The 57,671-nt window shown below is 41.6% G+C and carries 57 protein-coding genes (2 of these 57 running past the window's edge); 32 read left to right on the top strand and 25 right to left on the bottom strand.

What is annotated here, in order from left to right; all coding sequences use genetic code 11:
* Both CDG60_RS12150 and CDG60_RS12145 read left to right on the top strand, forming a co-directional pair.
* Positions 1-633 (top strand): IS3-like element ISAba14 family transposase gene (locus CDG60_RS12150; RefSeq protein ID WP_223155595.1); it begins 500 nt to the left of the window's first position. Within the gene, positions 1-633 belong to an annotated coding region that runs on past the window's edge; the region does not span the whole gene.
* A 317-nt stretch (positions 634-950) separates the two neighbouring features.
* Complete coding sequence (locus CDG60_RS12145) at positions 951-1,169, top strand: hypothetical protein (protein ID WP_087512419.1); 219 nt, start codon at positions 951-953, stop codon at positions 1,167-1,169.
* Between the two features lie 111 nt (positions 1,170-1,280).
* Here the strand turns inward: CDG60_RS12145 and CDG60_RS12140 are convergent, their stop codons facing one another.
* The 3 genes from CDG60_RS12140 to CDG60_RS12130 all read right to left on the bottom strand — a co-directional run bounded on the left by CDG60_RS12140 (position 1,281) and on the right by CDG60_RS12130 (position 3,223).
* Positions 1,281-1,631, bottom strand: coding sequence for a hypothetical protein (locus tag CDG60_RS12140; RefSeq protein WP_087512420.1), 351 nt, complete (start codon positions 1,629-1,631; stop codon positions 1,281-1,283).
* A 209-nt stretch (positions 1,632-1,840) separates the two neighbouring features.
* Positions 1,841-2,434 carry a hypothetical protein gene (locus CDG60_RS12135; RefSeq protein ID WP_087512421.1) on the bottom strand — a complete coding sequence of 198 codons (594 nt, stop codon included), beginning with the start codon at positions 2,432-2,434 and terminating at the stop codon, positions 1,841-1,843.
* A gap of 90 nt (positions 2,435-2,524) precedes the next feature.
* Positions 2,525-3,223 carry a putative quorum-sensing-regulated virulence factor gene (locus CDG60_RS12130; protein ID WP_087512422.1) on the bottom strand — a complete coding sequence of 233 codons (699 nt, stop codon included), beginning with the start codon at positions 3,221-3,223 and terminating at the stop codon, positions 2,525-2,527.
* 260 nt (positions 3,224-3,483) lie between these two features.
* On the opposite strand from CDG60_RS12130, the gene CDG60_RS12125 reads away from it, so the two are divergent.
* On the top strand, positions 3,484-4,716 hold the full coding sequence (locus CDG60_RS12125; RefSeq protein WP_087512423.1) for an alpha/beta hydrolase family protein: 1,233 nt from the start codon (positions 3,484-3,486) through the stop codon (positions 4,714-4,716).
* Between the two features lie 242 nt (positions 4,717-4,958).
* On the top strand, positions 4,959-6,212 hold the full coding sequence (gene glyA, locus CDG60_RS12120; protein ID WP_087512424.1) for a serine hydroxymethyltransferase: 1,254 nt from the start codon (positions 4,959-4,961) through the stop codon (positions 6,210-6,212).
* 48 nt (positions 6,213-6,260) lie between these two features.
* On the opposite strand, the gene CDG60_RS12115 is transcribed toward glyA, so the two are convergent.
* Positions 6,261-7,823 (bottom strand): hypothetical protein, encoded by a 1,563-nt coding sequence (locus CDG60_RS12115; protein ID WP_160117039.1) that lies wholly within the window; start codon positions 7,821-7,823, stop codon positions 6,261-6,263.
* 228 nt (positions 7,824-8,051) lie between these two features.
* Here CDG60_RS12115 and rnk point away from each other — a divergent pair, with 228 nt between their 5' ends.
* Positions 8,052-8,456 carry a nucleoside diphosphate kinase regulator gene (gene rnk / locus CDG60_RS12110; RefSeq protein WP_087512426.1) on the top strand — a complete coding sequence of 135 codons (405 nt, stop codon included), beginning with the start codon at positions 8,052-8,054 and terminating at the stop codon, positions 8,454-8,456.
* 89 nt (positions 8,457-8,545) lie between these two features.
* Here rnk and CDG60_RS12105 read toward each other — a convergent pair whose 3' ends face one another.
* Positions 8,546-10,090: a DUF4139 domain-containing protein gene (locus CDG60_RS12105; protein ID WP_087512427.1), complete on the bottom strand. Its 1,545-nt coding sequence runs from the start codon at positions 10,088-10,090 to the stop codon at positions 8,546-8,548.
* A 191-nt stretch (positions 10,091-10,281) separates the two neighbouring features.
* On the opposite strand from CDG60_RS12105, the gene CDG60_RS12100 reads away from it, so the two are divergent.
* From CDG60_RS12100 to CDG60_RS12090, 3 genes are all read left to right on the top strand, one after another.
* Entirely contained in the window at positions 10,282-11,061 is a 780-nt protein-coding gene (locus CDG60_RS12100; protein WP_087512428.1) for a tellurium resistance protein, read from the top strand.
* A 33-nt stretch (positions 11,062-11,094) separates the two neighbouring features.
* A complete protein-coding gene (locus CDG60_RS12095; RefSeq protein WP_087512429.1) occupies positions 11,095-12,216 on the top strand; it encodes a toxic anion resistance protein in 1,122 nt (373 codons plus the stop codon).
* Positions 12,217-12,345: 129 nt separating this feature from the next.
* Positions 12,346-13,182: a hypothetical protein gene (locus tag CDG60_RS12090; RefSeq protein ID WP_227542963.1), complete on the top strand. Its 837-nt coding sequence runs from the start codon at positions 12,346-12,348 to the stop codon at positions 13,180-13,182.
* A 73-nt stretch (positions 13,183-13,255) separates the two neighbouring features.
* Here CDG60_RS12090 and CDG60_RS12085 read toward each other — a convergent pair whose 3' ends face one another.
* Positions 13,256-13,864 (bottom strand): DsbA family protein, encoded by a 609-nt coding sequence (locus tag CDG60_RS12085; protein ID WP_087512431.1) that lies wholly within the window; start codon positions 13,862-13,864, stop codon positions 13,256-13,258.
* A gap of 575 nt (positions 13,865-14,439) precedes the next feature.
* Here CDG60_RS12085 and ahpF point away from each other — a divergent pair.
* Positions 14,440-16,005: an alkyl hydroperoxide reductase subunit F gene (gene ahpF / locus CDG60_RS12080; protein WP_087512432.1), complete on the top strand. Its 1,566-nt coding sequence runs from the start codon at positions 14,440-14,442 to the stop codon at positions 16,003-16,005.
* Positions 16,006-16,114: 109 nt separating this feature from the next.
* Here the strand turns inward: ahpF and CDG60_RS12075 are convergent, their stop codons facing one another.
* On the bottom strand, positions 16,115-16,783 hold the full coding sequence (locus CDG60_RS12075) for an FMN-dependent NADH-azoreductase (protein ID WP_087512433.1): 669 nt from the start codon (positions 16,781-16,783) through the stop codon (positions 16,115-16,117).
* Positions 16,784-16,897: 114 nt separating this feature from the next.
* Here CDG60_RS12075 and CDG60_RS12070 point away from each other — a divergent pair, with 114 nt between their 5' ends.
* Together CDG60_RS12070 and CDG60_RS12065 are read left to right on the top strand one after the other, a co-directional pair.
* Positions 16,898-17,788, top strand: coding sequence for a LysR substrate-binding domain-containing protein (locus CDG60_RS12070; RefSeq protein ID WP_087512434.1), 891 nt, complete (start codon positions 16,898-16,900; stop codon positions 17,786-17,788).
* 164 nt (positions 17,789-17,952) lie between these two features.
* Entirely contained in the window at positions 17,953-18,846 is an 894-nt protein-coding gene (locus tag CDG60_RS12065) for a metal-dependent hydrolase (RefSeq protein WP_087512435.1), read from the top strand.
* 183 nt (positions 18,847-19,029) lie between these two features.
* On the opposite strand, the gene CDG60_RS12060 is transcribed toward CDG60_RS12065, so the two are convergent.
* Together CDG60_RS12060 and trhP are read right to left on the bottom strand one after the other, a co-directional pair.
* Positions 19,030-19,281 (bottom strand): YfhL family 4Fe-4S dicluster ferredoxin, encoded by a 252-nt coding sequence (locus CDG60_RS12060; RefSeq protein ID WP_087512436.1) that lies wholly within the window; start codon positions 19,279-19,281, stop codon positions 19,030-19,032.
* A gap of 15 nt (positions 19,282-19,296) precedes the next feature.
* On the bottom strand, positions 19,297-20,697 hold the full coding sequence (gene trhP / locus CDG60_RS12055; protein WP_087512437.1) for a prephenate-dependent tRNA uridine(34) hydroxylase TrhP: 1,401 nt from the start codon (positions 20,695-20,697) through the stop codon (positions 19,297-19,299).
* 163 nt (positions 20,698-20,860) lie between these two features.
* On the opposite strand from trhP, the gene CDG60_RS12050 reads away from it, so the two are divergent.
* From CDG60_RS12050 to arsB, 3 genes are read left to right on the top strand one after another with little or no spacing between them, the layout of a single operon-like run.
* The gene (locus CDG60_RS12050) at positions 20,861-21,184 is read left to right on the top strand and encodes an ArsR/SmtB family transcription factor (protein WP_087512438.1); all 324 of its coding nucleotides are present in this window, start codon (positions 20,861-20,863) and stop codon (positions 21,182-21,184) included.
* A 14-nt stretch (positions 21,185-21,198) separates the two neighbouring features.
* Positions 21,199-21,672 (top strand): arsenate reductase ArsC, encoded by a 474-nt coding sequence (locus tag CDG60_RS12045; protein ID WP_087512439.1) that lies wholly within the window; start codon positions 21,199-21,201, stop codon positions 21,670-21,672.
* A gap of 10 nt (positions 21,673-21,682) precedes the next feature.
* The gene (gene arsB / locus CDG60_RS12040) at positions 21,683-22,732 is read left to right on the top strand and encodes an ACR3 family arsenite efflux transporter (protein ID WP_087512562.1); all 1,050 of its coding nucleotides are present in this window, start codon (positions 21,683-21,685) and stop codon (positions 22,730-22,732) included.
* 358 nt (positions 22,733-23,090) lie between these two features.
* Here the strand turns inward: arsB and CDG60_RS12035 are convergent, their stop codons facing one another.
* Positions 23,091-23,498, bottom strand: a complete 408-nt coding sequence (locus CDG60_RS12035; protein WP_087512440.1) for a Cd(II)/Pb(II)-responsive transcriptional regulator — start codon at positions 23,496-23,498, stop codon at positions 23,091-23,093.
* Between the two features lie 102 nt (positions 23,499-23,600).
* Here CDG60_RS12035 and CDG60_RS12030 point away from each other — a divergent pair, with 102 nt between their 5' ends.
* From CDG60_RS12030 to CDG60_RS12020, 3 genes are all read left to right on the top strand, one after another.
* Positions 23,601-24,233: a cation efflux transmembrane domain-containing protein gene (locus CDG60_RS12030; protein ID WP_087512441.1), complete on the top strand. Its 633-nt coding sequence runs from the start codon at positions 23,601-23,603 to the stop codon at positions 24,231-24,233.
* A gap of 158 nt (positions 24,234-24,391) precedes the next feature.
* On the top strand, positions 24,392-24,643 hold the full coding sequence (locus tag CDG60_RS12025; protein WP_087512442.1) for a hypothetical protein: 252 nt from the start codon (positions 24,392-24,394) through the stop codon (positions 24,641-24,643).
* A gap of 36 nt (positions 24,644-24,679) precedes the next feature.
* Positions 24,680-24,862 (top strand): hypothetical protein, encoded by a 183-nt coding sequence (locus CDG60_RS12020; protein WP_087512443.1) that lies wholly within the window; start codon positions 24,680-24,682, stop codon positions 24,860-24,862.
* Positions 24,863-25,115: 253 nt separating this feature from the next.
* Here the strand turns inward: CDG60_RS12020 and CDG60_RS12015 are convergent, their stop codons facing one another.
* Entirely contained in the window at positions 25,116-27,533 is a 2,418-nt protein-coding gene (locus tag CDG60_RS12015) for a membrane-bound PQQ-dependent dehydrogenase, glucose/quinate/shikimate family (RefSeq protein ID WP_087512444.1), read from the bottom strand.
* 773 nt (positions 27,534-28,306) lie between these two features.
* Here CDG60_RS12015 and CDG60_RS12010 point away from each other — a divergent pair.
* Positions 28,307-28,876: a TetR/AcrR family transcriptional regulator gene (locus CDG60_RS12010; protein ID WP_087512445.1), complete on the top strand. Its 570-nt coding sequence runs from the start codon at positions 28,307-28,309 to the stop codon at positions 28,874-28,876.
* Between the two features lie 341 nt (positions 28,877-29,217).
* On the opposite strand, the gene CDG60_RS12005 is transcribed toward CDG60_RS12010, so the two are convergent.
* Entirely contained in the window at positions 29,218-29,997 is a 780-nt protein-coding gene (locus CDG60_RS12005; RefSeq protein ID WP_087512446.1) for a ferredoxin--NADP reductase, read from the bottom strand.
* Positions 29,998-30,117: 120 nt separating this feature from the next.
* On the opposite strand from CDG60_RS12005, the gene tsaA reads away from it, so the two are divergent.
* Positions 30,118-30,819 carry a tRNA (N6-threonylcarbamoyladenosine(37)-N6)-methyltransferase TrmO gene (tsaA, locus tag CDG60_RS12000; protein WP_087512563.1) on the top strand — a complete coding sequence of 234 codons (702 nt, stop codon included), beginning with the start codon at positions 30,118-30,120 and terminating at the stop codon, positions 30,817-30,819.
* A gap of 22 nt (positions 30,820-30,841) precedes the next feature.
* Here tsaA and CDG60_RS11995 read toward each other — a convergent pair whose 3' ends face one another.
* The 3 genes from CDG60_RS11995 to CDG60_RS11985 form a co-directional block, all read right to left on the bottom strand.
* Entirely contained in the window at positions 30,842-31,060 is a 219-nt protein-coding gene (locus CDG60_RS11995; RefSeq protein WP_087512447.1) for a hypothetical protein, read from the bottom strand.
* Positions 31,061-31,275: 215 nt separating this feature from the next.
* The gene (locus tag CDG60_RS11990) at positions 31,276-31,830 is read right to left on the bottom strand and encodes a hypothetical protein (protein WP_087512448.1); all 555 of its coding nucleotides are present in this window, start codon (positions 31,828-31,830) and stop codon (positions 31,276-31,278) included.
* Positions 31,831-32,108: 278 nt separating this feature from the next.
* Positions 32,109-33,167 carry a hypothetical protein gene (locus CDG60_RS11985; RefSeq protein WP_087512449.1) on the bottom strand — a complete coding sequence of 353 codons (1,059 nt, stop codon included), beginning with the start codon at positions 33,165-33,167 and terminating at the stop codon, positions 32,109-32,111.
* Positions 33,168-33,339: 172 nt separating this feature from the next.
* Here CDG60_RS11985 and tfpB point away from each other — a divergent pair, with 172 nt between their 5' ends.
* From tfpB to CDG60_RS11965, 4 genes are all read left to right on the top strand, one after another.
* Complete coding sequence (gene tfpB, locus CDG60_RS11980; protein ID WP_087512450.1) at positions 33,340-35,097, top strand: type IV pilus assembly ATPase TfpB; 1,758 nt, start codon at positions 33,340-33,342, stop codon at positions 35,095-35,097.
* Positions 35,098-35,181: 84 nt separating this feature from the next.
* The gene (locus tag CDG60_RS11975; RefSeq protein WP_087512451.1) at positions 35,182-35,547 is read left to right on the top strand and encodes a NirD/YgiW/YdeI family stress tolerance protein; all 366 of its coding nucleotides are present in this window, start codon (positions 35,182-35,184) and stop codon (positions 35,545-35,547) included.
* A 134-nt stretch (positions 35,548-35,681) separates the two neighbouring features.
* Entirely contained in the window at positions 35,682-36,347 is a 666-nt protein-coding gene (locus CDG60_RS11970) for a response regulator transcription factor (RefSeq protein WP_087512452.1), read from the top strand.
* Positions 36,348-36,359: 12 nt separating this feature from the next.
* Entirely contained in the window at positions 36,360-37,682 is a 1,323-nt protein-coding gene (locus CDG60_RS11965; protein WP_087512564.1) for a sensor histidine kinase, read from the top strand.
* 139 nt (positions 37,683-37,821) lie between these two features.
* Here the strand turns inward: CDG60_RS11965 and hemP are convergent, their stop codons facing one another.
* Entirely contained in the window at positions 37,822-37,992 is a 171-nt protein-coding gene (gene hemP, locus CDG60_RS11960) for a hemin uptake protein HemP (RefSeq protein ID WP_087512453.1), read from the bottom strand.
* Between the two features lie 135 nt (positions 37,993-38,127).
* Here hemP and CDG60_RS11955 point away from each other — a divergent pair, with 135 nt between their 5' ends.
* The gene (locus tag CDG60_RS11955) at positions 38,128-39,030 is read left to right on the top strand and encodes an NUDIX domain-containing protein (protein ID WP_087512565.1); all 903 of its coding nucleotides are present in this window, start codon (positions 38,128-38,130) and stop codon (positions 39,028-39,030) included.
* Positions 39,031-39,054: 24 nt separating this feature from the next.
* Here the strand turns inward: CDG60_RS11955 and CDG60_RS11950 are convergent, their stop codons facing one another.
* On the bottom strand, positions 39,055-39,621 hold the full coding sequence (locus CDG60_RS11950) for a tetratricopeptide repeat protein (protein ID WP_171405507.1): 567 nt from the start codon (positions 39,619-39,621) through the stop codon (positions 39,055-39,057).
* Between the two features lie 17 nt (positions 39,622-39,638).
* Positions 39,639-42,038, bottom strand: coding sequence for a penicillin-binding protein 1B (gene mrcB / locus CDG60_RS11945; protein ID WP_087512455.1), 2,400 nt, complete (start codon positions 42,036-42,038; stop codon positions 39,639-39,641).
* A gap of 189 nt (positions 42,039-42,227) precedes the next feature.
* On the opposite strand from mrcB, the gene CDG60_RS11940 reads away from it, so the two are divergent.
* The gene (locus CDG60_RS11940) at positions 42,228-43,130 is read left to right on the top strand and encodes an NAD(+) kinase (RefSeq protein WP_524535728.1); all 903 of its coding nucleotides are present in this window, start codon (positions 42,228-42,230) and stop codon (positions 43,128-43,130) included.
* A 2-nt stretch (positions 43,131-43,132) separates the two neighbouring features.
* Positions 43,133-43,399, top strand: a complete 267-nt coding sequence (locus tag CDG60_RS11935; protein ID WP_087512457.1) for a YeaC family protein — start codon at positions 43,133-43,135, stop codon at positions 43,397-43,399.
* A 91-nt stretch (positions 43,400-43,490) separates the two neighbouring features.
* Here the strand turns inward: CDG60_RS11935 and CDG60_RS11930 are convergent, their stop codons facing one another.
* Entirely contained in the window at positions 43,491-44,486 is a 996-nt protein-coding gene (locus CDG60_RS11930) for a glycosyl transferase family protein (RefSeq protein WP_087512566.1), read from the bottom strand.
* A gap of 436 nt (positions 44,487-44,922) precedes the next feature.
* On the opposite strand from CDG60_RS11930, the gene CDG60_RS11925 reads away from it, so the two are divergent.
* Positions 44,923-46,269 carry a dicarboxylate/amino acid:cation symporter gene (locus CDG60_RS11925; protein ID WP_087512458.1) on the top strand — a complete coding sequence of 449 codons (1,347 nt, stop codon included), beginning with the start codon at positions 44,923-44,925 and terminating at the stop codon, positions 46,267-46,269.
* A 395-nt stretch (positions 46,270-46,664) separates the two neighbouring features.
* Entirely contained in the window at positions 46,665-47,807 is a 1,143-nt protein-coding gene (locus CDG60_RS11920; protein WP_087512459.1) for an acyl-CoA dehydrogenase family protein, read from the top strand.
* Positions 47,808-47,896: 89 nt separating this feature from the next.
* Here the strand turns inward: CDG60_RS11920 and CDG60_RS11915 are convergent, their stop codons facing one another.
* On the bottom strand, positions 47,897-48,418 hold the full coding sequence (locus CDG60_RS11915) for a DJ-1/PfpI family protein (RefSeq protein ID WP_087512567.1): 522 nt from the start codon (positions 48,416-48,418) through the stop codon (positions 47,897-47,899).
* A gap of 286 nt (positions 48,419-48,704) precedes the next feature.
* Between CDG60_RS11915 and pheA the strand changes: the two genes are divergently transcribed.
* From pheA to CDG60_RS11900, 3 genes are all read left to right on the top strand, one after another.
* Positions 48,705-49,814: a prephenate dehydratase gene (pheA, locus tag CDG60_RS11910; RefSeq protein WP_087512460.1), complete on the top strand. Its 1,110-nt coding sequence runs from the start codon at positions 48,705-48,707 to the stop codon at positions 49,812-49,814.
* Between the two features lie 33 nt (positions 49,815-49,847).
* The gene (locus CDG60_RS11905) at positions 49,848-52,112 is read left to right on the top strand and encodes a bifunctional prephenate dehydrogenase/3-phosphoshikimate 1-carboxyvinyltransferase (protein WP_087512461.1); all 2,265 of its coding nucleotides are present in this window, start codon (positions 49,848-49,850) and stop codon (positions 52,110-52,112) included.
* Positions 52,113-52,223: 111 nt separating this feature from the next.
* Entirely contained in the window at positions 52,224-52,604 is a 381-nt protein-coding gene (locus CDG60_RS11900) for a hypothetical protein (RefSeq protein WP_087512568.1), read from the top strand.
* Between the two features lie 61 nt (positions 52,605-52,665).
* Here CDG60_RS11900 and CDG60_RS11895 read toward each other — a convergent pair whose 3' ends face one another.
* From CDG60_RS11895 to CDG60_RS11875, 5 genes are all read right to left on the bottom strand, one after another.
* Positions 52,666-53,106 (bottom strand): DUF2147 domain-containing protein, encoded by a 441-nt coding sequence (locus CDG60_RS11895; RefSeq protein ID WP_087512462.1) that lies wholly within the window; start codon positions 53,104-53,106, stop codon positions 52,666-52,668.
* Positions 53,107-53,320: 214 nt separating this feature from the next.
* On the bottom strand, positions 53,321-54,352 hold the full coding sequence (rtcA, locus tag CDG60_RS11890) for an RNA 3'-terminal phosphate cyclase (RefSeq protein WP_087512463.1): 1,032 nt from the start codon (positions 54,350-54,352) through the stop codon (positions 53,321-53,323).
* A gap of 490 nt (positions 54,353-54,842) precedes the next feature.
* Complete coding sequence (locus CDG60_RS11885; protein ID WP_087512464.1) at positions 54,843-55,304, bottom strand: DIP1984 family protein; 462 nt, start codon at positions 55,302-55,304, stop codon at positions 54,843-54,845.
* Between the two features lie 25 nt (positions 55,305-55,329).
* Positions 55,330-55,806: a hypothetical protein gene (locus CDG60_RS11880; protein ID WP_087512465.1), complete on the bottom strand. Its 477-nt coding sequence runs from the start codon at positions 55,804-55,806 to the stop codon at positions 55,330-55,332.
* A 2-nt stretch (positions 55,807-55,808) separates the two neighbouring features.
* Positions 55,809-57,068: an RtcB family protein gene (locus tag CDG60_RS11875; protein WP_087512569.1), complete on the bottom strand. Its 1,260-nt coding sequence runs from the start codon at positions 57,066-57,068 to the stop codon at positions 55,809-55,811.
* Positions 57,069-57,333: 265 nt separating this feature from the next.
* Between CDG60_RS11875 and rtcR the strand changes: the two genes are divergently transcribed.
* On the top strand, positions 57,334-57,671 hold the 5' portion of the coding sequence (gene rtcR, locus CDG60_RS11870; RefSeq protein WP_087512466.1) for an RNA repair transcriptional activator RtcR. It continues 1,261 nt past the right edge of the window; the window shows 338 of its 1,599 coding nt (coding positions 1-338); it begins with the start codon at positions 57,334-57,336; the stop codon falls past the right edge of the window.

Here is a 57,671-nt window from a genome sequence, read left to right as displayed (position 1 = left end):
CATATAGGACGACGTCATACACGTACTTTAATGAAGAAAATGGGTATTCAGGCGTTATATTGCAAACCAAATTTAAGCCAGGCTAATCAAGCTCACCGTAAATATCCATATCTGCTCAAAGGGTTGGCTATTCAGCGCAGTAATCAAGTGTGGTCTACGGATATAACGTATATCCCTATGGCAAAAGGCTTTGTTTATTTATGTGCTGTGATTGATTGGCATAGCCGCAAGGTACTTGCGCATAGGGTATCGATTAGTATGGAGGTGGATTTTTGTATTTCGGCTTTAAATGAAGCGATTGAAAAATATGGTCGACCTGAAATATTTAATACAGACCAAGGCAGCCAGTTTACCAGTGATGCATTTATTGATGTATTGAAATCAAATGGCATTCAAATCAGTATGGATGGTAAAGGTCGATGGGTAGATAATGTGATGGTTGAACGATTATGGCGGAGCGTTAAATATGAAGAGGTGTATCTCAAAGCTTATAGCAGTGTCACAGATGCGAAAAAGCAATTAAGTGCATATTTTGAGTTTTATAATTTGAAACGACCTCATTCGAGTCTAGACAAAATGACACCAAATGAGTTTTACTATGATCAGCTACCCCAACAAAACAAGGTGGCTTAACTAGAGCGGAATATCACTTATAAATACGCTTTTAGTTGTTCAAACAAGTGGGACCACCTCTGTTTGAGTTTAAAGCCTCCAGGTTTAACAATAGAATCAGCACTAGCCATCCAACATAAAAGCCCGCAGAAATGTGGGCTTTTTTTGTTTGATTTTAAAGCTTAAATAAAAAATATCTGTCGATTCACACAGAATAATGCGGTTAGGAACCATGTAAACAGAACAATTACATTGCCAAGAAATCTAACATTTCAGTTGTGATCAGTGCGCTGTAAGCATGCTATAACAAAGATCCACTTTTAGCTCTGGAAAGAAAAATGTCTAAATTAATACAGGTTAAGATCAGTGATCAATATAATAATATTCAGGATGTTCAGGCGTTGTTAAGAAAAATTCCTGAAAATTCAAATGCTGAGGAATGGTCACTTTTTCAAAAAATTGAACATATTATTGTGGATGGAGAAATTATTTTACCCAGTATTGAGCTTCTGTTTGAAAGCACTAAAACAGACAGTATTTATAAAGTTGTTGAGTAATTATTTTTATCTGATTCTATATATTAAGGAGGGGAATGCCTGAAAGTATTTTCAATACAGGGTTAAACCCTGATCTAAAAAAGCCCACCGAAGTGAGCAGGGGCTGAACTGTTAAATTAACTGTACATTAACATCATACTTTTTTAATTCATGGATTAAAGCCACCAGTATGTCCTGTCCGGTCTGATCTTCTGCCGTAAAAAAGCATTCTTTTCCATTATGACCTTCATAGCATTCGATCAGCTGAATCAGCCATTGGTTATCATCACTTGTGCTTTGTATTGTGATCCTGCTCGGCTGTATGGAGTCACTGATCTGACGTGGCAGTACACTGGTGATACCGAGCTGTACAGGGGCAACTGAATCTGAAGGGCTTAAAAATGTAATCACCCAGTTGCCAATTTTATTTAACTGGGTTGGATTGTCAAAACTGTCAAATTCCAGAAAATGTGATACAGACATCCGTATCTCTCCCCATAAAAAGGGAAGTATAGAAATTTTTTGATTTACTGTTGTTTAGACCAAAGAGGTGTAAATACTGACAGTGTTGAGTATTTTAGCTGCAACTGTATTTATATTAATAAATTTCAATGAACTGTTATGTTTTATTGCGCGCCTTTTAGACTTTAAATCAATGTGTGTGTATAAAAAATGTATTAATCAGGCTGTGATCAATGGATTGCTTCTTTGTTCAATGAGGAGTTGATCTGCTGATAAATCTGGTTCAGTTCAGTTGAGCTGATTCTGCTTTCCTGGAGAGAAGTGATCCATTGCATCTGACACAGTTTCAGACCACGGCGGTCTGATGTCGCCTGAATCCGTAAAATCAGCTGTTGAGCCATTAACCCACAATAAGACCGTAGCGAGTCTGTCATCAGAAGTTTGATTTCTTCAAAACTGAGTGGTTCTGGATGAATCTGTAATGCAGGGGAGTGTTCTGCATTAAGGGTACTGTTGGGTGCAGGAATATGAGGTGTTTCAGGGGGTTCGACCAGGGGCTGTATAGCGGTAGGAATCTCATTACTGTCCTGAACAGCAGGATCAGGAGAAAGCGGAATATTCTGTTTGAAATGTTCAATCAGCCCCATGTCTTTCAGTTGGTGAATCAGTTCTGGAGGTGCCAGGCGTTGTTTAAGATTGTCATTTAACAGTTTAAAGTCTTCAGTTCCAATTAACAGAAGTAATCTACGCTGACGGGCGTTCAGTTCAATATTACGGTTTTTGACAGCCGTCTGACCCAGTTCAGTTTTATGAAAATTAAACATGCCCTAATTTACTCCCCAGAATTGTAAATTAAGGCACACTATAAAGTGAGAAGATTACATGATTGTTAAAATATTAAATAAATCATGAATTTAAACTGTGATTAAGTTTGCATTTTCCAGTGCTTTGCGCAGATATGGATCAAGATCACCCTGCTTCATCAGCCACTGTACATAATCCTGAGGCAAATCCTGTACAGGAGTACCACGGTGTTTACCAAAATTGATCACACGCGGAATACGTGCATCTTCCGATGCAGCAAATAATTCTTCGATACTGTTTATTTTTAACTGGTGAACAACATGCATCAGAATATTGGCAGTCAGAATAATATCCATATCTGCCCGATGTGCTTTTTTAATCATGTCCCGCGCTTTTGCACTGCCTTTACTGATCATATAGATCAGTGCGGAAATGTTATGTGCTTCAGCATCAGGCCAGACCAGGCGTGCCAGCGCCAGTGTACAGATGGCTTTGATGGATGAGGTATCTACACCACATTTCTGAATGGCCAGAATGTCATAATCAATATTATGACCAATAATATAGGTCGTTTCTTCAGGCAGGCTGAAACTGGTGAAATGAGGCTGATCGGCTATATCAGATTCAAGGATATGGTGAACTGCCATTGCCGCGTATGAAATCGGCTCGTCCACACTGTACAGCTGGTCAAAAATCCTGCTTTTATCCAGGCTCAGTTTTCCATCTGCAATCTGAACAGGGGCATACGCAACTTCTATCGGCTGCCCGTTTAAAGTGTGGGTTTCAGTATCCAGGATAATTGCCTGCATGTTCCAACCTTGATCTCATTAAAACTGTATCCAGTTTATCATTTTAGGCAATGCTGAAACAGCTGTTTTATTATATTTCAATATACTGATGATGCTGTTTTCTGAATTTATAAAAGAAATGAAATAAAGAGCGGACTGATATTTATTTTTATGACTGGATTTTCCCGATGAATAAGATGAATTACGTGTTGTCCTTCTGTTGAAAATGGCGTAAATATTTAAGTTATGGATTTTTGAATAATAAATAAGGAAATGACATCATGAAAAAAAGTCTGTTGACGGTTTTACTGAGCAGCTCAGTACTGTTGCTGAGTGCATGTGGTGGTGGCGATGGAGATACAAGCTACGTCATTTCAAAACCAGGGGATGATATTCCGCTGAATAATATTGCAAATCCTGTGGTCACAGTTGAAGACTATACAAAAGACAGCATGACCGATGCAGCTGCGATCAGCAAGTTAATGACCTACAAAATGCTGGGTGTGGACGGTAAGGAAGTGAATGCAACAGCCCTTGTTTTTACGCCAAAAATTGCTGCTCCTGTGGGAGGATGGCCGATTGTGGTCTGGGCGCACGGTACAACGGGTGTTGCAGATAAGTGTGCTCCAAGTGCACAGGGGTTGCAGGGAACGGAAGCATTATTGAAATTACTGCTGGCACAGGGCTATGTGGTGGTAGCACCGGATTATGAAGGTCTGGGTTCTGCTGGAAATCACCCGTTCCTGAATCTGAAAAGTGAAGCATTTTCAATTACAGATGCTGTAGTTGCAACCCGAAATTACCTGAAAGCTCAGAATCTGGCGGCCAGTGATAAATGGGTCAGTATTGGACACTCACAGGGTGGACATGCTGTTCTGGGAGCTGCACAGTACGCTGCCCGAGCTCAGCTGGATTATAAAGGGACGGTTGCAATTGCACCTGCATCAAATCTGGCTTTGATATTATCCGTTGGTGAAACTCAGGCAGCACAGAAACCGCTTCCTGAACAGATTGGGATGCTGGCTCAGCTGGATACTTATACTTCTTTGATTGTTGCAGGTATGCAGGGGTATAAAACGACTGTCAGTTATTCTCAGGTTTTTCAGCCCGATACTGCAGAAATTGCTCCTGTAGCAGAAACAGAATGTGGTGGTACAGTAGGACAGGCACTGGGTAACGGGATGCTGGATTATGCGCAGGGTTCTATAGGTATGGGATCTTTAAAGGGGTACGGAAGAACTCAGAGTAAGTTTATGGAAATACCTGTGATACAGGAGTTTCTTGAAAAGGGATCACAGCCGGGTCTTGTAAAACTGAATCAGAAGGTGATTATTTATCAGGGTGAGGCAGATACAACAGTGCCATCAGCAGCTACAGATATATTGAACGGAGCAATGAAAAATAAAGGAAGTAGTGTCACCTATATTTCAAATAAAACGTGGGATCACAAGACCGTCTATACACAAAATTTCAGCAGTTTTGTTCAGGATATTGGTGGTTTATTGAATCAGTAGCAGAAACTGAATATTTGTGTTCCGATTTTTTCAGGTATGTATTCAGTGAGTTTAAAAAGATGTTTTTTTGCTGAAACTGACTGAATAAAAGAATTGTGATCAAAAAGCTCATTCTGAATCTCAGGATGAGCTTTTTTTATGTAAAACTGAGCAAAGTTCATTCCTTATTTGTATGAACTTCATGTTACAATATGCGCCAATCTTAGCACGGCTTAAAAGCCCTAATTCATAGGACCTCGCTAATGTTCGCCAATATCTCTATTTCTGAATTTGATCCAGAAATTGCTAAAGCAATTACTCAGGAAGATGCTCGTCAAGAAGCTCATATTGAGTTAATCGCATCTGAAAACTATTGCTCACCGGCAGTAATGGAAGCTCAGGGATCAAAACTCACTAACAAATATGCGGAAGGTTATCCAGGCAAACGCTATTACGGCGGTTGTGAATATGTAGACGTGATCGAGCAATTGGCGATTGACCGTGCTAAAGAATTATTCGGCGCAGATTATGCCAACGTTCAGCCACACGCTGGTTCTCAGGCAAACTCAGCAGTGTATTTAGCGCTTCTGAACCCGGGCGATACAGTACTGGGTATGAGCCTTGCTCACGGTGGTCACCTGACTCACGGTGCAAAAGTAAGCTTCTCTGGTAAAACATATAACGCAGTTCAGTACGGTTTAAACCCAGAAACTGGCGAAATTGATTACGAAGAAGTTGAGCGTTTAGCTGTAGAACACAAACCACGTATGATCGTGGCTGGTTTCTCTGCTTATAGTCAGATTGTTGACTGGCAGCGTTTCCGTGATATCGCGGACAAAGTTGGTGCATATTTATTCGTAGATATGGCGCACGTTGCAGGTCTGGTTGCTGCGGGTGTTTACCCAAGCCCAGTAAAAATTGCTGACGTAACGACAACGACGACTCATAAAACACTTCGTGGTCCACGTTCAGGTCTGATCCTGGCGAAAGCAAACGAAGAGATTGAGAAAAAACTTCAGTCTGCTGTATTCCCAGGTAACCAGGGTGGCCCATTGGTTCATGCTGTTGCCGCTAAAGCAATCTGCTTTAAAGAAGCAATGGCTCCTGAATATAAAGAATATCAGAAGCAGGTTGTTGTTAATGCTAAAGCGATGGCTGAAGTATTAATTGCACGTGGTTATGATGTTGTATCTGGCGGTACTGAAAACCACCTGTTCCTGTTGTCTTTAATCAAACAGGATGTCACTGGTAAAGAAGCTGATGCATGGTTAGGCGCTGCTCACATTACTGTGAACAAAAACTCTGTTCCTAACGACCCACGCTCTCCATTTGTGACTTCAGGTATCCGTATCGGTACACCTGCTGTGACTACACGTGGTTTCGGTGAAGCTGAAGTTCGTGACCTGGCTGGCTGGATTGCAGATATTCTGGATGCAAAAGGTGATGAAGCAGTCATCAATACTGTGAAAGCGAAAGTTGAAGCGGTATGTGCTAAATTCCCAGTTTATGCAAAATAAGACATTTTGCTGAAAACTGAAAAAGCCTCCTGATAAAGGAGGCTTTTTTTATTTTTTAAAGCTGAATTCACTGGGCTGAACGGTCGGGAAAATTCCTGGATACGGATGTTTTCCTGGGGAATAATAATTTTTCCAGATTCTCTCAGGTTCAGCGATGGACTGTTCAAAATGATGAAGTCCCTCATAAAAAGCACCCATACTGTTGTAAATCTCCTGCATATGGGTTTCTGTGCTGATGTCTGAGCTGAACATGTAGGGCTGTAAAATGCAGAACCCACGATAATCATCTGATTCAAAAAATGGAATATTCAGGCATAAGTTCATACTGCTTGTTGTAAAGTCACGAATATTCAGCGTGATTGCCTGAGTACAGAGATGTGGCAGGTAGACCTGTGTGACATAGCCTAAAGCATTGTATTCATGCTGATCTGAGTTGCTGTGCAGTTGTTTGAGTGCATGATCCACGCTATCAGGATGACTGATAAATGTATTTCCCTGTGGGAAACTGGTCGGTGTCACGGCGGTACTGCGCTGTTCAGCTGTATTGAACAGTTGCTGAAACAGATAACCTGCGAGCCTGCCTGCCTGAAAGAGTACATTGTAAAATGGACTGGCAGTTGTGGGAGAAAGATGCGGTACCAGGTAAATGGGCGTACTTTCTGAACGGATTTTATCAACCATATTGGCTGTATAAATTTTACTGCTGGTCTGAACCAAAGGACTGAACAGGAAATCGCAGACATGCTGGGCAACAAAAACCAGATGTTGATTGATCTGAGCAACCCGTAAATGACCAATATAATCCCGTGCTGTTTTATCAATAATATTATTTTTTTGCTCAGGTGGAAGCCAGCGTAAAGTTGCAGCAGACTGTTGTGCAATAATGCGCCCTAAATAGCCACTGACAAATAAAATGAAATTATGGTTTTCAGGTTTCTTTAAGAAGGCTTCAGGCATCAGTCTGTATTGCTGCCGGATTTCTCTGAGCAGTTCATCCAGACGATCCAGGCTGTCTGTTGAATAATCAAGATTGCATAGGTTGATCAGAGGCTGAAAAGTATTTTCCTTGTCCAGAGGATAGTTTTTTAAATACATTTTCTGTAAAAAATGCATTTCTTTATTATAGGCTTCAGTTTCTGCAACATGTCTGAGTAGATGACTCAAAATACGTGCTTCAATTTTCTGGCTGACTGAGGGTGTCAGCTCTTCACTGACTGAAAGATGCTGGTACAGTAACTGCAGAGGAAAGAAAGCCTGCTGATCGTCCATGACAGCATAACTGTGCAGCAGATTGTCCAGAGGAGTGGAGCATACCTGGTCAGAATTGCTGAAAATTTCAGCCTGACTGAACCAGATTTCAGGTTTTCCTGTTTTCTGACAGAAAAAAGCACCAATATAGCTTGCAATTAAAATTAAAGCATTTACCTTGGTCGGGTCTGAAGTAAAGTCTTCATTCAGTGGACCAACCTGCTTCCTGTAGGCGGTGATCATCTGATCCAGACGTTGCAGGCATTCAAAACTGCCGTCAAAATGGACAGTGAGCAGAGCAGAATGTATATAAAACTCCCGACTGTGATTCGGATTATGGAATTTACGACGTATATTTTGCATAAATTCTGTTGAGCTGATACCGTCTGTATTTATTAATGCCATCCCTGTCATTTTTATTCTCGAACAAATTTATGTATTTAAAACATACAATAAATAAATTTTTCTTTGAAGTGGGCGATACAGATATTTATTTGTAAATACAGGATTCTGTGTTAAGAATTTAAAGCATACCGATTTAATTTTTTGTTAGTGCCAGAAAATGGTTTTCTGGTACTCAGGAGTGATGTTATGGACAAACCAAATATTGTTATTTCAGAACAGGATCTGCATCGTTTGGAAACAATGCTGGAACATCAGTCCACACTGACTCCAACGATGCAGCATCTTGAAGATGAGCTGGCACGGGCAGAAGTGGTCAAGCCTGAAGATGTTCCTGGAAATGTGGTCAGCATGAATGCCCGTGTTCTGATTACGATTGCACCAGCTGAAGAACCCACTGAAATAGTACTGGTTTATCCACACGATTTTAAAGGTGAGAAAGGTCAGGTCAATGTGATTGCACCTGTGGGTGCTGCGATTCTGGGACTGGCTGAAGGACAGGAAATTGAATGGCCTCAGCCAGATGGACACCTGATGAAAGTCAGAATTGAAAAAGTGCTGTATCAGCCTGAACGTGAAGGGAATTATATTTAAGGCATAGCGGTCAGTGAGAAACTGGCAGAATACGCAAAAGGCTCTGATTTTATTAATCAGAGCCTTTTTAGTTTCAGCTGATGAATGGATCAGAAGCCCGAGGTAGTCCCTTTGGCAGGGAAATTAAACTCATGCTGTACATCCAGCTGAAAACTCTGAGCCGGCTGGAGTACTGTCTGCCAGCTGTTGATCCCAGGCTGACCATTCCAGCTGGTTTGTGAGGGTGGCAGACTGTAAGTGGATTGTGTATTGAGTTTTCCATTCTGACTCTGTGGGGATGATTCAAACAGCACCAGGTTTACAGGATAGCGATGCAGGTTTTTAACCGTGTACTGCTGTTTCTGAACCGTGGCGGACTGAGTTTTCCCAGCAGGGCTTTTCTTGTTGCTCAGATCCGTTACCTGAATCTGGATCTGATCATCGATGCCAAAGCTCATCTGCAGTGAACTTTCCGCATGGTTGTTCCAGTTCCGTTGCCCGATATAATCACCATCACGGTATAAACGCACCATACCTGATGGCCAGTTGTTACCCTGTGCAGGAATTTCAACATTGACTGTTGCCTGAGTACTTTGCTTTGGAATAGCCCAGACCGAGAGTTTTGCAGGATACTGTTCAGTACTCAGCGGCAGATAAATCAGCTGCGGACTGCTTGGAACAGAGGCTTTGGTTGACGATCTGAATTCTGTACTGAAATTTTGCTCACTGGCTTCAAACTGTGGGAAACCAGGTTCTGGATTGTCCCGTCCTGCAGCCTGCATTTTTGCTGATGCACGACCATAAGCCATTTCTGCCATAGCGACAGGTGCAGGCATCGGTCTGATGGGTTCAGGTTCGTAGTAATTGACCCACCACGGCGCTGGACTGATCTGTTCTACATAGTTCTGTGGGGTGGACGTGGAAAGAGTCAGTTTGATATTGTTCCAGTCTTCTCCCGTTTTCTGGGCAATCATTGCCATTCGGCTTAGTTTCAGCTGCTGTGTTTTAGAGTCCAGTTCAGCTTTATAAACAGGTTGCCAGCGTGCATAGGGAATCATATAGCTGATATGGATTTCACCGTTTTGTGGTGCATTGACATGAAATTTCAGGGTTCTCTGATTAAAACCATGATCGCCAATCGCGTTCAGATCCTGTTCAAGTTCATTCAGTCGCTGGGTCAGTTTTTCTTTTTTAATTTTAGCTTCATCTATCGCTATAAATGCCTGATATGCCTGCTTCTGCACTTTTCTGGCAGAACCTTTGGTAATGTTGGTGAGAAATTTATTCTGAAGTTCAGCGGACTGAATAATCGCATTCTGTGCTGAAATCTGATCACGAACCTGTTCAATTTCTGTCTTTAACTGGCTGGACTCATTGCCGGCAGGTTTGTCCAGTGCGCTGTCGGTATGTGAGACAGCATTTACATCTATACCTGAGGTCTGATACTGCAACTGATTGATATCAAAATTGGCTGCGAGTCCCTGCAGACTGACCAGCTGCTCACCAGATTTCACTTTAATGCTGCGTTCAATTTTTGCAGCGCCAGGATACAGTGTGACCTGCTGTATCGGAGCATCTGCTGTTGTCAGTGCAGACACCTGAAAACTTAAACTGAACAGCCCAAGCAGGGTTGGGAGAAAATAAGTGTTTTTCATTCTTATAGGTATCTTTGGAAAAAAATAATTATGTCTGAATTTGCTGAAAAATACAGTCTGTTTTGTGACTTTAAATGGTCTGGTGTTACCGGTTCAGTAACAAATCACTGAATAAAATATGCAACAGAATGCTGTAGTATGGGACATGATTTATTCAGATAACAGTTTGATTACCTGGTGTTTTAATTCCGATGACTCAGTTCTTTCAGTTACAGCCGTTGAATCAGATCAGTGTAAGCAGGGATGATACACTTTCGATCAAACGTAATGACCTGTCGCCCCTGGTCAACAATCAGCAGCAGCTGAACCGTTATGCTGACCATCTGATTCAGGCACAGTCCGTGTTGCTGAACGGTGTAGACCCTGCGCTTACCCAGCAGCTCAGTTCCACGATTGAATCATTGATCAGTGCTTTGGCTGATTCAAAAAAATATCTGAAAACCAGAAAGTTTCATGCTGTTCAGAAATGGCTGGGTATAGACCTTGAATATACTTCAGGGCAGATACAGTATTATAAAAACCTCGATGTTCTGCTGGATCGGGCAAATCATCTGAGTCAGAAACTTCAGATCGAGATTCAGAAGTCACAGTCCCGTTTGCAGCAACTGACGGGTTTAAGAGAGCAGATGGCAAAATATATTATGGCAGCTGAGGAGTTCCTTGAAGAATATCCATCATTTACAAAACAGCATCCACTGGATAATTTTTCAGAAAGACTGTCTCAGAAAATCTACAGTTTAAGAACTTTACAGGCGAACAATGATATTGCAATTGCTCAGATGCAGCTGTCTCAGCAGCTGTCCTTTAGCTTGCTTGACCGTTTTAAGGAAGCTCAGCAGGTCCTGATTCCTGCGTGGAAATATCATGTAAAGCACAATACGGCTTCCAGCTCGACAACTGATCTGGAAAAGCTTAATAATAGTCGTGAAAATTTAATTAAGACGCTTAAAAAATCATTAGAGAAATCTTAAGCCAAAAATTCAGTTATACATACAGGGTGAGCCATGACCGCTTCAGAACAACAGAATTTACCTGTGGAATTTTCCTCAGAAGTTATTGAAAAAAAGTTTCAGCAGATGAATCTGAAAGAACTGGGTCTGCAGGAGCAGGATTTTACAGAAGTACTGAATGCACGTAAGGAACTGGCTGAAATCAATCATTCTTCTGTGGCTGAGTATGGCAAAAATATTGCGACTAAAACATCGACTTATACTGATGAACTGCTTGATCTTGTAAAAAATAAAGATCTGGATGTCACTGGACAGAAGCTGAATGAAGTGGTTCAGGTGGCACAGCAGTTAAATACCAGCAATCTTTTGAACAAATCTAAAAATACAGGTTTTATTGGTGGTTTACTGAGTAAGTTTAAGGGGGCAAAGCAGAGTTTTGATCAGCATTTCAATACCACCAAAGAGCAGATTGATGCACTGGTGAAAGAAATTGAATCCTCTCAAAATGGGCTGAAAGCTCGTGTAGGCACACTCGATAAAATGTTTGCCGGTGTGCAGGATGAATACCGACAGCTGGGCATTTATGTTGCAGCTGGACGACTGAAGCAGGAAGAAATTCAGCAGGAAATTGTGACACTGACCACTCAGGAACAGGATCAGCAGACCAGTCAGAAAATCTATGATCTGAATCATCTGGCTAATAACCTGGAAAAACGGGTCAGTGATCTGCTTGTTCTGCAACAGTCAGCCATGCAGACACTACCAATGATCCGCATTATTCAGTCCAATAATTTAATGCTGGTCGACAAATTTTATGCCATTAAAAATATAACTTTGCCTGCATGGAAAAACCAGATCAGTCTGGCGATATCACTGCATGAACAGAAAAACAGTGTTCAGCTGGCAAACACTATTGATAATGCCACCAATGAACTGCTGAAGCGTAATGCCGATCTGCTGCACCAGAACTCAGTGGATACTGCCCGTGCCAATCAGCGTTCAGTGATTGATATTGAAACCCTTGAACATGTACAGAATACCCTCATACAGACTGTAAATGATGTGATTCAGATTCAGAAAGAGGGAATGCAGAAGCGTGAGGAAGCTTCCACACGAATTAAAGCACTGCAGAATAATTTACAGCAGATGGTCCTGGATACAGCGACTAAGTCCTGATTATGCAGTATCAACATTGAGGAGTGAAATTTGTCAGAACGACAGGTCAAAGGTCATGACAGTGAAGTCGATCAGTTACAGCAGATAGAAACTGGCGTTGCAGTGTTACAGCGACGTCAGAACAGGCTGATGGTGATGGCAGTTGCGACCAGTACACTCGCACTGATCAGTTTTGTCTCCATTTTTTTTCAGCAGGATATGGTGCTGGGGCTGTTTGGTGTTTCTGAGCAGGTTCGGCAGTTACATGTACCGTTCAGTGTCAATGCACAGTTTGAAGCGTTTCTGCATCAGCCCAATTATTTTCTGAACCTGCTTTCATGGTTTGGCTGGCTGATCCTGAAACTGATCGTGGCATTTACGGGTGCTTTTATCAGTGTTTCACTGTTAAAAAAAATCAGGTTTTTCAGAATACGTTTTCAGTCTTTTGTACTGAAATTTGTTGGCTGGCTGGTGGCATTCATTATTTTATGGTCAGGTCTGACTTATGTACAGTATGACCTCAAAGAAGATGAAGCATCTGAGTATCAGGCTTTGGTCAGTTATGATCAGAGTATTCAGCAAAGTCACATTTATCAGTATTTGCAGCGTACAGAAGATCCTGAACCGGTTAAAGACTATGTGCTTGCACAGACGGCCTTATTACATAAACCGCAGGACAGAGATGTGGCTGTTGCCTACACAGCAAAGCTGATTCAGGCAGAACGTAAAGATCCACATTTTCTGGAATATGGTCTGAAGCCTGAACAGTTATGGTCCATGCAGTATCAGCTTTATGGTCAGGCAGTCACTCCACTTGCTCAGTCTGTTGAACCACTGGTTGAGAAAGCATCTGGATGGTCCAGGGTTCTCAACTATGTACTTTATGCTCTGATTGCGGTTTTAGTATTGATCAGCGGTATTTTTTATTTCCTGTCGAGAGGGCTGAAAAAAAGATTAGTGCGGATCTCACAGAAACTTCAGTATTAATTGGTACTTAAAAGTGCCTTCTCCTGCACTATATGTGGCTCAGGAGAAGGCTGTTGTTGGTTTATTTAAGGTATTAACTCGCCTGTAACAGCAACCGTTTCAGTTCAAGTGTGGAAAAACTTTCATCCTGTATTTCACCATCCACAATATAATAAGGTGTTGGGTACTGCCCAAAACTTTGCACATATCGTGTAATTTCAGCCTGCTTATCTGCAATTTCTTTATGCTGAATGGAGCGCAGGACTTTGGAGCCATCCAGTCCCATGGCTTCAATAATCTCTTTGAGAACAGCTGTATCTGAAATGTCTTTACCATGTGTAAACAGGGCATGAAAGATCGCCTGAGTCAGCGCGTACTGATCAAAAACATTGTCCAGTGTTAAAATAGCCTGATGTGCCAGACGACTGTTCGGCATGCGTTTCATGTGTTCAATATCAATGGTCAGGTCTTCGCTGTAGGCAGCGAATTTAGCCATTTCAAGTTTACGGTTGGCTTCTTTTGAACCATAACGCTCAGTCAGATATTCGTAGACATTTATACCTTCCTGGGGAATTTCGGGGAGAACCTGTACAGGCAGCAGTTCAATTTTTGTGGCAGTTGCCTGATTCCAGTGCTGTTTGAGTTTTTCAAAAGCGACGTAACTCATGGGATATGCAATATCAAATACGAATTCAATTTTCATTATTGTGCCTCTGTTTTAATCATTCGTTCTGTTGTGCAGAATGAAATATGGACCTGGACAGTTATCTGTTGTTCAGATTCAGCATAAACCTGATCAGGCAGTGTGATGGGGAATTTTTGTGCAGTGCCAGTGGGGAAATTGATGAGTTATTTTACAGATAATGAAATTTTAAGATTCGAAGAGACAGCATTGTACTGTTTATAAGGGGATTTTATATTTTATAATTAAATTTCAGATACTTAATGATTTTTACATCGTGAATAACAGAGTGGAGCTGATATAACCTGTTTTTACTTTCGGTATGCGTGTTTTCAGATTCCCCCCGCTTTAAAATAATGAAGAAATACAGGAACAATCATTGATTATTTTGGAATAATCCTCATATATAGAGCAGAATGAAGAAATTAACTGATTGAAATTTATTTTAAAACAGTGTTTTGGGTCGTGGTTTTCAGCAGGGTGATGATTGAACTGAAAATCCGATTGTTTTTATGAAAACAAACTGTTTTATCTATTTTTTAAATCGACGTAATATATATTCAACGAAAGAATTTACTCCCTTGGAGACTGTTAGCATGTTAGATACAAATACTTCTGCTCAATTAAAAACATTACTTGAACGTCTTGAAAGCCCAATTGAAATTGTTGCTTCTTTAAATGGTTCTGAAAAATCAGACAAAATTAAAGAACTGGTGACTGAGGTTGCTGCACTTTCTGATCAGGTGACTGCACGTTTTGATGGTGAAAACGACCGTAAACCGAGCTTTGGTATTGCAAAAAAAGGTGAACAGCCACGTGTATTCTTTGCTGGTTTACCAATGGGACATGAGTTTACCTCACTGATTCTGGCTTTGTTACAGGTTTCTGGTTATGCACCAAAAGTTTCAGACGAAGTTCTGGCACAGATCAAAGGTCTGAACCTGACTGCAAACTTTGATGTATTTGTTTCATTAAGCTGCCATAACTGTCCAGATGTGGTTCAGGCATTGAACCTGATCGCAATCAATAACCCAGGTACGACTGCAACCATGATTGATGGTGCATTCTTCCAGGATGAAGTTGAAGAACGCAAAATCATGGCTGTGCCTATGGTGTTCCAGAACGGTGAGCATATTGGACAGGGTCGTATGACACTGGAAGAGATTGTGGCGAAACTGGATACAGGTGCAGCTGCTAAAGATGCTGAAAAACTCAATGCCAAAGAAGCATTTGATGTTTTAGTGATCGGTGGCGGACCTGCTGGTGCAACTTCTGCTGTCTATGCGGCACGTAAAGGTATCCGTACGGGGATCGTGGCTGAACGCTTCGGTGGTCAGGTTATGGATACGATGGACATTGAAAACTTTATTTCAGTGCAGAAAACTCAGGGATCAAAATTTGCTGCCGATATGGAAGCACATGTACGTGAGTACGGTGTGGACATTATGAACCTGCAACGTGTGAAAAACATTGTAGGTGCAGATCAGACAGCGAACGGTCTGGTTGAAGTTGAACTGGAAAACGGTGCAAAACTTGACTCTAAAACCATTATTCTGTCTACCGGTGCGCGCTGGAGAGAAATGAATGTTCCAGGTGAGAAAGAGTATAAAACCCGTGGTGTTGCATACTGCCCACACTGTGATGGTCCATTGTTCAAAGGCAAACGTGTAGCTGTTATTGGCGGTGGTAACTCAGGTGTTGAAGCTGCTATTGACCTGGCGGGTATTGTGGAACATGTAACACTGGTTGAGTTCGATACCAGACTGCGTGCTGACCAGGTGCTTCAGGATAAACTGAACAGCTTGCCAAATACCACAGTGATCATGAATGCACTGTCTACAGAAGTGGTTGGTGATGGTTCTCAGGTAACTGCACTGAAATATAAAGACCGTGCAACGGATACTGAACATACAGTTGAACTGGCAGGGATTTTTGTACAGATTGGTCTGTTGCCAAATACAGACTTCCTGAAAGAAACAGCTGTAGAACTGTCAAACCGTAATGAAATTGTGGTGAATGATCGTAACGAAACCAATGTGAAAGGTGTATTTGCCGCAGGTGACTGTACGACTGTTCCATACAAACAGATTATTATTGCATCAGGTGAAGGTGCGAAAGCAGCACTGTCTGCATTTGATTACATGATCCGTTCAGGTCAGTAAGATCATCTGAAACGAATGGAGTAAAGGAAAAGTCAGGGTTCATATCGTGGCTTTTCCGATACCTCCGGCAGTTAACAGGAATTGAGTTCTAACAGCTCAGTTCCTTTTTTTATGGGATGAGTTTTTGTTGTAAATCATGGATAAGCGCCGTGGTTTTCTGTTCAGCCTGTTGAATGGATTTTTCTAAAAGCTCCCCGCCATATTCCTGATATTCAATCGCAATTTCATGGAACTGTTGAATGCCGATAAAGTTAAAAGCTGTTTTGATACTCGGTTCCACATGATTCTGAAAAGGAGCATCTGGAGCATCAAAGTCATGCCCACCTCGGGCAGATAGGATCACCAGTGGTTTTTGCGCGTCTAGCAGTCCTGTATAAGGTTGCTGTTGATCTGCATCAAAAGCATAGGTTTTATCTTTTCTGACAATATTGTCAATATATGCTTTTAAATGTGCCGGTGGTCCAAAATTATACATAGGTACACCGATTACAATCAGATCCGCCCATTTTAATTCAGCAATCAGCTCATCACTCAGTTTTAAACGCTGTTGGGCTTTTTCTTCAGATTCAGCATAACCAAATTCTGAAACAATCCATTCTTCATCAATCAGAGGCGGAGGATTTTTTCCTACATCACGGTGTTTGACCTGGATGGATGAATCATTTTCAGCCCATGTATTTATAAACAGTTCAGTTAAACGTCTGCTGAGCGAGCCATGAGGGTTGGTTCCTGAAATTCCTGTTCTCACACTGGCATCAATTCTTAAAATATTGGTCATTTTGATGACTCATGCATTGAAGATAAGTCTGATTTTTAAACAACATCAACAGAACAACAAACGATAAAATTACACGCTATAACTGAATGAAATTCATTCATGAAGATGCTTCGGATGACCTTTCATTATTCGTTAGAGCAATTATTAGCTTTTCAGTATGTTGCTGAGCACCTAAGTTTTAAGAAAGCCGCAGATCAGTTATTTTTAACGCCGACTGCTTTGAGCCATCGGATAAAAAAGCTGGAGCAGCAGTTGAATCTACACCTGTTTGAGAGACGGACACGCTCAATCAGCCTGACACCTGAAGGGGAATATCTGCTTAAGCATGTACAGGCAGGTTTTGATCAGATCCATACGGCATTGATGCAGCTGGAACAGAACAGGCAGCGACTGTTTACCATTACAGCGACGCCTACATTTGCCAGTGAATGGATTATTCCGCATTTACCCGAATTGCAGCAACGGTTTCCTGACATCATGTTTCGGGTACACAGTAGCTATGATGTTGTGAATATGGCATCGGGCATGTATGACTTAGCCATCCGTTATGGTTCGGGTGATTATCAGGATGTCAGTATAGAGTTTCTGGCAGGAGATGAATATGTCGTGGTGGGCTGTCCTGAAATGGACTTGAGTGAACTGGACTGGCAGACTGTACCACTCATTCATTTTACCTGGGGAGATGAATATTGCCCAAACCGCGTGAACTGGCAAAAGTGGTTTGAAAAACAGGGGATGCATATTCAGGCAGGACAGCCACAGGTATTTTATACGCAGGAAAGTCATGCCATTCAGGCTGTACTGTCAGGGCAGGGGGTTGCTTTGTTAAGCCGTATTTCTGTGGCGCATTATTTAAAAAATCAGAAGATGAAAATAGTGTCCACGCATAGAGAACAGGCAATGAACTATTATCTGTTAACTTTGCCGGATGCTGATTTTATTGTAAATGAAGTGAAAAACTGGACCAGGACTGTATTTGAAAAATCATATGATTCAACTGTTTAAAGGTTTAAATAAGTGGGCATTACACAAAAAAAGTGAACATAAAAAGATCAGGCTTCGTCAGTCATGCCAATGTGGTGCAGAAATGATCGTTTAGAATTGCTTAAAAGAGCGATAATGGACGATGAGTCGTGGTAAAAAAGCATATAAAAATTACTCCAAGAACGATGGCTTTTGATTTTTCAGAATCAAGAATTCACTGGATTGCTGAAGATCCTTTTTCATCTCATACCTACAACGCGATCAATATCCTGCTGCCAGCCGGTGAATTCTGGTTTTGCCGTGTCTTCAATAAAGCCCTGCCTCTGATAACAGATGATCTGTTAAAAGAAGATGTAAAGGCGTTTATTAAACAGGAAGCCATGCATGCACGGGCACATATTCAAGGGCAGCATTTTATGCGGGAGCAGAATTATGATCTTGAGTCTGGTTTAAAAGTTGCCAATGCAATTTTTGGACAGTTGCTTGCAGATAAACCCTTCGGAATTCCGGTTGATCGGTCCAGATTTTTAGAAAATTACTGGTTAACCCTACGCGTTGGAATTATTGCGACTATTGAGCATTTCACAGGTGTCATCGGACAGTGGACGCTGGATAACAGCCATAACTGGGAAAAGTTTGATGCTGATACCGAAATGAGTGATTTATTCCGCTGGCATCTGGCTGAAGAAGTTGAACACCGCAATGTTGCTTTTGATCTGTTCCATCACCTGTTACAGAATAAACATGGTTTTTATCTGACCCGGCAGGCACTTATGGCAGTGATTTATCCGATTTTCATGTATCTGATGGTGGATATTGGACGTGGTTTAGCCCGACAGGACAGCCTGGAAGAGATGCAGAAACTGGCCAAAGCCAATGTATTTAAAATGTGGTGGGAACTGGAGAAAGTCGGTCGTAAAACAGGAAATCTGCCTACGTTTAGCTTTCTGACTAAGTCCGTCCTGCGTTGGGCTTCACCGAAGTTTCATCCTGATCATGAAGGAAATACAGAACAGGCACTGGCGGTTTTAAATAACCTGCCTCAGTATGTACAGGCTCCTCCTGTCAGATTCTCCTGATGCACTGAAATCATTGGAACAGAAAAAGCCAGAGTATTTTCTCCCCAGATTACACTCTGGCTTTTTCTCCCTTATTATTTTTTCCTTTTCTGGAATTAAGTCGCTGAACCTTAATTCCATTTTTATTTATTGTTATTATGCGCTGATTAACGTAAAACAGGGAAACTTATGTTTTGCGGTGGATTAACCAAATAAATTCAGATAATAAAATCTGTTCAGGAGTTCTTCCCTGGTTTCTTTATGTGCCGGATCTGGCAGAATACATTCAATCGGGCAGACATCCACACAGGTCTGTCGTTCATAAAAACCGACACATTCCGTACAGCGTTCAGCATCAATTTCATAGACTTTTTCGCCTTCAAAAATTGCCTGATTGGGGCATTCTGCAACACACATATCACAGTTAATGCATTGATCTGTTATCAGTAAAGCCATAAATACCTCGAAGTTTTAAACCGCCTGATAAGCCAGTGAAGTGGCCTGAATATCGGCAGTGGACTCTGGTAAATTACGAATGAGCAGGGCATAGACCATATCCACATCTGCAGGTGCTGGAATATCAACGATATAACCTGAACCTTTTGCATCAGTGATGGAGTGACCTTTTTTATCCAGTATTTCAGACAGAATAAATGTGATATTTCCTGAGGTTGTCATCAGTTCCAGTGAGTCACCGACAACAAAACGGTTTTTCACTTCGACTTTGATATAGTCGCCATTTCGCTCTAAAACTTCACCAACAAACTGTTGATGGTCAAAGCGTGAAGAACCTGTTTCATAATTCTGATATTCACTGTGTACGTGACGACGTAAAAAACCTTCGGTATAGCCACGGTTTGCCAGACCTTCCAGTTGCGTCATCAGTGCAGGGTCAAAACCTTTGCCTGCATGTGCATCATCGATTGCTTTACGATAAATCTGCGCAGTACGGGCACAGTAAAAATAGGACTTGGTGCGACCTTCAATTTTTAAGGAATGAACCCCCATTCGGGTTAAACGGTCTACATGCTGTACGGCACGTAAATCTTTGGAGTTCATGAAGTAAGTACCATGTTCGTCCTCTTCAGCAGTGAACATTTCTTCTTCATTGCGTTGTAATAAAACCGGTTCGCCAAATTGATGTTGATTTTGGGCGTGTTGCTCGTCGGCATCTTTATTGTTGCAGCAGCCTGATGCTGTCTCCAGCTGTCGGACTGGAATGACATCCCCAGATGCATCTTCTGCTGCTTCGTGAACTTTATAATCCCAGCGACATGCATTGGTGCATGCGCCTTGATTTGCATCACGTTTATTCATATAGCCTGAAAGTAAGCAACGACCGGAATAAGCCATGCAAAGTGCACCATGTACGAAAACTTCAATTTCCATATCAGGCACATTCTGCTTAATTTCTTCGATCTCTTCGAGGGATAATTCACGTGATAAAATCACACGCGTTAGCCCCATATTTTTCCAGAACTTGACTGTTGCCCAGTTGACTGCATTGGCTTGAACAGACAGGTGAATCGACACTTCAGGGAAGTGTTCGCGCACCATCATGATCAGACCAGGGTCAGACATAATCAAAGCATCGGGCTGCATCGCAACCACGGGTTCAAGATCACGGATAAAGTTTTTAAGTTTAGAGTTATGCGGTTGAATATTGACGACCACATAAAACTTTTTGCCGAAAGCATGTGCTTCGGCAATACCGATTTGTAAATTGTCATGATCAAATGCATTGTTACGAACCCGCAAGCTGTAACGCGGCTGACCTGCATAGACAGCGTCCGCGCCATAAGCAAATGCATAGCGCATATTCTTCAGCGAACCGGCAGGCGAGAGAAGTTCAGTAACGTGGGAAATGGTCATGTCGTAAAAGGCATAAAAACTTTATGGGTATTATTTTAGTGATAAAAAAAATAGATTCAACCTAGTAAAAAGCTCGGAATTACAAATGAATGATCATTGAATATTGCCAGTTGACTCATTTTAAGTTTAATATATATGGAAATGCATATATTCGTATATAGAGATGAATCAAGTTGATTTTTTTAAATGTCTGGCGGATCAAACCCGGCTCGATATTTTACTGATGATCGTGAAGCAGGGTGAACACTGTGTCTGTGATTTAACAGAAATTCTGGGGCTCAGTCAGCCAAAAATTTCACGTCATCTGGCACTGCTGCGCACTTCACAGATTTTGCAGGATCGCCGCCAGGGGCAATGGGTCTACTATCAGTTACATGATGATTTAGCCCCGTGGTGTAAAGAGATTTTACTCAGACTCTCAGAACAGGATCAGCGGTTTAACCTGGTTGAAAAAGCATGTTCTGAAAATTCAAACTGTTGTGAATAGGTAATTGAATTAAGATGAAAATTTTATTTTTATGTACAGGTAACAGCTGTCGCAGCATTCTGTCTGAAGCTTTGTTTAATGCACAGGCACCATCAGGTTTTCAGGCATGTAGCGCAGGCAGTCATCCCTCAGGACAGGTACATCCACTGACTTTGAAAACCCTGCAAAGTTTGAATATACCGACTGAGAGTTTATTCAGTAAAAATATGCAGGCGTGTGAAGCCTTTGCGCCTGAAATTGTGGTGACAGTGTGTAGCGAAGCGGCTAATGAATCGTGCCCACTTTATTTGGGTAATGCCTTGAAAGTACATTGGGGTTTGGATGATCCATCACATATGGATTTGCCGGAAGCAGAAAAATTACAGGCGTTTCATTTAACGGTTCAGCATATCCAACGTCGTTTTGATGCTTTTTTTGCACTGAATTTTGAACAATTGAATGCACAGGAATTAGCCAAAGCACTCGAAAATATTGCTTTGATTGCGTGAAGATTCACCTATGTCATTTCAGAAACTTTCTTTTTTAGATCGGAATCTTATGCTTTGGATCTTTATTGCGATGGCGATTGGTATTGCAATAGGTCTGTTTTTTCCTGAATCAGCAGAAACGCTGAATCAGATGAGTGTGGGTACGGTGAATTTACCGATTGCCATTGGTTTGATTTTGATGATGTATCCACCTTTAGCCAAAGTGGATTATCGAAATTTAAGCCAGGTTTTTCAGGATAAGCGAACCTTGGTTTTGTCTTTGCTACAGAACTGGTTGATTGCACCATGTCTGATGTTCGCACTCGCGATTCTGTTTTTGCAGAACTATCCTGAATATATGACAGGGCTGATTTTGATCGGCTTGGCACGTTGTATTGCAATGGTGCTGGTGTGGAATAATCTTGCCTGTGGCGATAATCAATATGTTGCAGCCTTGGTGGCATTTAACAGTATTTTCCAGATCCTGTTTTTCAGCAGTTATGCATGGCTATTTTTAACTTATTTACCGCCATTTTTTGGTGTTGAAGCGCAAGTGATCAATGTCAGTTTCTGGACAATCACCCAGGCAGTACTGATTTATCTGGGAATTCCATTCTTATTGGGCTTTTTAACCCGTTTGATTCTCGTCAAACAAAAGGGTCCGGACTGGTATCAAAACAGCTTTATTCCTAAAATCAGTCCGCTGAGTTTACTGGCATTGCTGTTTACCATTGTTGCGATGTTCAGCTTAAAAGGTGCCGATGTGGTGGCATTGCCACTCGATGTGCTGCGAATTGCCATCCCTCTGACGATTTATTTTATTGTGATGTTTTTTATCAGCTTTTTTATGAGCAAATGGATGGGCAATGACTATCCGAAAACCACTGCCATTTCATTTACTGCAGCAGGTAATAATTTTGAACTGGCACTTGCAGTAGCGATTGCAACTTTTGGTCTGGCTTCGCCTGTGGCGTTTACCACGGTGATTGGTCCTTTGGTTGAAGTGCCTGTGTTGATTGCTTTGGTGAGTGTGTCGCTTTGGTTACGTAAAAAAGTATTTAAAGAAGTGGTTAGTCAATGACATTGCCAGATATAGATTCAGTATTGTTCGAATAATGGATCGTTATTCTGAACGTCAGGAATCGACAGAGCAGTTGTCGAAGCGAGTGAATCAGAAGTCGATTTGCTGATTTACATCGAAAATCAGCACCGCTCCATATTTGTTGAAAAATTAAAAATTGATTTGTGTAGGCAGCATTTTCTTTTCGAAGATGAAAAGAAACAAAAAACTTTTGTTGGGTGAGAGGATCATCCCTTATGCCTCCATCCAAAGGCGATATCCGGGTCGCCTTGAGAGATAGAGGAGATATGCTGTAAGCGAATTTTGAATTTTTGAAAGATTAACCGATTGAATTTATGTATTGTTCAGGTTGTATGATTTATTCAATCGAAGCCTCTAACTTTTTAACAATCTGACAATGATCAATGGTGCTGTCTGAAGCGCAGGACTGGCGCAAGGCAACCAATTGCGTTTTAAAACTCTGCAATTCCAGAATCCGTGTTTCCACATGCTGAATGTGTTCTTCAATGAGTTGATCGACAATTTTACAGCCACGTTCAGGATGTTGAACCTGTTCCAGTAATGCCACAATTTCATGTAAGGTCATGTCCAAAGCACGACAGCGTTTGATGAAAATTAAACGTTTCAGGCATTCATCATCATAATATTTATAATTATTTTCAGCACGAAAGCTTGGTTGAATCAATTGTTTTTTTTCATAAAAACGAATGGTGTCGGTACTCAGTTGGGTCTTTTTTGCCAGATCGCTGATGAGATATTGTTGCATGATGAATTTCTCCAGAAATACTCAAACAAGGCTTGACCTTGGAGTTAGTCCATAGTTTTAAATAGCATAATACAGATGAATTATTAATCAAGGGGAACGCACATGGCATGTTGTGATTGCAGTCATGAACCTGCACCGAAAAAACCAAACAGTAAGTTCAGAACGGCATTGTGGATTGCATTGTTTATTAACCTTGCGATGTTCTTTGTCGAGTTGATCGGTGGTGCTTATGCACATTCATCGGCACTGTGGGCGGATTCATTAGACTTCTTTGGTGATGCTGTGAACTATGGTATTTCGCTTGCCGTACTTGGTGCGAGTTTGTACTGGCGTGCGACAGTGGCATTGCTGAAAGGCTTGACCATGGCGTTGTTTGGTTTTGTGGTCATCGGTAAATCTGCCTATGCTTATATCCAGGGAATTCCACCTGAAGCAATTACCATGGGAGCAATCGGTGTTATAGCGTTGATCGCCAATGTGGTTGCCGCAGTAGTTCTGTACGCTTTCCGCGATGGTGATTCCAACATGCAGTCTGTGTGGCTGTGCAGCCGTAATGATGCGATTGGTAATGTTGCAGTGATCCTGGCAGCGGTGGGGGTATTTGGTACAGGCAGTTTATTACCGGATATTATTGTTGCAGTGATTATGGCGACTTTAGGATTAACAGGCGGTTATCAGGTGATTAAGAAAGCTTTGCAGGAAAGAAGAGACAACCAGCCTATGTTAAATACTTAAATTTTATAAATTTAGAAAACCACCTTTACGGTGGTTTTTTTATCATCTGTTTAAAAATAAGACTTTACAGTTTAAAAATAATGGATAGAATCTGTGCCAATTAAAAATAAGTAAATAATTTTTATGAATTATTTAATTATATTGAAATAGGGGTTAAGGTGAATTTTAAAAATTATTTTATACTAGGTCTGCTGGTTTTGCTGAGTGGTTGTAGTGCCAAAGTCATTACTTACGATGTTGCAGGCAATGTCATTGGTTCATGTGAAGCGACTCAGGGTTTTATTATTGGGGCAAAAGCAGAGTGTCTTGGCCATGGAAACAGTACCGGTATTGACTATAGACAAGCGAATATTAAGACAGGTCTGCTGCCTACACCTCCAGTTCATACACAAATTCAATTAAATCAATAGGGTTATTGACACTCGTCAATATTGAAAGGAAAAATTATGAAAGTTTCAGCATTTATTGCACTGATTACAGCTGTTTTGGTGACTGGTTGTGCTTCTACAGTCACGACTTATGATTCACGTGGTCAGGTCATTGGTTCCTGCAAGGCAGAACGTGGTTTTGTGATTGGTGGCGGAGCAGGTTGTGTCGGACATGCGAATCAGGAAGGTCGTGGTAACTGAGTTTAAATTACACGATTAAGTTTAAAATAGCCGAACCGAATGTCTCGGCTATTTTTTATTGTGTTGATAGATATCTGAATATACAGCTTTGAAATTCAGTTCTCAGTCATCAATTTTCGTGTGGATTTTCAGTGAAACAGGTTCAGAATGATTTTAGAAATTTTCACCTGAAAAAACACCCGATGAGTAGCATCGGGTATTTTTCTCGGTATTTAGGTCAGTACTATTTTAATAATACATATTTAAACACTGATTATTTTTGATCAGGCAAAGCATAAGCAATAATGTAATCACCGACATCTTTAGAATGGCTTGCACCACCCGCAGAGATCACTACATATTGTTTACCAGTTTTCGGTGATTTATAAATCAACGGTGCAGCAACTGCAGCCACAGGAAGCTCAGCTTTCCAGACTTCTTTACCAGTTTTAGAGTCCAGAGCGCGTAAGTAATAATCTTGCGTACCAGCAAAGAATACTAAACCAGAAGCAGTTGACGTTGGACCACCTAAAGTTGGCATACCTAAAGGCATAGGCATGTGTGATTTAACACCTAAAGGACCAAGTTGTTCAGCTGTACCCATAGGCACTTCCCAAACCACTTTTTTAGATTTTAAATCAATCGCTGTCATCGTACCGAAAGGTGGTCGGTTACACGGGACACCCAATGCAGACTGCATGATGTCAATTTTTACACCTGCATAAGGACCTGCAAATTGTGGTCGTACAGTACCCATAAATCCAGGCACTTCATCAGTTGAAATTTTGTATTTGCCCATGTCTTCTTTACGAACTAAAGACATACGAAGTGGCATACGCATATCGTTGACGAACATTAAACCAGTCGATTCATCAATTGAAATACCACCCCAGTTCATACCACCCAATAAACTTGGCCATTCGATATAGGGTTTTTCACCTGGTGGAGTATAAAGACCTTGATAGACTGAATCTTTATAGTCAATACGGCAGTTTAACTGGTCAAATGTAGAAATCCCCCACATGTCTTTTTCACGTAAAGTGTCATTCCCAATTTGTGGCATGTCTACAGAATAAGGTTGTGTTGGAGAAAGTTTTTCACCTTCAGCTGCACCAGAAGTTGGTACTGCTTTTTCAACCACTTTAGAAACAGGATGTCCTGTACGACGGTCTAAAACAAAGATTTGTCCCATTTTTGTGGTTTGAATCAATGCTGGAACTTTTTGACCTTGTTCATTGGTCATGTCGTATAAAACGGGTTGTGAAGGTAAATCATAGTCCCAAACGTCATGATGCACGATTTGATAAGACCATACAGTTTTACCCGTAGTTGCATTGACAGCGACTACAGCTGAACCGAATTTTTCTTTCGCCCCATTTCGGTCACCGCCCCAGTAATCTGGAGGACCATTACCTGTAGGTAAATAAACCAGATTTAGATCTTTGTCATAAGTTGGAATGGTCCACATATTGGGTGTTTCAAGTGTGAAGCCTTTGCCGTTTGTAGGTTCACCTGAAAGTTCAGGATTACCAACATCCCAAGCCCAAGCCAATTTACCAGTACGCACATCATAAGCACGGACGACACCTGAAGGTTCGCCGTGAACAATATCACGTACCCAACCACCAAGAATTGCCACATGACCTGCAATTAAAGGCGTAGAAGTAGGGTGATAACGTTTACTTTGTTCAGTTGGCCCCATGTCATGTAAAACATCGACTTGACCATTGACACCAAACTCAGGACATAAAGCACCTGTTTTAGCATTTAAAGCAATTAAACGACCATCCACAGTCGAAGTTAAAATACGTTGTGGGCATGCTTTAATCCCATTCGATGCTAAATCAGCAGGAGTGAGTGAAGCATCTTTGCTTGCATCATAATAACCCACACCACGACAGGTAATATGTTCCGCTGTTTTTGCCTTAGGATCATATTTCCAGATGGCTTTACCACTATCACCATCAATTGCAGTAATGATATTGGTCGGTGTACATGAATAAAGCGTACTACCAATTTGAATTGGTGTATTTTCATCCACACCTGCTTTTAAATCACGACCTGTGTGATAAGTCCAGGCAACTTTTAAATCTTTGACATTTTCAGGGCTAATATCAGTATAAGGCGCAAAACGGGTACCATTGCCATTACGACCGAAATATTCCCAGTTATCTGAGTTTTCAGCATTTGGTTTTGCAAGGTTTGGATCTTGAACCAAATCCACTGGATTTAAAACTTTGCCATGTGGGTAAAATGCTGCAATGAGTGCAATAACACAGGCAGCGAAACCTACAAATCCAACTTGATTGGCAGCTTTCACCTTTTTACTGGTTAATGCAGGCAGACTGTGACTTGCCCATAAACTTAAAACAAATAAAACCGTTGGAATTACCAGACGTGGAATATATTGCCAGAAGTCTAGACCTTGAACTTCAGCAATCGCCCAAATCACAGTTGCAACAAATGTGATGATAGACAACCACAAACCTATGGCTTTTTTTAACGCATATAGAATCGCAATGATGATGTACGCAACACCAGCAATAACGTAATAACTTGAACCACCTAAGCTCAATAATTTTGAACCCTGGATGATGAGATATAGGGCAATGAGTGCAGTCAAGACGATAAAGAAGTATCGATAGACTTTGGACCTGGTTGCCTCTACGGGAGAGTTTTGCTCTGTGCTCATACCTTGCCTCTTGGTAAATTCGGCTTGGTTGCATAGTTCAGAAAAGAATAACGGGCATGTTATAGGGGCTGTTGAGATTTCATCAATGATTTACGTTATGTCGAGAAATGAATGAGTTCACCATTTTGAATAATGAAACTCATATTTCACGTTACGTATCATTGAAAAATACATATTGTCGCAAACATAGACGAATGCTCAACAGACTCAAATCTTATCGAATTCAATAGCTATGTAACAAAGTCATCAGGAATCAATCGCTGGGTAAGCAATTGATTCAATGAAGGGGAGAGATTTTTGTGGTTAATATTGTACCACTTTATCGCATAATGATAAAATCCATTAAAATTTAGAAAAATAGAATGACTTGTTTTTTATATTTCAATGACTTGAATGCAACAGGAGGGTTATTTAAAAAAAAGTGTGTCTAATTTTTTTATGTAATATCAAAAAAAAACTGTGTTTTAGGCTGGACTGACTGGTTTATATAAGAGAACAGGATTGATCGCACAGTTTTTATTTTTAAAAGGCAGTCTGTTATAGTTACTCGCTTTTCATCAGCTCTTTTTTAGAATGAATATGATTTGCATCGTATTTTTACTCCAAAAAATAAAAAAGATGCTGTCAGATGTGAAAAAAAATTCTAATTAAATACAGGTCTGTTTTTAGCGCAGATCAGTAAATACTTTAAACCTATAATTTTTATGTATTCAGATGTTCATGGTTTTCCAGATGAACAGGGCATCTGAAACTTGGTGTAGCAGGCAGTACTTATGTCCAAAAAGGATGAAATTATTCATACAGCATTAAAACTCTTTAATGCGTATGGATATAATGCAATTGGTGTTGATCGTATTATCAATGAGTCAGGTGTCGCGAAAATGACTTTTTATAAATACTTTTCATCCAAGGCAAAACTGATTGAAGATTGTCTGCATCAGAGAAACCTGAATCTACAGTTTGCGTTAAATGCTGCGATTGCTGAATGTGATTCCACAGATTATATCAGTCATTTACGTACAGTTTTTTACTGGTATGGTCACTGGTTTCAAATGGAAGACTTCAATGGCTGCATGTTCCAGAAGGCAATTGAAGAAGTTTCCACAATGTATCCTTCAACCCTGGAACCTGCAACGGAGTACAGGCAATGGCTGACAGCACGTATGGACAGTGCTCTGAAAGGTCTGGGTATACAGCAGTCTTTGTCACTGGCAATGGTACTGACGAGTTTACTGGATGGCATGACAATACAGGCTCAGATTAAACCAGAAACTGTGAAAATAGAGGAATACTGGGACAGGGTTTATCAGCTGATTCAGCTTGAAGCAAACGAAACAGTCTGAGTTGAATCTCAGGGCTTAAAAATAAAAAAGCGTGATTTTTAAATCACGCTTCGCTGAAAAAGTTTATTTGTTAATACAATGAACAATTCTTAAAAAGAATGTTTAAGATATTAACATGAGAAGCTTTAATCTTCTTTCTTATGGTTATTTTAATATAGACGCTACATCCTCTGAAATTTTATCCATTTTAAACAGTGATTCAGAAATAACTTCACACTGAATATTTTATTTTCTGATTATATTTAATCTTTTGAAGAAAAACAACTTTTATGAAAAAGTAAGGTCTGGTGTGTGCATCAGTTCAAATAAACCGGACTTTTGTCCGGTTTATTTGATCAGGATTACTTTTCAACAAAGGCACGTTCAATAACGTAGTCGCCAAGAACACCCATTTTAGGAGATTCTTTCAGACCATGCTGGTCAAGAAGCGCTGCAACATCATCCAGGAAAGCTGGGCTACCGCAAAGCATTGCACGGTCAGTTTCAGGGTTGAAACGTGGTAAACCAATTTTTTCAAACAGCTGACCAGATTCAATCGCAGTTGTTACACGACCTTGAGTATGGAACTCTTCACGTGTCACAGTTGGGTAATAGACTAACTTTTCTTTAGCACCAAGCTCAGAGAAAAATTCGTGATTCGGAATTTCATTTAAAATCAGATCCTGGTACGCCAGTTCTGAAATAAAGCGTGTACCATGAACCACAATAATTTTTTCAAAACGTTCATAGGTTTCTGGATCACGGATGGTAGATAAAAATGGTGCCAGACCAGTACCAGAAGACAGCAGATATAAGTTTTTACCTGGGTTAAGGTCATCCAGAACCAGTGTTCCAGTCGGTTTTTTTGAAATAAGAATATCGTCACCAACTTTAACTTTCTGTAAAATTGAAGTTAAAGGACCATCTGGAACTTTAATAGAGAAGAATTCAAGTTCTTCTTCGTAGTTTGCACTTGCAATTGAATATGCACGCATTAAAGGCTTACCGTTGACTTCCAGTCCAATCATCACAAACTGACCGTTTTTAAAACGCAGTGCAGTATCACGCGTTGTTTTAAAACTGAATAATGTGTCATTCCAGTGGTGAACGTGAGTAATCTTTTCGACGTTGAAAGCAGCCATTAAAGGTCTCAATAAATTATCAAATTAGAACAGCTTGCTATTCTAATCTAAAATCATTCTCTATAAACTGAATATATTTAATTGAGCTTATCAGAAAAAGTGATTATGTCTGAAATCAGCTTGCCAATTATTGGTTATATGAATTCTCCGTACCATGAAAAGTTTGGAATCCCGAGGCAGCCGAATCTGGTACAGGTGGAGTCCTGGATTGAAATGGTTGAGCCTTATAATGATCTGCTTGCCTTTGAAGGCATTGAGGAATTCAGTCATTTATGGCTGATCTGGCAGTTTCATGATAATAAAAATCAGCAGAGTGAGAAGTTTCGCCCGCAGGTACGTCCACCCAGACTTGGGGGGAATCAAAAAACAGGTGTATTTGCGACACGCAGTATGTACAGACCGTCACCTGTTGGGCTGTCTGTTGTTCAGTTAAAAGAAGTTAAAAAAATGGGTAAGTCTGTTCGGGTTTATGTGACAGGCAGTGATTTATTGCATGGTACGCCAGTGCTGGACATTAAACCTTATATTCAGTACTCAGATTCAATACCGCATGCAATCAGTGGTTATGCGCAGGATGAACCGGTCAGAAAGCAGGTGAGCTGGACTGAAACGGCACAGCAGCATCAACAGTATTTTCTTGAATCTCAAATGATCACCGTCCAGCTGGTCAATGAACTTGAGCAGGTGCTGGCACTGGATCCGAGACCAGCCTATCAGCAGGATTCGGAGCGTTCTTATGGACTTTGCTTTGGCGGAGTCAATGTACGTTTTACCGCAGATGATCAGTGTATTTATATAACAGCACTTGAGGAACAGCACTGAATCAGAGCCGTTCCCAATGGGCTTATTTCAGTTTCTGAGCTGAATCTATATATGTACTTGCTGTTTTGTTAAACATGGTGCATTGATTTTTAAGTTTTTCAATTTCCCATTTTATGTCTTTATCTTCAGGGTATTCCTGCAATATCTTTTGCAGCTCTGTTATTTTATCTTCAACATTATATACAGTGCCTGCGGATTCGTAGTAATCACCATAGGCATACTCTGTTCCTGTGCTGAACATAGCAGTACGGCTGTTCTGATGGGACTCATTAGACACATGAATCAGGAAGTTCGCAAGATTATTGGTTGTATACCCTTCTGGGAAATATTCATCAGGTGTATGGCTTGTCCATATTGGTAAGTAATAATTAATTTTTATAACAGGCTGATTGGTAGATACTGTTTTTTTACGCAGGCAGAATGATCCTTCAGGGAAAATAAGTCCCTGGACATTTTTTAAATGGCTGGGAGCAGGGGAGTAGCCAAGTGACTGTATATAACTTTCCCTAAGATGTAGATATGTATCAAGATAATAACTGACAGGTTTATGACATCATAGTCAGTTGTAAATTTGAGTCTTTTTAGATGCAGGTTTGAGTATGGTGTAAAAGTCCACACGGTACCATTTACTGAAATATTTAAATCTACACCGTAATGATAGCCCTGTTGTGATGCTGTTTCAGGAAGTTGATACAAACCGTCTTCTGTCAGAGCTTCTGTCTCAAAAAGCCAGGGATAATTTTCAGGTACAGTACCTACAGTTGTATATTCAAATTTACGGTATAAAGAACGACTGTTGATTGTCATCAGGCTTTTTTTAATAATATTGAGCGTAGTTGGACTTGCGTGATCAAAACTGTATTCACTCCATTCCAGGTTGGAGATGATGCTTTGCTCTGGAATTTGATCTGATCTGTTTTCAGCTGAAGCATTTTCTGATTCAGATGAGCCACCACAGGCAACAAGTATTAAAGTTGAAAAAACAGTTACCCCTAAAAATTTAATATTCATAACACCCTCAAAATTACTAATTATCGCTTGTATAAAGCAAGCGGATTTTATCTGAACTTTTTTATACGTGTAATGGTAAAAAGTTAAAAAACAATAGTTTATTTCACTTGAGAGCTTTTGAACGTGGACGCAGGGTGTGAGCTGAATATTCTTTATCTCACAGTTTATTAACTGCTGGGTTTGAGACCTGTAATGAGTGGTTGTCTCGTGATCAAATGCTATTTTTTATATTTTAAGAAATACAAGCAGTTCATAGTGGAATATGAACTGCCTGATCATCATTGAGATGGCGGGGTACCTAAGATATCGTGAATAGCTTTAGTTGCAACAGGGTTGAGGTAGTCACAGGAAGTTCCTAGTGCTTTTTCAAACTGTTCAGCGATAGCTTGCCCAGAAGAACTTTCATCTACATATTTAAATTCATCCAGGTACTTTTTATTGAGTGGGGCAGGATCAAAACGAACTCCCTTTCCTATTTTCCACACGCTGTAAAATTTATTTTCAAATTTTGCTATGCCAGGATAATAATCAACATTTCGCATTAATGGGGTAAAGTCAGTTTGATGAATATAGGGTGTATTTACCTTAATCATTTCTGGTGAAATGAAACCTTCCATTTGTCTGTGGTACTCAGGTGATGCACCTTCAGCATAATCATACCAGATATTCTGGGCAGCATTTTGATCATTATAGAGTTGAAGCTCCCATGTATCCTGATTTTGAGTAGTCTTCTGAAGCTGAAGGCAAGTCGCACCATTTGGAAATTTTTTACCTTTAAATTGTTCCAGTGTTGCAAGTACTTTGATGTTGTGATTATAAAGCTGATCAGTATTGGGGACATTTCTTTGATTTACAGCAATATAAGGTTCAATACTTTCAAGAATATCCTGATTGGAAATATTCAGCAGTTTATATTCAGATTTGATTTCCAGCTGATTGATATTGATAGGTGAATTAGGTTTCAGTAACCATTCGGTATTAGTAACTGTAATATTTCCTGCAAGGGTTCCGTCGGTTTTATCAACAGTTCCATTTGAATATATCGAGTCCAGGGTGGAATGTATCAAATTTTTCCCAATGCCTGCTAATTCGGGATTGTATGATTTTACGTAAAGTTTACCATCTTTGATGGTAAATGTTTGCGAGCTGTATTCTGCATATATCTCACTGTCATTTGGATCTGTTTGGTTTCCGGGAATCCTAAATTTTGTCCATTGTTCTGTTTTAGGTGTGGTTGGCTGAGGGGCAGAACCACTATCATTTTTATCATCATCACTACATGCACTCAGTAAAAACAGTGAAGATAATGTAAGAGCTAAACATTTTTTTGTGATCATTAGTACATCTTTTTGTTATTTTGTGATCAATTTATCATTATTTTTCTTTAATACAAAGAAATTCAAATCTGCTTACATTCTTCTTATTTTATTTATCAGTCAGAAATATCTGTAAGTGACAGAGAGTTAATGCATTTCTGCTATACTGGTGGTGTCTTTTGGGGAAATAAAAATGCAATTCAATTTTGAAATTGATACGACCTGGTGTCTCGACCAGTTATTAAAAGATGGCAAAATTACTGAACGGGAAAAAATGAGGGTACAGACCACGCATCGACAGCGTGATCAGCTGAAGTGGCACCCTTTACAATGGATTTCAAATTTCAGTCTGGTGGACCAGAGTCATCCGCAAAGTACTTTAACCCTGAACCGTTTATGTCAGTGGCTGGCAGAAAAATCAGAATTGCCTTTTTATATTATTGATCCACTAAAGGCCGATGTGCAGGCGCTGACAGCTGTAATGTCACAGGAGTTTGCTGTCAGAAACCGAATTCTTGCTGTGGAAATTCAGACAGATACCATTTTAATTGCGACAGATCAGCCTTATGTGACTGAGTGGGTATCCAATCTGGAAAGAAGCCTGTTGCCGCGTAAAATAAAGCGTGTTCTGCTCAATCCGGAACAGTTACAGCGTTATCTGGTGGAGTATTATCAGGTCAGTCGCGCTGTACATTCATCACAGAAATCAAATGCTTATGATCGTGAAAACAAAGGCGTAGAGGCATTGTTACAGCTGGGGGATACACAGAACCCTGATGCCAATGATCAGCATATTGTTAAACTGGTGGACTGGGTTTTACAGTTTGCATTTGAACAGGGTGCCAGTGATATTCATCTTGAACCTCGCAAAGATACAGGTAAAGTACGTTTCAGAATTGATGGTGTACTGCACACCATTTACAACATGCCGGCAAATACACTGACCGCGGTGATTTCCCGGATTAAAATTCTGGGACGTATGAATGTCGCTGAAAAACGTAAACCGCAGGATGGTCGCTTAAAGACCCGAACACCTAAAGGGCAGGAAACAGAGCTTCGTCTTTCAACCTTACCTACTGCTTTTGGTGAAAAACTGGTGATGCGTATTTTTGACCCGGAAGTACTGGTCAGAAGTTTTCAGCAGCTCGGTTTTGAAGGTGGGCTGCTTGAGAGCTGGCAGACACTGACAGCGCACAGTCACGGTATTATTCTGGTGACAGGTCCGACAGGGTCTGGTAAAACGACGACTCTTTATTCATCACTGAAACAGCTGGCAACAGATGAAGTCAATGTCTGTACGATTGAAGACCCGATTGAAATGCTCGAACCGAGTTTTAACCAGATGCAGGTCAATCAGGGCATTGAACTCGGATTTGCAGATGGTGTCAGGGCACTGATGCGTCAGGACCCTGATATTATTATGGTGGGGGAAATACGTGACCAGGATACTGCAAATATGGCCATTCAGGCAGCTTTGACGGGTCATCTGGTCTTATCAACATTGCACACCAACGATGCTCCTTCCAGTCTGACCCGACTTCATGATCTGGGGGTGCAGCCATTTTTAACTGCTGCAACCATTCTGGGGGTACTGGCACAGCGGCTGGTCAGACGCTTATGCCCACAGTGCAAACAGGAAACTTTTCTGAATGATCAGGAATGGGATCACCTGACGTATGACTATGCCATAGAAAAACCCGAGTTTGTCTTTAAGGCAACAGGATGCGAGGCGTGTCGCCATACTGGGTATAAAGGTCGTGTCGGTATTTATGAGTTTATGCCTGTCAGCCTGGAGTCCAAACAGATGATCGGTGCAAATGCAAATCTGACGCAGCTGCGTGAGCAGGCAAAGAAAGAAGGAATTGAGCCTTTAAGAATTGCAGGTGCACGCAAGGTGGTGGAAGGGATGACGACCCTTGAGGAAGTTCTGCGGGTTGTGCCATTGAGCTGAAATGCTTCATCTTAAGATTCACCTCATGTTTGTTTGATTTAATGACTGCATCAGATAACTGAACAAGTCGATGAGGAAGAAGAAATGAACGTATTTTCGAAAGCTTTAATGGTTGCGGGTATTGTAGGCAGCACCACATTTGCAATGGCGAACACTCCTGTCAATCAGGCAGCAGTTGCTGCTCAAGCTGTGCCGACTACGGTTAAACATGCACTGACACTTAAAGATGATTCACCGGTACAATTGAAAGGTTATGTCGTTAAAGCTATCGGTGATGAAAAATATCAGTTCCGTGACAGTACTGGGACTATTACCGTAGATATTGATGATGAGCTATGGAAAGGTAAGCCTGTTTCTGCAAGAACGCCTGTGACCATTACTGGTGAGGTGGATATTGATTATAAACCTGCAAAGCGCGTTGAAATTGATGTGGATGCTGTACAGTTCTGATCGAGCTATGGATTAATATTAACTGATCTTAGTATGAACCTGAAAAAACCATATGAGTCGTCATATGGTTTTTTTGATTCAGCAGGTTTTTCAGGGCATGATAAAAGCTGTACCTGACAGATGGGTAAAATAAAATGCGGATATTACTGGCAGAAGACGATGTTTCTCAGGCAGAAAGTATAAAAACCTGGCTGGAAATGGATGGTTATCATCTGGACTGGGTGGAGCGAGGTGATCATGCCATACATGCGCTGGCTCAGCATGAATATGATTGTGTCCTGCTTGACCGTGGTTTACCTGTTGCCAGTGGTGATGAAATTCTGAAAAAACTGCGTAAGGATCATCCTGAAACACCGGTTATTTTTCTGACTGCCCGTGATGCAGTGCAGGATCGGGTGGAAGGACTGGATATGGGGGCAAATGATTATCTGGTGAAGCCTTTCAGTCTGGAGGAACTGTCTGCACGGGTACGGACTCAGCTCAGACAGCGTCAGCAGACTGTTTCCGATCAGATTTCTTTTGGAGATATTGTATTGAATCCGGTGGCTAAATCCGTTCATCTGAATGGTCAGCCTGTGAATCTGACTGCCCGAGAATTTCAGCTTCTGCATAAGCTGATGCTGCGCCCAGAACATATTGTGACTCGCGAACAGCTGGAGGAGTCTTTATATGCCTGGGGTGATGAAATAGAAAGTAATGCTATCGAAGTCTTTATTTACCAGTTGCGTAAAAAGATAGGCAGTCATTATATAAAAACAGTCAGAGGACTCGGTTATAAAATGAATCTGCAGAAGGACTGAGTCATGGATGCCATCAAAAAGGTGTCACTGCAAAAAAAACTGGTCAGCACATCCATGCTGAGTTCAGTCGTGGCGGGTATGATTGCATTCATCTTACTGCTTGGCATTTCGGTTTATCAGACCATGAGTGTGCAGGATGAGATCATGGATGAGATATCGGACATGTTGCTGATTTCTGATCTGACCAGTGTTGCAGGCTCGGGTACTCAGCTGGATGAACTGAGTGATGAATTTGATATCCAGTATCAGTTACAGAGTCAGAACCAGGTTTTGACACATTCCATGAATTACGTACCACGCCAGAATACTCAGCCGTATGACAATGAATACTCTTTTGAATGGTTTGATGGTCAGTTATGGCGTGTTTATCAGACAGCTGATGAGAGTACGCAGCTGACGGTCATTGCTTATCAGCCTTTAAAAGTCCGTTTTAAGACATTTGTCAGTACGCTGCTGGGATATGCGGGTATTTTGCTGTTTTTATGGTTTTTGCAGTGGTTGATTGTGCATTATGCCATTGCCCGTCAGTTCAGACCTTTAAAGGATTTATCTGAAAAAATAGCAGAAAAAAGTGCAGATGATTTAAGTCCAATCGTACAGCAAACCCCTCAGCTGCTTGAAATAGAGCCTATTGTTCAGCAACTGAACCGGTTGCTTTCCCGTCTTGAGCAGGCACTGGTTTCAGAACAGCGTTTTACCGCAGATGCTTCGCATGAACTGCGTTCGCCACTTTCGGCTATTCAGATGCGTTTGCAGGTACTGAAACGTAAATTTCCTGAGCTGAGTTCAGAACTTGCCGTGGTACAACAGGATGTAGACCGTGGGACAAAGGTGCTGGAAAATTTATTGCTGCTTGCAAGACTTGATCCTGAAGCTGCTGATCAGTTAGCTAAAGCCCGTCATAATCTGAAACAGATAGTGGATGATGCACTGGGCACAATCGAACCTGGACTGAAAGAGAAGTCTTTAAGGTTGGACAGTGATCTTGAGGATGTTGATTTTTACTGTAACCGCGAACTGATCTTCAGCTGTATCCGTAATCTGCTGGATAATGCTGTTCGTTACAGCCCTGAGAGAGGAGAGGTCAGTATTTCGCTTCGGGCACTGAACAAAGGCGCTGTATTGACTGTTGCCAACAGGAGTCCAGGGCTGCAGGCAGATCTGAGCAGGCTTGGAGAGCGGTTTTATCGGGTACTGGGTACAAAAACTCAAGGTTCAGGACTGGGGCTGTCCATCTGTAAGAAAATTCTGGAACTGCATTACAGTCAGCTGTTCTTCGAAGCATCAGCTCCCGATGGTTTCAAAGTCCGAATTGATTTTTCTGAACATCCATAAACTGAAGAAAGATCTGAGCCTGTCATGATCATGAAAGATGGAATGTTTACAGTTATAAAGACAGCATGCAAAAACTAAAAAAGCAGTATGCGCTGATTCATACTGCCTGTTCCCACGTTTATTATTCTGTATGTATTTATTATTTTGTGAGTATGAGTCGGTTATTACGTGTCAGACGAAGGCGGTATTCTTCCCCTGCATGCATGATCCGTATTTCACGCCCTAGAGCAAAAAGGTTGTTGGAATGCAGCATTGGCAGTGAATGTGCGGTTTCATTGTTACGTGTAAATAAGCTGAAAGGTGCGTTCATGTCCGTTGACTCCGTGGTGTATAGTGAACGATTTAAATGATAATCATTATCGAATAGACCTGTCAATGCAAATTTTCATATTTTATAAAAAACACTGAACTGGTTACACTCAGTCATATTTCAGGGAGATGAATGATGTCCAAACCCAATATCCATGTTGCTGTTGCGATACTTCTGCACCGTAATAAAGTACTCGTGGGCTGGCGTCAGGCTGAACAGCATCAGGGCAATAAATATGAATTTCCTGGTGGGAAAGTTGAACAGGGTGAGACACCACTCGAAGCCTGCCGTCGGGAAGTGTATGAAGAAGTGGGTGTGGGGATCAGTTCGTGGAATGATTTTGATTTTATCCGTCACGAATATGATGATGTCATAGTCAATCTGCATCTGTTTCATGCAGCAGTACCCGATGAGCTGTTAAATGAAATTCAGCAGCCCTGGACCTGGTACAGCAGAGAGGAACTGACTGAACTGAATTTTCCGAGTGCAAATAAAAGTATTGTGTCCCGACTGGCGTGGAAGCATCAAATCCGAATTTCTGAACAGCTGGAAGTCTGTCAGCAACTGGAAAATGATCAGCTGCTGTACTGGCGTAACGATGTGACTGCAGAAAGTCTGAAACAGCTTGCAGAGCTGAACATCGAAGAGCTGCCAAAACTGATTGTGAATATGGAGCTCTGGAAAAAACTGAACACTGTTCAGCAACAGAGCATTTCAGCGGTTCACTTAAAACAGCAGCAGTTGATGGCATTAAAAAAAGGCGAACTGAAAGCAGGGAAGCGGTACATTGCTGCCTGTCATGATCTGATTTCAATGAAACATGCACAGTACATCGGTTGCGATGCGGTTCTGCTGAGTCCTGTATGCAGAACAGCGACTCATCCTGATGCTGTCCCTCTAGGCTGGTCTCTTTTCAAAGAATATGCAACACAGGTGGATATACCGGTTTTTGCACTTGGAGGCATCAGTCACAATGATCTGATACAGGTGCAGCAGTCAGGTGGTTATGGTATTGCGGGAATCAGCACATTTAACTGAGTCTCGTGTATTGGGGTGATGCTGTCAGAGTGATTTCAGGGCAGTCTGAGCCTGAAGGATAGTTGCAGTTTTTTTCTGCATCTGTCCTGCTTTTAAAATACTCAGCCATAACTGTTTTTTCATGGCATCAGTCTGAGCATAACTTAAACCACGTTTTGCCAGTGATTCGGCATTTGCAGGTTGCTGTTTACGGTTTGCAATCATGGCAAGGTATAAAAATGGTTCGGGAGACTGAGGTGCCAGACGCTGTGCATGCAGTGCAGCCGTTTCAGCTGCACTCCATTGTTCTTTGGCATATGCTGTATTTACCTGCTGCATGAGCTGTCTGAAAGCAGGTAGGTTATGTCCGTCATCAAATTTCTGGCTGGACTTCTGTTCAGGAACGACAACCTTTAACTGCTTACGGATAATTTCTTCCTGGTCATAAGGTTTTATGACAACGCCTGATGGTGTATGGATTTCGGCAGGTTTTTCAGGCAGAGGTCTGACCTTTTTTTCAGGCTGTTCAGGAGTCGGCAGGCTTTGACAGCCTGCTAACAGTAAACATCCAAGAACAAATGCAGGTTTAATATACGCAACCTTTTTCAGCATCATGGAACACTTAACCTTCAGTTGTTATAAGATCCGCTGGAAATCACACGGTTGTCGCTGTTTGACAGTTCGCGTCCCATATCAGCTTCACTTTCACGGATATAGTTTTCTATTCTATCTTCCTGCTGTGCAGGCGGCTGAGTGGATTCAGTATCGGGATTGTAAACAGGTTCCACCTGATAATGAGGCAGACCGCATGCAGTTGCCCGACGTGGAATATTGTTACGCAGTAAAGGAATGTACATGGCACCCTCACAGCCCTGAGCTGAAAGGTTTCCGGAGTTTTTATCAATCCATTGCCACTGTACATCGTCAGTCTGGCGCAGGTTCACTGGTTTCTGACGCAACTGCTTCATGACATTGGTCCAGACGGGCAATGCACCTGAAGAACCTGTCAGTCCGGTCACTTTGTTGTTGTCCAGACCCAGCCATACAACACTGAGATAATTGCCTGAATATCCTGCAAACCATGAATCACGGGTGTCATTGGTGGTTCCTGACTTGCCGGCAAGTTTAAGATCCTGCGGTAAAGAGTTGTATGCTGAACGTCCCGTACCCGATGTCATGACCTGCTGTAAACCATAGTTGAGAATGTAGGCTGCGGATGGGTCAATGGTCTGCTGTACAGTCAAGCTGTAGCGGTCCAGTAACCGTCCATTTGAGTCAACTACTGAACGGATGGATTTAACCGGATATTTAAAGCCACCTGTAGCAAAGTTGCCATAAATGCTCATCATTTCCATAGGTGACATATCTACCGCACCGAGGAAAATAGATGGATATGATGGAATACTGGAAACTACACCAAATTTTTTCAGCTGATTGCTGAAAGTGGCAATACCAAACTCCTGTCCAAGGCGGACAGCAGAAAGGTTATAGGAGTTGGCAAGTGCCTGAGCCATTGGAACTACGCCGTGTTCGCCACCGCTGTAGTTTTTCGGTGTCCAGGACTTTCCTTCACTCTGAATATTGATATAACTGTCTTCAACAGGGCTTGCCCAGTTATAGCGACCTGACTCAATGGCACTGAGGTAGATCACAGGTTTCAGCAATGAACCGACCTGACGTTTTGCATCGAGAGTCCGGTTAAAACCAGTGAAATCCTGAGTCGAGCCAACGGCTGCAACCAGTTCACCATTTTCAGGGTGAGAGACCAGTACAGCGCCCTGGAGATCTTTCAGTGTTTTAGGATTGGCATTTGCCAGGCGTGCAACGGAGCTTTTAAACTCCTGCTGAATATGCGTCTGGGCAACTGGATCAAGCGTTGTAAAAATTCGCAGACCCTGATTGGTCAGGTCACTTTCCTGATATTCACTTTTCAGCTGGCGACGGACAATATCAAGGAAGTCTGGGAAACGTGCAGGACCCAAAGTCGGTTTTGCCAGTATGCCTAAAGGTCTTGCTGATTCACGTTCAAACTGATCGGGAGTCAGATAACCCATCACCACCATATTGTTCAATACAATATTGCGGCGTTTGATTGCACCTTCAGGATTTTTCCATGGATTGTACAGCGTAGGTCCCTGAACCAGTCCAACGAGATAAGCCTGCTGCGCAATGTTCAGTTCACGCAGTGGTAGACCGAAATAGAACTGGGAAGCAAGACCATAGCCATTGATGGAATAATTGCCGTTCTGCCCAAGATTGACTTCATTTAAATAGGCTTCAAGAATTTCGTCTTTGTCATAATGAAGTTCGACCAGTAAAGCCATCAGTGCTTCATTGACTTTACGTTTTAAAGTCCGCTCAGGGGTCAGATAGAAGTTTTTAACCAGCTGCTGAGTCAGCGTTGAGCCCCCCTGGCGTCTGCCACCGGTTGCATTACTGACCAGTGCGCGGGCTGTACCACGGACTGAAATGCCATAGTGATGGTAAAAATTACGGTCTTCGGTTGCAATCAGGGCTTCAATCAGAGGTTTAGGAACATTGGTCAGTTTAATCAGAACACGGTCTTCATTGTGCTGAGGATAAATGCCGCCAATCAGTAAAGGTTCAAGTCGGGCAAGTCCGGTCGATGACGGTTTGGTTGCACTGACTTCACTGATACTGTTGTTGGTGAATGAAACTTTCAGTACCTGTTCAGGTTCAACACTGTCACCAAAATCAAAGCCGCGGGTATGTACATACAGGGTGTTTCCAGATGAAACATAATTTCCCGATTTTGCATAGCTGTCTGTATTTTTGTAACTGAGCAGTTTCAGTTCCTGTTCAAAATCAGTCTGAGATACAGGGGCATTGGTATACACTTCAAGAGGGCGGGCAAATACTTTTGCAGGTATGTCCCATCGTTTCCCTTCAAATTTTTCACGCACAATATTATCAAGTCGGATCAGGTAGATACTGAAGACTACAAAAATACCAATGACCAGTACTGAGAAAATAAGTGCAAAGAAACCAATACCACGTTCAGACTTCATATATAAAGATAAAACCCTGATAAATTGTGCTAATCATGCGAAGCTTTTCGTCAATTTGCAATATTTAATCTTTGAAACAATACAAATTCATTGAATAAAAAAATGAACCGGTTACTCAGTTTAAAGGTTTTTTAAAACAAACATGATAATGCTATTATAAAGACGAACCCTGGCGGAGCGATGATGCAGGTGCAAATATCACATAAGACTTTTCGGAACATTGGATTAATTGGGCGACCAGATAAATCGTCAGTAGTCGAAACATTAAGTCTCATTCATGATCATTTACTTAATCTGGGTTTACATCCTGTTTTTGATTCAGAAACAGCCGAACTGGTTCCTTATAAAAATACACAGACGGTCAGCCGTGCGCTGCTCGGAGAAGTAGTGGATCTGGTCATCGTGGTTGGTGGTGACGGCTCCTTACTGCATGCTGCCCGTGCGCTGGTGAAGTACAATACACCTGTGATAGGGGTCAACCGTGGTCGTCTTGGATTTCTGACGGATATTACCCCGACCGAAGTAATCTTTAAACTGGATCAGGTGCTCCAGGGACAGTTTCAGCATGACAGACGTTTTCTGCTTGAAATGGAAGTGCGTTCCAAAGGTGAAATCATCTATGAAGCGATTGCACTGAATGATGTTGTACTGCATTCAGGTAAGTCGGTACACATGATTGATTTTGATCTGCATATTGATGGTCAGTACGTATATAGACAGCACAGTGATGGTCTGATTGTTTCAACACCAACAGGTTCAACTGCCTATGCGCTGTCAGGTGGTGGTCCGATTCTGCACCCAAGTATGGATGCCATTGCACTGGTTCCGATGCATCCACATACGCTGTCTTCGCGTCCGGTGGTTGTGGGTGGACAGAGTGAAATTAAAATTGTGATCCGTGAAAACCGTGTTTTACCGATGGTCAGTGCCGATGGGCAGCACAGTGTTTCATTAAATGTAGGTGATGGTTTACACATCCGTAAGCATCCGTATAAACTGAATTTATTACATCCACCTGGCTATGACTTCTACATGGCATGCAGAACAAAGCTGGGCTGGAACCGAGATTTTGATTCATTCCAGCAGGATTAACTATGAATATTGAACAAATGCTTGCCGTACTCGATCCTGAAATTGTTGGACGTTTAAAAACAGCAATTGAGATTGGTAAATGGCCGAATGGTGTTGTGCTGACCAAAGAACAGCGTCAGATCTGTATGCAGGCTGTGTATGCCTGGGAAATTCAGAATTTACCGGAAAACGAGCGCAGTGGCTTTATTGATAAAGGTCATAAAGAAGAAGGTGAGGAGTGCGACTCTCATGTTCCAGAGCCTGAATTTAAACCGATCCGTTTTGTATAAAAGAACCGGACAGGTTATGTAAGCTGTATGGAAATGATATTTTCATACAGCTAAAAAAGCCCTCAGATCATTGAGGGCTTTTTCATGTCTGTCAGAAACGGTTTTTCCAGAGGGTCTGTGCTGTATTCATGGCTTCCTCAAAGGTTTTAGCCATGCCCATGGTATACAGTGCGATTCCCATGGTTTCCGTGGCTGCTGTTTCACCATATTCATGCCGCTGCTGACCTTCCCAGACCTGTTTGAATACAGCTAAATCCAGTTCTTCTTCAGCTGGGCTTCTGTTATCAGTCAGTTTTGGCAGTTCGTGTTCATAAAGTTCGCCATTCTGAATACCGCAGATCAGTGTTTTTGCATCAGGGTTACGCTCAAATTCACCCCCTTCGCCTTTAATCACGGCACTGTTCAGATAACCCAGCTGAAATGCTGCCTGCTGATGTGAGCTTCGGTATGCGGGATGGAAAATCGCCTGCATGGTGGCTGGGGCATTAAATGGATTGATCAGTCTGGCAAGTGTATGCACAGGTGAGCGAAGTCCCATCACATTACGCAGATCAATCAGATCACTCAGGACGGGAGAAATCACAGATAAAGGCAGATAGGCAAAGTTGTGCTGTTCAATCTGAGCAGCTACATCCTGCTGATTCTGACAGACAGGGTATCCGAGGTATTGCAGAACCTGTTCGGTATATACGCGGTTCATGGTATGACCCGATGCACCATGCATAACAACTTTATAGCCATTTTTAGCAAGCGTCAGAGCAGCCAGTAAAAACCAGGGATAATGTTTACGTTTTCCAGCATAACTGGACCAGTCCAGATCAATCTGCATAGGCTCAAAATTCAGCTGATCACGGGTTGCCTGTACAAAACCCGCCAGTTCATCTACAGATTCTTCCTTGACCCGTAACAGCATCAGAAATGCACCTAACTGTACGTCCAGGACTTCATTTTTCAGAATCATACTGAAAGCATTATAGGCTTCTTCATAAGTGAGTGATCGTGCACCATTTTTCCCTTTTCCCACGATGCGGACATACTGAGCAAAAGGGTGTTCAAAGTCTTTATAAAGATTACGTTTTGTGGACATGAAAAAATCTGAATCGTGATTGCTGCGGTCAGCTGTCACTATGACATAAATGTCTGGAGAATGTACCTGGAATATTAATCTTAGACTAAGGTCTAAGGGGTGTTGTATTAATTTTAAGCAAAATTAACAAATCCCTGAACTTTTGCACTAAAAATTTTATTAAAATCTGCATGTTTTATATTTTTTAAATTCATCAATCTCCTGTATCTATTTTTTATCTGAATGCCGTCAATACAGCATTACAGATAAAACATCCGACTGTAAAAGGTCGTTTTATAGCTGTTTTTTTAGAAAACATTTGTTTTCTATACGGATTTTTATTGTTTAAAAATTCTTCTCCTTTGCTTTTTGCCGGGGATTCAGGGCTGTGTATTCATAACGGATACATCAAATTTTGAGTATTTCTGTGTTCAGAAATATATAAAGAAGACTTCTTATGGCTAAGAAACCTATCTATAAGTCACTGTATTTTCAGGTGATTATAGCAATTATTGCCGGTGTGCTTGTGGGTCATTACTCGCCAAGTGGAACACAGATTATCAATGGTGCAGAACAGTATGTGCCGGGTATTGGTGAGCAACTGAAACCTTTGGGTGATGCGTTCATCAAACTCATTAAAATGATTATTGCACCTGTGATCTTCTGTACCGTGGTCAGTGGTATTGCAGGCATGGAAAGCATGAAATCGGTGGGTAAAACCGGTGGTATTGCTTTGATGTATTTTGAAATTGTGTCCACTTTCGCTTTATTGATTGGCTTAATAGTCATCAATATCTGGAAGCCAGGTACAGGCATGAACATTGATCCGGCGACCCTGGATCAGGGCGGTATTTCAAAATATGTGGCATCGGGTGAGTCTCAGTCTACAATGGACTTCCTGATGAACATTATTCCCAATACGGTTGTCGGTGCTTTTGCGGAAGGTGAAATTCTTCAGGTATTACTGTTCGCTCTGCTGTTCGGTTTTGCACTGCATCAGCTTGGAGATACAGGAAAGCCAGTTCTGAAATTCATTGATCAGGTTTCACATGTATTTTTCAATATTGTGAATATGATCATGAAGCTCGCGCCTATCGGTGCATTCGGTGCTATGGCATTTACAATCGGTAAATACGGCATCGGATCGCTGGCACAGCTGGGTGAGCTGATTATCTGTTTTTATATTACCTGTGTGCTGTTTATTTTCCTTGTACTGGGAACGATCAGCCGTATCTGTGGTTTCAGTATTCTAAAAATGATCCGCATGATTCGTGAAGAACTGCTGATTGTACTTGGAACATCATCTTCAGAATCTGTATTGCCACGCATGCTGAAAAAGCTGGAAATTGCGGGTTGTGAAAAATCTGTTGTGGGTCTGGTGATTCCGACCGGTTATTCATTTAACCTGGATGGAACATCCATTTATCTGACTATGGCGGCTATTTTTATTGCTCAGGCAACCAATACTCAGCTAGATGTTTCGCATCAGATTACGTTACTGCTTGTTCTGCTGATTTCGTCTAAAGGTGCAGCAGGGGTAACTGGCTCAGGCTTTATCGTGATGGCTGCAACTTTATCAGCGGTAGGTCATATTCCTGTTGCAGGTCTGGCATTAATTCTGGGTATTGACCGCTTTATGTCAGAAGCACGTGCGCTCACCAACCTGGTTGGTAACTCGCTGGCAACGATTGTTGTTGCGAAATGGGTCGGTAAACTGGATACAGAAAAACTCAATGAAGCATTAAATAATCCAGAAGAAGTAGACCGTAAAATGATGGCTGACTCTGCACAGCAGCATGCCTGAACATTCGTTTACTGATCTTAAAAGGAAGCCTCGGCTTCCTTTTTTTAGATCTGTGCTGAAGTTGCAGTATTCTGAAAATTTTATGTTGTGTTTAAATAAACAGTTAAAAAACGAACAGACAGGTTGAAAATGCATCATTAATGTCAAAAAATACCAGGTTGTTGGGATGGGTGGAATGCTTATATTCTGTTTTACTGTTGAACATAACGATAAAGCTTGAAACTACCCTTACACCCGGAAAACTTAGGTTTTCCGTTTTTTTTTTGCCTTTGAAAAGGTATTTTGATGAACTGTGCAAATAAAATGACCTCATCTGTTCATGACAATTCCAGAAAAAATGATTAGGATGCTTGAGATTAGAAAATCAAGAAATCAGATTGAAAGGAATACAGAACATGCTGGCATATGATGCAGATTTAGAACTTTTTCGTGACAACTTCAAACGTTTTATGAATGAACACGTTGCTCCACATTATGAGCAATGGGAAAAAGAAGGATTAATGCCTCGTTCCGTATGGTCATTGCTGGGTGAAAACGGTTACCTGTGTGTGGATGTTCCTGAAGAATACGGTGGTTATGGCGTACCGACAGAATACTCTCTGATGCTGGTCGAAGAGTCGGCTCGTGCAGGTTATGGCGCATTATCAACGGCAATTTCATGCCACTCTGAAATTGCAGCACCTTATATTCTGCATATTGCCAATGAAGAACAGAAGCAGCACTGGCTGCCGAAAATGGTTTCAGGTGAAGTGGTTGGCGCGATTGGTATGACCGAGCCTGGAGCAGGATCTGACTTACAGGGTATGCGTTCATCTGCCATTTTAAATGGTGACCATTATCTGCTGAACGGCTCCAAAACATTTATTTCTAATGGTCAGCATGCAGACCTGGTTGTACTTGCTGCAAAAACTGATCCTCAGGCACGTGCAAAAGGTGTTTCACTGTTATTGGTGGATACACATCTTGAAGGCTTTAAAAAGGGCACAAACCTGGACAAGATCGGTTTACATTCTCAGGATACCTCTGAGTTGTTCTTTGATAATGTCAAAGTACCAGCCAGCCAGTTACTGGGCAATCCAGGTCAGGGTTTTGCTTATCTGATGCAGGAACTGCCACGTGAACGTACAGCGATTGCTGCAACCGCACTGGGTGCAATCCGTGGTGCAATTGATGTCACAACGCAGTATGTCAAAGAGCGTCAGGCATTTGGTCAGGCTATTGCCAGTTTCCAGAACACCCGTTTTGTTATGGCTCAGGCAAAAATTGATGAACTGGCGACTGCTGCATTCTATAACCAGAACCTGGCTTTATACAAAGAAGCGAAACTGGATGTAGAAACTGCTGCGGCACTTAAGAGCTTCAGTACAGATATGCAGATGAAAGTGATTGATAACTTACTGCAATTGTTTGGTGGTTATGGTTATATGACTGAATACCCGATTTCCCGTTTCTTTGTTGATGCACGTATTCAGCGTATTTACGGTGGAACAAATGAAATTATGAAAGAAATCGTGGCTCGAGGTATTTTAGGCCGTTAATCTGCCAGAAAATGAGCAGTCATAAAAAAGGCTTTCATGATGAAAGCCTTTTTTATTGTTATTATTTTAAAAAACAGGTGTTTCAGTCGTCAGGAAACACGCAGTACATTCAGACATTCATCAATAAATACAGGCAGCTCAAGTGTTGAACGGGATGAAACATAGAGATTATTGTCATTCACAACATCACGGTCAAAAATAACAGCACCAGCCGTTTTCAGTTCATGCAGCAAAGTTTCAACCGAAGTCAGTCTGCGCCCGATGGCTAACTGAGCATCAATCAGTAATCCAGGACTGGCACAGCATAGAAAAATCGGTTTCTGGGCATTGGCAAACTGACGTAAAAAATCAATAAATCTCAGGTCTTCTTTGAGCAGAAAAGGAGACTGTCCACCTGGAATCATGAGTGCATCAAAATCATGGATACAGATGTCTTCAATGCCGTGGTCTATACTGACAGAAGATTTCCGCTGTTTGCTGTAGACAATATTTCCTGCTGTTTTTTCAATATTTCTGACGCTGTGACTGGCGGCACGAAAAGCCTCAACGGGCATGTGATATTCGGCTTCTTCAAAGTCATGGGTGACCAGAACAGCAATATTTTTGTTCAGCATGGCAATCACCTGTATTAGGCTAATATTTGATCATAATGAAAGCCTGAACCTGTTCTGTGCAGTCTTTGTTAACCGGCCATTCTTAAATTGTAAATATACATAAAACCGAAGGAAACTTTATTCAGAACTTTTCAGGCCGCTTAACAAAATTAAGAGACTGTTAAATGTCCTGTTTTTACTTTCAGGGTATTGTTTGATTTCAGCGATTTTGCACAACAAAACTGATGGAACTATTGCTATACTGTTCAAAGTTTATAAACACGATTGATAGGGCAGTATAACAATGGTCCATGATGGTCAGAACTCTTCGACTTCGCTTGATTTGACAAATATCCGTGAAGAAATTGATTCAGTAGATCAACAGCTTCAGCAACTGATTAACCGCCGTGCCCGACTGGCAGAAGCGGTGGCAAAAGCCAAGTTTGCAGCAGAAGAGAATCCGTTGTTTTATCGTCCTGAACGTGAAGCACAGGTGTTGCGTAATGTCATGGAGCGCAATGAAGGTCCATTGTCAGATACCACGATGGCACGTCTGTTCCGTGAAATTATGTCTGCATGTCTGGCACTTGAAGCACCACAGAGCATTGCGTTCTTAGGTCCAGTCGGGACTTATACGCATTCAGCTGTGCTCAAACACTTTGGGCAGGATGCTGTGGTTCGTCCATTGCCAACGATTGATGAAGTGTTTCGTGAAGTGGAAGCAGGCAGTGCGCATTATGGTTTAGTGCCTGTTGAAAACTCGTCTGAAGGTGTGGTCAACCATACTCTGGACTGTTTTAAAGCATCACATTTAAATGTGATTGGTGAAGTTGAATTGCGTATTCATCACCAGTTCCTGATTTCTTCAAATACTCGTAAAGACAGCATTAAACAGATTTATGCGCATCAACAAACGCTTGCGCAATGCCGTAAATGGCTCGATGCACATTATCCAGGTGTAGAGCGTGTTGCTTTGAGTTCCAATGCTGAAGCGGCGCGCCGTATCCGTAATGAATGGCATTCGGCTGCGATTGCATCAGATGTAGCAGCAAGCATTTATGACCTGGAAATTTTACACGGTAACATTGAAGACAATCCTGAAAATACCACTCGTTTCCTTGTGATTGGTCGTGAGAAGATTCCACAAAGTGGTAATGACAAGACTTCACTGCTTATTTCTGCACATGACCGTGCAGGGGCGTTACTGGAAATTCTGGCACCATTTGCAAAACACAATATCAGCCTCACCAGTATTGAAACTCGTCCTGCATTGCCTGAAAAATGGGCATATGTATTCTTCATTGACCTCGAAGGACATGTAGAACAGGACAATGTCAAAGCTGCGATTGAAGATATTCGTCCATTGGTGAAAGAAGTGCGTGTATTGGGTTCATACCCTGCAGCTGTGCTTTAATTTCGTTGTGCGATAGAGGATATAAGACTCGTCATGTCACAACCTGTTTTAAAAGACCAGCCATTGTTTAAAAAAGTGGCATTTATCGGCTTGGGCTTAATTGGCTCAAGTCTGGCACGTGTCATGATTGCTGAACATCTGGCAGAGAAAATCGTTGCTTCAACCCGTTCTAAAAAAACACTGGAAGATGCCAAAGCTTTGGGCATTATTTCAGAGGGTTTTAGTGATCCTGCGGAAGCGGTGAAAGATGCAGATTTAGTGATACTGGCATTGCCTGTGCGTGCGACGCAAAAGGCTTTGGAAAGTATCAAACCGTATTTATCTGAAAATGTCATCATTACTGATGTAGGTAGTACCAAAGGCAATGTGGTGGATGCAGCCAAAGCCGTATTTGGTGAAAATTTACCTGTAGGTTTTGTTCCAGGTCATCCGATTGCAGGCGCTGAACATACAGGCGTGCATGCAGGTAAAGTTGATTTATTTGCCAACCACAAAGTCATTTTAACGCCATTAGCCAGTAGCGCAGATTGGGCAGTCGAAAAGCTGATTCAGCTGTGGCAAGCGGCAAAAGCAGAAGTGATCTGTATGGATGTCGATAAGCATGATGAAGTGCTTGCGCATACCAGTCATTTACCACATTTGATGGCGTTTAACCTGGTTGAGCAACTTGCCAATCGTGAAGATAATCTCGATATTTTCCGTTATGCCGCAGGTGGTTTTCGTGATTTCTCTCGGATTGCAGCCAGTGATCCGCAGATGTGGCACGATATTTTCTTTGCCAATAAAAAAGCTATTCTGAATGCAGTTGATGGTTTTGAAGCTCAGCTCGCAACATTGCGCCAACTCATTGAAAATGAAGATTCACAGGCATTGATGGGACTGCTTGGACATGCGCAAGCCGCACGTCAGCATTTCAATCACATGCTCGCCAATAAACCTTTGATGGAGAAAAATAAGGTGACACAACAATTTACCATTTTGCCGGGTGAGAAGACATTTAAAGGTAAATTTACCGTGCCAGGTGACAAATCAGTGTCACATCGTTCCATCATGTTTGGTGCGATTGCGGAAGGAACAACGCATGTGACGGGTTTCCTTGAGGGTGAAGATGCACTTGCAACTTTACAGGCATTCCGTGATATGGGTGTGAGCATTGAAGGACCAAAAAATGGTGAAGTGACCATTCACGGTGTGGGTATTAATGGCTTAAAAGCACCGAAAACTGCGCTGTATATGGGCAACTCAGGTACATCCATGCGTCTGCTTTCAGGTATGTTATCTGCACAGCAATTTGATTCTGTGATGACTGGTGATGCATCATTGTCTAAACGTCCGATGGAACGTATTGCGAAACCTTTACGTGAAATGGGCGCGCAGATTCAAAGTACCGGTGAACGTGGTACACCACCAATTTCAATCACAGGTGCACAAGCGTTGAAAGGCATTCATTATGATTTGCCAATGGCGTCGGCTCAGGTGAAATCAGGGATTTTACTTGCGGGTCTTTGGGCAGCAGGTGAAACGTCTGTGACTGAACCTGAACCAACACGTGATCATACAGAGCGTATGCTTCGTGCATTTGGTTATGATGTCAAAACTGAAGGTAATCGTATTTCGCTACAAGGTGGTGGAAAATTAGTGGGTACTGAGATTCAAGTACCATCTGATATTTCATCAGCAGCGTTCTTTATGGTCGGTGCAGCGATTACTGAGGGGTCAGATGTGACGCTTGAAGCGGTTGGAATTAACCCAACACGTACAGGTGTGATTGAAATCCTCAAGCAGATGGGCGCGGATTTAACGGTTGAAAATGAACGTGTTGCAGGCGGCGAACCGATTGCAGATATTCGTATTCGTGGTAGTCGTACTTTAAAAGGTATTCACATGCCTGAAGACCAGGTGCCTTTAGCGATTGATGAATTCCCTGCATTGTTTATTGCAGCGGCATGTGCTGAAGGTCAAACCATTTTGACTGGTGCGGCTGAACTGCGTGTGAAAGAATCTGATCGTATCCAGGTGATGGCAGATGGTTTAAAAACTATGGGCATCGACTGCACACCAACTGAAGATGGCATTATCATCGAAGGTAAAGGTAAATCAGGCGAGTGGGGTGCAATCTTCACGGGTGGTGAAATCGAGTCACATCATGACCATCGTATTGCGATGAGTTTCTCAATGGCGGGTCTGCGTAACTCAGAGGTGATTAAAATTGTTGGCACTGAAACTGTGGCAACCAGTTTCCCGACATTTACCCAGTTGACTACGCAGGCAGGCTTGAATATTCAGGTGACTGAGTAAATAGTCTAATTTTTGTGTATTTGTTCGACAACAGCCAAGCAAATGCTTGGCTGTTTTGTTTTTATTGCTTATTCTAAAACCATACAAGAACAATGCCTTTTGGATGAAGCGATGAGAACATTACAATTTACTGCGAACTGTGAGAAGCATACACAAAACAATGCACAGGGCAAAAATGCGTGTCTTGTTACTCAAGCCTATGTGACGGATTTGCTGTCGGCACAGCTTGCAGAATACGGCTTTAAAGCTGAATCGACCAGTTCAGAAGAAAACTTAGCAGTGAGTGTAGAAAATCATCCGATTGGTCTGGGGGTAAATTGTCGCTTAAATGAGGATGGTCTTTTGACCTGTCAGATTTCAGCGCATGCGGATGAACAGCAGGTGTGGTTTAAAAAGATTGAAACCCAGAGCATGATTAAGCAACTGGCAAATGCAGTGGAAAACACCCTGAAAAAGGATGAAGCATTCAGTGGTTTTGAGTGGAAAGGCTGAGATTAAATCGGGAATGGCAAGATACAGTATCTGCTTTGCCATTCCATTAAAGGGCGGAATTTTATTCTACACGCAGCCAGGTCTGATTACGTCCCATTGCTGAAACGCCAATATAACCACGCAGGAAAAGTTTCTTTCCATTGGCGCTGATTTTCCCTTTCAGTTTATAAATTTTACCAGAGACGGGATCAATAATTCGTCCATCCGTATAGTTAATCTCATCTTCGCTTTTTAAGCCTGTAATCACCTGCATACCGATAATTGGCTTATTGGTATAAGGTGCAGGGCAGTTACTGCATAATTCTTTAGGAGTGTAACCAGGTCTTGGAGTTGCTTTCAGTGCAGTTCCGCTAAAAGTTCCATTTGCCTGTTTTTCAATTTTTACCAAACCTTTGGGCTCACCAGTTTTGTCATCGATATATCGCCATGTCCCTGTAATGTCCTGAGCTATTGCGGTCGTACAGAATAAAGTGATGCAGATCGTCCCAAAAATAGTTTTCATAATATCCCTGAATATAAAAATTGTTTCTGATAAAGCACAAACTGAAAATTTGTAAGTTGTTGATTATATATTTGATAATTGAAATTCATATTTACATATTGTGCCAAAAAAACATGAAAATTAACTTAAAATGGCATCGAAAGATAAAAATTCAAAGGCTTGAATAGAATTTCAGGTAAAGCTTTTATCTGCAATCAGGGTGCGATGGAGTGCATCAGACCTGAACACTCACTTTGAAATTTTTCCCTGTCGCTTCAAAGCGTATTTCACAATCCATAAATTTCTGAATAATCTGTGCTTGTGTCTGAGCATGCTGGCTGATGGTGGTTGCAGTAAATTCTCCACCTTGACCAAGTGCGAGAGGAAGCAGCAACTGGTCAGTCAGATATTCATCTGCGACCGCATCTGAGGCGATATAATCCTGTACGTCTTTTGCAAGCTCATGGGCTACAGTTTCAGCACTCTTTTTCATTTCACCCAAACGGGTAAACACCTGTTGATGCTGTTCATAATTCAACACCACAAAGGCAGTATTTCCCTGACTGATTCCTTGAAAGTTCAGGAACTTCTGCTCCGTTAAGTTCAGTTTTTCATTCAGGATATCAAGCTCACGCTCAGCAATATTTGAAGGAATATTTAAGGCTGCGGCATAGCCTGAAGATGAGATCAATTTGCCTTTATTCATACCTGAAAACTTCCTGTTGTGTTGCCACGGATATACAGTGGCATTGATCTGACCTGCACCAATCGGGAAAAAGCCAGTACGTTCACATTTAAAATCCACATGAATACCAAGTCGTTGAATCGCAGGCAGAAAGCAATGTGAGATAAAGTCAGCAGTCGGTGCCATTGGGTTATGTGTCCCGCCGTGAATGCTGATCTGACTGGTCTGTTTCTGCATCATCAGGACAGGAAGTAATGTCTGTAAAACCAGAATTGTACTACCCGCAGAGCCAATCTGAAAATCGTAAGTCCCTGCCTGTACATGTTGTGGCTGAAAATACAGTTTCTGTGAATGAAGTTTTGCTCCTTCTACAGTCGCATTACTGATGCTTTGTGATGCCAGCACGCAGACCAGATGCTGGCGCATTAAGCCAGGCTTTTTTCGTCCGGCACGGATATTGATCAGTTCAAAGGGAATACCTGTAAGCATGGAAAGGGAAAGGGCGGTACGGAGGATCTGCCCACCGCCTTCGCCTTGCGAGCCATCAATCTGGATGGTTGTATTTTTTACTCTTGCATTCATATTTTTTCTTTATAAATAATAAGGTGAACATACTGTCAGTACATGGTCGTGCTGAGTGAGTTGTGACTTTGTTTTCACAAAGGTTTGCCCTGTGCAATGTGATGGGTTGATTTGTGCTTAAATTTTTAAGCTCACCCGCTCGCTCTGCAAGCCACTACACATCTTTTCAATCCTGTGTTGTGGAAGTAGGGGATCCTGTACTCGCCCAGTATGTTCAGGTTTATTCTAAAACAAAAAAGTTGCTTTAGAAAAAGTGAAATATATTGTCAGCACCTGGTGATGCAATGTGAATAATGACTTTGATTCACAAAGGTTTAATGGATGAATAGTGATGGATTGATTGGTGCGATTGCGCCATGCATCCACTTAGCTCATTACCCAAAAATGTTGCCTTCTTTTATTTCAATCTATTTGGCATTAGATCCAGTGCTCGCCCAGTATATTTCGGATTTGACATAGCGAACTACATCAAAACTGTGTATGGATTAATTTAAAGCTCAAGCAAATCCAGTTGCCAGTTGGTCGTTTGTATCAAGACATTTAAATCACGAAGTTTTGCACTGATATCATCTGCTTGCTTCTGCAAAGACGACACAGGAATCACCTTGTGCCATTTGATCTCACGGGTACTGTAACGATCAGGCTCACGGTTGGTACTGCTGATTGCAGACGTCAAAATTTTATGACGTTCAACCAGTTCATCACGCTGAGTCAATAACGCAAGCAAAGAACGTCCGTCGGTCAGTTTTGCCAAAGCATTGGTTTGATGAATGGCAAAAACCAGTTTTTGTGATTCCTGAGTTAAAGCAAATACTTGCTTTAATAACTCGTTTGGGTCTTCGGATGGTTCATCACCATCCTGTACCAATACGTTTGCATTGATACGTTGTTTCAGTGAAGCGAGTTTCTTTTGTTGATCGCTTCGGAGTAAGAGTGCTTCTGCAAGTTTCATTTTATTTTCCTTATTTTAAAGTCATTTACACTAAAATGCTGTGACTGTTATTTTGATCAATTGCAGATGAATGATCTGACAAACTCAGTTCAGTGAGTCGGATGTATTTTGCTAAAGAGGCATCCTGTTGGATAATCTGTTTTGCGATTATCAGTGCCTCAGATGCTTTTGTGTATTGATCAAAGTCATCCCGACGAATCAGTTTCAGTCCCTCCCAGTCTTCCCAGGGGAAATCTGGGGATGTATCGAGCTGTAATGACTCAAGCTTATCTACTGCACAAGTGAAGCCAATTACAAGATCTGCATTTAAAGTATCATTCACTGTAATCAGCATCAGTTTTAAATCATGATGTTGATTGGGCGTCCATTTTGAAAAATAGAATCCCCAGGCTGTTGCTGATTCAGTCCAGACCTCACCCTGACTTAAGCCTGTCCACTGAGACCTGTCAAAAACATTGTCTGTAATTTCCCAGCGCATATTTTCCAGGATGAATCTCGTCATATTTACCCCTTCACACAAACAACCTGGTTCAGGGTGTATACCACTTCCACCAGATCGCTCTGCGCTTTCATCACATCTTCAATCGGTTTATAGGCAGATGGAATCTCATCAATCACAGCTGCATCTTTACGACATTCCACACCCTGAGTCTGTTCAATCTGATCTTCTACTGTAAAAAGTTTTTTGGCAGCAGTGCGGCTATGCACACGACCTGCACCATGCGAACAGGAACAGAAAGAATCCTGATTTCCTTTACCTTTTACAATAAAGGACTTCGCACCCATCGAACCTGGAATAATTCCATACTCACCCAGGCGGGCACGTACAGCACCTTTACGGGTGACTAAAACCTCCTGACCGAAATGTTCTTCTTTATCCACATAATTATGGTGACAGTTTACTGCTTCAACTTTGGCATTAAACGGTTTGTTAATAATGATACGTAAAGCCTGGGTTGCAGCTTCCATCATTAATTCACGGTTTCTCATGGCAAAACGCTGTGCCCATCCAACGGCAAACCAGTAATCATCAAAATGCTCCGTTCCCTCCACTAAATATGCCAGATCTTTATCAGGAAGATTGATAAAATGCTTCTGCATATCCTGACGTGCAAGCTCAATAAAGTAGTTACCAATCGCATTTCCAACACCACGGGAACCTGAATGCAACATGATCCAGACCTGCTGATGCTCATCCAGGCAGATTTCAACAAAGTGATTTCCAGTTCCCAAAGTTCCCAGTTGTTTACGGTTATTGGTATTTTTTAAACGTGGATGCTTGGCACAAATGTATTCAAAATCTGTGATGAGTTCAGCCCATACAGCATCCACACGTTCAGATGGATTTTCCCAGGAACCACGGTCACGACGTCCACGCCCTTTAGTCATACCATGAGGGATTAAACGCTCAAGTTCGGTACGCAATCCATGTAAATTATCTGGTAAATCAGAAGCTGTTAAGGAAGTACGCGCTGCCATCATTCCGCAACCGATATCGACTCCTACAGCAGCAGGAATAATCGCGCCTTTGGTTGGAATCACGCTACCAATGGTCGCACCGATTCCAACATGAACGTCTGGCATCACTGCCATCCATTTATAAATAAACGGCATCTGTGCTGTTTTTAATAATTGATCTTTCGATTTCTCATCGACAGGGACACCTTTGGTCCACATCTTAACTGGAACGCCTTTAGCATCCTGAATAATGTTATAAGCACGTTCATTCGATGCTTGTTTTTCGATTTGTTCAATTACTGACATTGTCATTGCTTTATCCTTACTCTAAACCTGCCTGCCAAGCGGTTGCAGGCAGGTGAATTATTGTTATACATCCCATGATGTATGATTTTTATATTGCAGAGAGTGTGCCAGGCTTTTGAAATTTTTAAAAATAATTTTACATATTATTGAAAAATATAGATTAAATAATTTTTGGGCTTTTTGTTTTAATCAACGTGTTGAAGTGGTTAATTTTAATTTATATATTAATATATAGTTAAATATAAATATTTATAGTTTTATGGATATGCAGAAAACCAAAAGAACAGTGGTAATCGGATTTGTTGGATCAACCCTTGATCAGGGTAAAAAAGAAGAGCGCTGGCAACGCTGGCGTCCAACCCTGAGTCTGCTTATGCACGAAGATCTGTTGGTGGATGAGCTGGTTCTTTTACATGATCGAAGAAATACTGGATTGATAGAGCATCTGAAAGGAGATGCTTTGCTGCTTTCACCTCATACTCTTGTTCAGGGGCATCGGGTTCTTATCCGGGATCCGTGGGATTTTTCTGATATGTATGGGGCGTTGTATGACTTTGTAAAATCTTATTCATTTGATACGGAAAACAATCAGTATTTACTGCA

Source organism: Acinetobacter chinensis (genome assembly GCF_002165375.2).
GTDB classification, from domain to species: Bacteria; Pseudomonadota; Gammaproteobacteria; order Pseudomonadales; family Moraxellaceae; genus Acinetobacter; species Acinetobacter chinensis.
The sequence above is the reverse complement of the archived record's forward strand: the minus strand, read 5'-3'. Positions and strand labels throughout refer to the sequence as shown.

Coding starts and splice junctions, on each gene's coding strand:
- CDG60_RS12145 (WP_087512419.1), top strand. CDS start 951: ATGTCTAAATTAATACAGGTTAAGATCAGTGATCAATATAATAATATT.
- CDG60_RS12140 (WP_087512420.1), bottom strand. CDS start 1,631: ATGTCTGTATCACATTTTCTGGAATTTGACAGTTTTGACAATCCAACC.
- CDG60_RS12135 (WP_087512421.1), bottom strand. CDS start 2,434: ATGTTTAATTTTCATAAAACTGAACTGGGTCAGACGGCTGTCAAAAAC.
- CDG60_RS12130 (WP_087512422.1), bottom strand. CDS start 3,223: ATGCAGGCAATTATCCTGGATACTGAAACCCACACTTTAAACGGGCAG.
- CDG60_RS12125 (WP_087512423.1), top strand. CDS start 3,484: ATGAAAAAAAGTCTGTTGACGGTTTTACTGAGCAGCTCAGTACTGTTG.
- glyA (WP_087512424.1), top strand. CDS start 4,959: ATGTTCGCCAATATCTCTATTTCTGAATTTGATCCAGAAATTGCTAAA.
- CDG60_RS12115 (WP_160117039.1), bottom strand. CDS start 7,823: ATGCAAAATATACGTCGTAAATTCCATAATCCGAATCACAGTCGGGAG.
- rnk (WP_087512426.1), top strand. CDS start 8,052: ATGGACAAACCAAATATTGTTATTTCAGAACAGGATCTGCATCGTTTG.
- CDG60_RS12105 (WP_087512427.1), bottom strand. CDS start 10,090: ATGAAAAACACTTATTTTCTCCCAACCCTGCTTGGGCTGTTCAGTTTA.
- CDG60_RS12100 (WP_087512428.1), top strand. CDS start 10,282: ATGACTCAGTTCTTTCAGTTACAGCCGTTGAATCAGATCAGTGTAAGC.
- CDG60_RS12095 (WP_087512429.1), top strand. CDS start 11,095: ATGACCGCTTCAGAACAACAGAATTTACCTGTGGAATTTTCCTCAGAA.
- CDG60_RS12090 (WP_227542963.1), top strand. CDS start 12,346: ATGGTGATGGCAGTTGCGACCAGTACACTCGCACTGATCAGTTTTGTC.
- CDG60_RS12085 (WP_087512431.1), bottom strand. CDS start 13,864: ATGAAAATTGAATTCGTATTTGATATTGCATATCCCATGAGTTACGTC.
- ahpF (WP_087512432.1), top strand. CDS start 14,440: ATGTTAGATACAAATACTTCTGCTCAATTAAAAACATTACTTGAACGT.
- CDG60_RS12075 (WP_087512433.1), bottom strand. CDS start 16,783: ATGACCAATATTTTAAGAATTGATGCCAGTGTGAGAACAGGAATTTCA.
- CDG60_RS12070 (WP_087512434.1), top strand. CDS start 16,898: ATGACCTTTCATTATTCGTTAGAGCAATTATTAGCTTTTCAGTATGTT.
- CDG60_RS12065 (WP_087512435.1), top strand. CDS start 17,953: ATGGCTTTTGATTTTTCAGAATCAAGAATTCACTGGATTGCTGAAGAT.
- CDG60_RS12060 (WP_087512436.1), bottom strand. CDS start 19,281: ATGGCTTTACTGATAACAGATCAATGCATTAACTGTGATATGTGTGTT.
- trhP (WP_087512437.1), bottom strand. CDS start 20,697: ATGACCATTTCCCACGTTACTGAACTTCTCTCGCCTGCCGGTTCGCTG.
- CDG60_RS12050 (WP_087512438.1), top strand. CDS start 20,861: ATGAATCAAGTTGATTTTTTTAAATGTCTGGCGGATCAAACCCGGCTC.
- CDG60_RS12045 (WP_087512439.1), top strand. CDS start 21,199: ATGAAAATTTTATTTTTATGTACAGGTAACAGCTGTCGCAGCATTCTG.
- arsB (WP_087512562.1), top strand. CDS start 21,683: ATGTCATTTCAGAAACTTTCTTTTTTAGATCGGAATCTTATGCTTTGG.
- CDG60_RS12035 (WP_087512440.1), bottom strand. CDS start 23,498: ATGCAACAATATCTCATCAGCGATCTGGCAAAAAAGACCCAACTGAGT.
- CDG60_RS12030 (WP_087512441.1), top strand. CDS start 23,601: ATGGCATGTTGTGATTGCAGTCATGAACCTGCACCGAAAAAACCAAAC.
- CDG60_RS12020 (WP_087512443.1), top strand. CDS start 24,680: ATGAAAGTTTCAGCATTTATTGCACTGATTACAGCTGTTTTGGTGACT.
- CDG60_RS12015 (WP_087512444.1), bottom strand. CDS start 27,533: ATGAGCACAGAGCAAAACTCTCCCGTAGAGGCAACCAGGTCCAAAGTC.
- CDG60_RS12010 (WP_087512445.1), top strand. CDS start 28,307: ATGTCCAAAAAGGATGAAATTATTCATACAGCATTAAAACTCTTTAAT.
- CDG60_RS12005 (WP_087512446.1), bottom strand. CDS start 29,997: ATGGCTGCTTTCAACGTCGAAAAGATTACTCACGTTCACCACTGGAAT.
- CDG60_RS11995 (WP_087512447.1), bottom strand. CDS start 31,060: ATGTTCAGCACAGGAACAGAGTATGCCTATGGTGATTACTACGAATCC.
- CDG60_RS11990 (WP_087512448.1), bottom strand. CDS start 31,830: ATGAATATTAAATTTTTAGGGGTAACTGTTTTTTCAACTTTAATACTT.
- CDG60_RS11985 (WP_087512449.1), bottom strand. CDS start 33,167: ATGATCACAAAAAAATGTTTAGCTCTTACATTATCTTCACTGTTTTTA.
- tfpB (WP_087512450.1), top strand. CDS start 33,340: ATGCAATTCAATTTTGAAATTGATACGACCTGGTGTCTCGACCAGTTA.
- CDG60_RS11975 (WP_087512451.1), top strand. CDS start 35,182: ATGAACGTATTTTCGAAAGCTTTAATGGTTGCGGGTATTGTAGGCAGC.
- CDG60_RS11970 (WP_087512452.1), top strand. CDS start 35,682: ATGCGGATATTACTGGCAGAAGACGATGTTTCTCAGGCAGAAAGTATA.
- hemP (WP_087512453.1), bottom strand. CDS start 37,992: ATGAACGCACCTTTCAGCTTATTTACACGTAACAATGAAACCGCACAT.
- CDG60_RS11955 (WP_087512565.1), top strand. CDS start 38,128: ATGTCCAAACCCAATATCCATGTTGCTGTTGCGATACTTCTGCACCGT.
- CDG60_RS11950 (WP_171405507.1), bottom strand. CDS start 39,621: ATGCTGAAAAAGGTTGCGTATATTAAACCTGCATTTGTTCTTGGATGT.
- mrcB (WP_087512455.1), bottom strand. CDS start 42,038: ATGAAGTCTGAACGTGGTATTGGTTTCTTTGCACTTATTTTCTCAGTA.
- CDG60_RS11935 (WP_087512457.1), top strand. CDS start 43,133: ATGAATATTGAACAAATGCTTGCCGTACTCGATCCTGAAATTGTTGGA.
- CDG60_RS11930 (WP_087512566.1), bottom strand. CDS start 44,486: ATGTCCACAAAACGTAATCTTTATAAAGACTTTGAACACCCTTTTGCT.
- CDG60_RS11925 (WP_087512458.1), top strand. CDS start 44,923: ATGGCTAAGAAACCTATCTATAAGTCACTGTATTTTCAGGTGATTATA.
- CDG60_RS11920 (WP_087512459.1), top strand. CDS start 46,665: ATGCTGGCATATGATGCAGATTTAGAACTTTTTCGTGACAACTTCAAA.
- pheA (WP_087512460.1), top strand. CDS start 48,705: ATGGTCCATGATGGTCAGAACTCTTCGACTTCGCTTGATTTGACAAAT.
- CDG60_RS11905 (WP_087512461.1), top strand. CDS start 49,848: ATGTCACAACCTGTTTTAAAAGACCAGCCATTGTTTAAAAAAGTGGCA.
- CDG60_RS11900 (WP_087512568.1), top strand. CDS start 52,224: ATGAGAACATTACAATTTACTGCGAACTGTGAGAAGCATACACAAAAC.
- CDG60_RS11895 (WP_087512462.1), bottom strand. CDS start 53,106: ATGAAAACTATTTTTGGGACGATCTGCATCACTTTATTCTGTACGACC.
- rtcA (WP_087512463.1), bottom strand. CDS start 54,352: ATGAATGCAAGAGTAAAAAATACAACCATCCAGATTGATGGCTCGCAA.
- CDG60_RS11885 (WP_087512464.1), bottom strand. CDS start 55,304: ATGAAACTTGCAGAAGCACTCTTACTCCGAAGCGATCAACAAAAGAAA.
- CDG60_RS11880 (WP_087512465.1), bottom strand. CDS start 55,806: ATGACGAGATTCATCCTGGAAAATATGCGCTGGGAAATTACAGACAAT.
- CDG60_RS11875 (WP_087512569.1), bottom strand. CDS start 57,068: ATGTCAGTAATTGAACAAATCGAAAAACAAGCATCGAATGAACGTGCT.